Origin of the sequence: Clostridium aestuarii (genome assembly GCF_026735135.1) — a bacterium.
In the GTDB taxonomy this organism is placed as follows: Bacteria; Bacillota; Clostridia; order Clostridiales; family Clostridiaceae; genus Clostridium_H; species Clostridium_H aestuarii.
In genome coordinates this window covers 403,700-461,370 of the sequence record NZ_JAPQER010000003.1, presented here as the reverse complement: position 1 = coordinate 461,370, position 57,671 = coordinate 403,700, and the positions used below count along the sequence as shown (strand labels likewise).

55 protein-coding genes and 1 other RNA gene (2 of these 56 running past the window's edge) are annotated in these 57,671 nt (G+C 28.2%); 10 read left to right on the top strand and 46 right to left on the bottom strand.

Annotated features, from left to right (window positions below; all coding sequences use genetic code 11):
- The 4 genes from OW763_RS10340 to OW763_RS10325 all read left to right on the top strand — a co-directional run.
- Positions 1–519, top strand: the 3' portion of a protein-coding gene (locus OW763_RS10340) for an FAD:protein FMN transferase (RefSeq protein ID WP_268041042.1). 549 nt of this gene lie to the left of the window's left edge; the window shows 519 of its 1,068 coding nt (coding positions 550–1,068); its start codon lies off the left edge, out of view; its stop codon occupies positions 517–519.
- 21 nt (positions 520–540) lie between these two features.
- Entirely contained in the window at positions 541–1,491 is a 951-nt protein-coding gene (locus tag OW763_RS10335; RefSeq protein WP_268041041.1) for an ABC transporter substrate-binding protein, read from the top strand.
- Positions 1,492–1,606: 115 nt separating this feature from the next.
- Complete coding sequence (locus OW763_RS10330) at positions 1,607–3,532, top strand: peptidase U32 family protein (protein ID WP_268041040.1); 1,926 nt, start codon at positions 1,607–1,609, stop codon at positions 3,530–3,532.
- A 64-nt stretch (positions 3,533–3,596) separates the two neighbouring features.
- Positions 3,597–4,892 carry an aspartate aminotransferase family protein gene (locus tag OW763_RS10325; RefSeq protein ID WP_268041039.1) on the top strand — a complete coding sequence of 432 codons (1,296 nt, stop codon included), beginning with the start codon at positions 3,597–3,599 and terminating at the stop codon, positions 4,890–4,892.
- 230 nt (positions 4,893–5,122) lie between these two features.
- Here the strand turns inward: OW763_RS10325 and OW763_RS10320 are convergent, their stop codons facing one another.
- The 6 genes from OW763_RS10320 to OW763_RS10295 form a co-directional block, all read right to left on the bottom strand.
- Entirely contained in the window at positions 5,123–5,350 is a 228-nt protein-coding gene (locus tag OW763_RS10320) for a hypothetical protein (RefSeq protein WP_268041038.1), read from the bottom strand.
- Between the two features lie 217 nt (positions 5,351–5,567).
- Positions 5,568–5,758, bottom strand: a non-coding RNA gene (gene ssrS, locus OW763_RS10315) — 6S RNA.
- A gap of 132 nt (positions 5,759–5,890) precedes the next feature.
- On the bottom strand, positions 5,891–7,075 hold the full coding sequence (locus OW763_RS10310) for an O-antigen ligase family protein (protein WP_268041037.1): 1,185 nt from the start codon (positions 7,073–7,075) through the stop codon (positions 5,891–5,893).
- Between the two features lie 205 nt (positions 7,076–7,280).
- The gene (locus tag OW763_RS10305; protein ID WP_268041036.1) at positions 7,281–8,114 is read right to left on the bottom strand and encodes a hypothetical protein; all 834 of its coding nucleotides are present in this window, start codon (positions 8,112–8,114) and stop codon (positions 7,281–7,283) included.
- Positions 8,115–8,183: 69 nt separating this feature from the next.
- Positions 8,184–9,059, bottom strand: a complete 876-nt coding sequence (locus OW763_RS10300; RefSeq protein ID WP_268041035.1) for a carboxypeptidase-like regulatory domain-containing protein — start codon at positions 9,057–9,059, stop codon at positions 8,184–8,186.
- 17 nt (positions 9,060–9,076) lie between these two features.
- The gene (locus tag OW763_RS10295; RefSeq protein WP_268041034.1) at positions 9,077–9,937 is read right to left on the bottom strand and encodes a carboxypeptidase-like regulatory domain-containing protein; all 861 of its coding nucleotides are present in this window, start codon (positions 9,935–9,937) and stop codon (positions 9,077–9,079) included.
- Positions 9,938–10,233: 296 nt separating this feature from the next.
- On the opposite strand from OW763_RS10295, the gene OW763_RS10290 reads away from it, so the two are divergent.
- Complete coding sequence (locus OW763_RS10290) at positions 10,234–11,466, top strand: aminopeptidase (RefSeq protein ID WP_268041033.1); 1,233 nt, start codon at positions 10,234–10,236, stop codon at positions 11,464–11,466.
- A 38-nt stretch (positions 11,467–11,504) separates the two neighbouring features.
- Here the strand turns inward: OW763_RS10290 and OW763_RS10285 are convergent, their stop codons facing one another.
- The 5 genes from OW763_RS10285 to OW763_RS10265 all read right to left on the bottom strand — a co-directional run bounded on the left by OW763_RS10285 (position 11,505) and on the right by OW763_RS10265 (position 18,286).
- A complete protein-coding gene (locus tag OW763_RS10285) occupies positions 11,505–12,410 on the bottom strand; it encodes a chemotaxis protein (protein ID WP_268041031.1) in 906 nt (301 codons plus the stop codon).
- 331 nt (positions 12,411–12,741) lie between these two features.
- On the bottom strand, positions 12,742–15,354 hold the full coding sequence (gene adhE / locus OW763_RS10280; protein WP_472924608.1) for a bifunctional acetaldehyde-CoA/alcohol dehydrogenase: 2,613 nt from the start codon (positions 15,352–15,354) through the stop codon (positions 12,742–12,744).
- Between the two features lie 191 nt (positions 15,355–15,545).
- A complete protein-coding gene (locus OW763_RS10275; RefSeq protein WP_268041028.1) occupies positions 15,546–16,187 on the bottom strand; it encodes a lactate utilization protein in 642 nt (213 codons plus the stop codon).
- Between the two features lie 111 nt (positions 16,188–16,298).
- Positions 16,299–17,849, bottom strand: a complete 1,551-nt coding sequence (locus OW763_RS10270; RefSeq protein WP_268041027.1) for a zinc metalloprotease HtpX — start codon at positions 17,847–17,849, stop codon at positions 16,299–16,301.
- A 56-nt stretch (positions 17,850–17,905) separates the two neighbouring features.
- Positions 17,906–18,286: a ribosomal maturation YjgA family protein gene (locus OW763_RS10265; RefSeq protein ID WP_268041026.1), complete on the bottom strand. Its 381-nt coding sequence runs from the start codon at positions 18,284–18,286 to the stop codon at positions 17,906–17,908.
- A gap of 333 nt (positions 18,287–18,619) precedes the next feature.
- Between OW763_RS10265 and OW763_RS10260 the strand changes: the two genes are divergently transcribed.
- On the top strand, positions 18,620–18,934 hold the full coding sequence (locus OW763_RS10260; protein WP_268041025.1) for a PadR family transcriptional regulator: 315 nt from the start codon (positions 18,620–18,622) through the stop codon (positions 18,932–18,934).
- 1 nt (position 18,935) lies between these two features.
- Positions 18,936–19,511 carry a DUF1700 domain-containing protein gene (locus tag OW763_RS10255; RefSeq protein WP_268041024.1) on the top strand — a complete coding sequence of 192 codons (576 nt, stop codon included), beginning with the start codon at positions 18,936–18,938 and terminating at the stop codon, positions 19,509–19,511.
- 136 nt (positions 19,512–19,647) lie between these two features.
- Here the strand turns inward: OW763_RS10255 and OW763_RS10250 are convergent, their stop codons facing one another.
- The 15 genes from OW763_RS10250 to OW763_RS10180 all read right to left on the bottom strand — a co-directional run bounded on the left by OW763_RS10250 (position 19,648) and on the right by OW763_RS10180 (position 35,835).
- Positions 19,648–20,742: an alpha/beta fold hydrolase gene (locus OW763_RS10250; RefSeq protein WP_268041023.1), complete on the bottom strand. Its 1,095-nt coding sequence runs from the start codon at positions 20,740–20,742 to the stop codon at positions 19,648–19,650.
- A 95-nt stretch (positions 20,743–20,837) separates the two neighbouring features.
- Positions 20,838–21,905 carry a tRNA 2-thiouridine(34) synthase MnmA gene (gene mnmA, locus OW763_RS10245; RefSeq protein ID WP_268041022.1) on the bottom strand — a complete coding sequence of 356 codons (1,068 nt, stop codon included), beginning with the start codon at positions 21,903–21,905 and terminating at the stop codon, positions 20,838–20,840.
- 29 nt (positions 21,906–21,934) lie between these two features.
- On the bottom strand, positions 21,935–23,119 hold the full coding sequence (gene nifS, locus OW763_RS10240; RefSeq protein WP_268041021.1) for a cysteine desulfurase NifS: 1,185 nt from the start codon (positions 23,117–23,119) through the stop codon (positions 21,935–21,937).
- Positions 23,120–23,187: 68 nt separating this feature from the next.
- Complete coding sequence (gene cysK / locus OW763_RS10235; RefSeq protein WP_268041020.1) at positions 23,188–24,117, bottom strand: cysteine synthase A; 930 nt, start codon at positions 24,115–24,117, stop codon at positions 23,188–23,190.
- A gap of 154 nt (positions 24,118–24,271) precedes the next feature.
- Positions 24,272–24,709, bottom strand: a complete 438-nt coding sequence (locus tag OW763_RS10230; protein WP_268041018.1) for an RrF2 family transcriptional regulator — start codon at positions 24,707–24,709, stop codon at positions 24,272–24,274.
- Between the two features lie 97 nt (positions 24,710–24,806).
- Positions 24,807–26,246, bottom strand: a complete 1,440-nt coding sequence (locus tag OW763_RS10225; protein ID WP_268041017.1) for a spore germination protein — start codon at positions 26,244–26,246, stop codon at positions 24,807–24,809.
- A complete protein-coding gene (locus OW763_RS10220) occupies positions 26,239–27,384 on the bottom strand; it encodes a Ger(x)C family spore germination protein (RefSeq protein ID WP_268041016.1) in 1,146 nt (381 codons plus the stop codon). Before OW763_RS10220 ends, OW763_RS10225 begins: the two co-directional genes overlap by 8 nt.
- On the bottom strand, positions 27,365–28,453 hold the full coding sequence (locus OW763_RS10215; protein WP_268041015.1) for a GerAB/ArcD/ProY family transporter: 1,089 nt from the start codon (positions 28,451–28,453) through the stop codon (positions 27,365–27,367). The genes OW763_RS10220 and OW763_RS10215 overlap by 20 nt, the downstream gene beginning before the upstream one ends.
- A 140-nt stretch (positions 28,454–28,593) precedes the next feature.
- A complete protein-coding gene (locus OW763_RS10210; RefSeq protein ID WP_268041014.1) occupies positions 28,594–29,574 on the bottom strand; it encodes a type I phosphomannose isomerase catalytic subunit in 981 nt (326 codons plus the stop codon).
- Between the two features lie 79 nt (positions 29,575–29,653).
- Complete coding sequence (locus OW763_RS10205) at positions 29,654–30,562, bottom strand: Cof-type HAD-IIB family hydrolase (RefSeq protein ID WP_268041012.1); 909 nt, start codon at positions 30,560–30,562, stop codon at positions 29,654–29,656.
- Between the two features lie 213 nt (positions 30,563–30,775).
- Positions 30,776–32,746 carry a DUF4153 domain-containing protein gene (locus tag OW763_RS10200; protein ID WP_268041011.1) on the bottom strand — a complete coding sequence of 657 codons (1,971 nt, stop codon included), beginning with the start codon at positions 32,744–32,746 and terminating at the stop codon, positions 30,776–30,778.
- Between the two features lie 21 nt (positions 32,747–32,767).
- Entirely contained in the window at positions 32,768–32,980 is a 213-nt protein-coding gene (locus tag OW763_RS10195) for a helix-turn-helix domain-containing protein (protein ID WP_268041010.1), read from the bottom strand.
- A gap of 12 nt (positions 32,981–32,992) precedes the next feature.
- Positions 32,993–33,487 carry a DUF2975 domain-containing protein gene (locus tag OW763_RS10190; RefSeq protein WP_268041009.1) on the bottom strand — a complete coding sequence of 165 codons (495 nt, stop codon included), beginning with the start codon at positions 33,485–33,487 and terminating at the stop codon, positions 32,993–32,995.
- A gap of 19 nt (positions 33,488–33,506) precedes the next feature.
- Complete coding sequence (locus OW763_RS10185) at positions 33,507–34,184, bottom strand: hypothetical protein (RefSeq protein WP_268041008.1); 678 nt, start codon at positions 34,182–34,184, stop codon at positions 33,507–33,509.
- A 229-nt stretch (positions 34,185–34,413) separates the two neighbouring features.
- The gene (locus OW763_RS10180; RefSeq protein ID WP_268041007.1) at positions 34,414–35,835 is read right to left on the bottom strand and encodes a S41 family peptidase; all 1,422 of its coding nucleotides are present in this window, start codon (positions 35,833–35,835) and stop codon (positions 34,414–34,416) included.
- Positions 35,836–35,970: 135 nt separating this feature from the next.
- Between OW763_RS10180 and OW763_RS10175 the strand changes: the two genes are divergently transcribed.
- Positions 35,971–36,414, top strand: a complete 444-nt coding sequence (locus OW763_RS10175; RefSeq protein ID WP_268041006.1) for a 2-thiouracil desulfurase family protein — start codon at positions 35,971–35,973, stop codon at positions 36,412–36,414.
- Between the two features lie 135 nt (positions 36,415–36,549).
- Here OW763_RS10175 and OW763_RS10170 read toward each other — a convergent pair whose 3' ends face one another.
- From OW763_RS10170 to OW763_RS10095, 16 genes are all read right to left on the bottom strand, one after another.
- Positions 36,550–38,244, bottom strand: coding sequence for a methyl-accepting chemotaxis protein (locus OW763_RS10170; RefSeq protein WP_268041005.1), 1,695 nt, complete (start codon positions 38,242–38,244; stop codon positions 36,550–36,552).
- A 158-nt stretch (positions 38,245–38,402) separates the two neighbouring features.
- Entirely contained in the window at positions 38,403–39,329 is a 927-nt protein-coding gene (locus tag OW763_RS10165) for a hypothetical protein (RefSeq protein WP_268041004.1), read from the bottom strand.
- Positions 39,330–39,438: 109 nt separating this feature from the next.
- On the bottom strand, positions 39,439–40,788 hold the full coding sequence (bioA, locus tag OW763_RS10160; protein WP_268041083.1) for an adenosylmethionine--8-amino-7-oxononanoate transaminase: 1,350 nt from the start codon (positions 40,786–40,788) through the stop codon (positions 39,439–39,441).
- A gap of 21 nt (positions 40,789–40,809) precedes the next feature.
- Entirely contained in the window at positions 40,810–41,520 is a 711-nt protein-coding gene (bioD, locus tag OW763_RS10155) for a dethiobiotin synthase (protein WP_268041003.1), read from the bottom strand.
- 13 nt (positions 41,521–41,533) lie between these two features.
- A complete protein-coding gene (bioB, locus tag OW763_RS10150) occupies positions 41,534–42,514 on the bottom strand; it encodes a biotin synthase BioB (RefSeq protein WP_268041002.1) in 981 nt (326 codons plus the stop codon).
- A gap of 81 nt (positions 42,515–42,595) precedes the next feature.
- Positions 42,596–43,159, bottom strand: a complete 564-nt coding sequence (locus OW763_RS10145; RefSeq protein WP_268041001.1) for a biotin transporter BioY — start codon at positions 43,157–43,159, stop codon at positions 42,596–42,598.
- Between the two features lie 208 nt (positions 43,160–43,367).
- The gene (locus OW763_RS10140; RefSeq protein WP_268041000.1) at positions 43,368–44,753 is read right to left on the bottom strand and encodes an ABC transporter substrate-binding protein; all 1,386 of its coding nucleotides are present in this window, start codon (positions 44,751–44,753) and stop codon (positions 43,368–43,370) included.
- A gap of 76 nt (positions 44,754–44,829) precedes the next feature.
- Positions 44,830–45,654: a carbohydrate ABC transporter permease gene (locus tag OW763_RS10135; protein WP_268040999.1), complete on the bottom strand. Its 825-nt coding sequence runs from the start codon at positions 45,652–45,654 to the stop codon at positions 44,830–44,832.
- The gene (locus OW763_RS10130) at positions 45,654–46,553 is read right to left on the bottom strand and encodes a carbohydrate ABC transporter permease (RefSeq protein ID WP_268041081.1); all 900 of its coding nucleotides are present in this window, start codon (positions 46,551–46,553) and stop codon (positions 45,654–45,656) included. Before OW763_RS10130 ends, OW763_RS10135 begins: the two co-directional genes overlap by 1 nt.
- A gap of 255 nt (positions 46,554–46,808) precedes the next feature.
- A complete protein-coding gene (locus OW763_RS10125) occupies positions 46,809–47,717 on the bottom strand; it encodes a DMT family transporter (protein ID WP_268040998.1) in 909 nt (302 codons plus the stop codon).
- Positions 47,718–47,753: 36 nt separating this feature from the next.
- Entirely contained in the window at positions 47,754–48,572 is an 819-nt protein-coding gene (gene folK / locus OW763_RS10120; RefSeq protein ID WP_268040997.1) for a 2-amino-4-hydroxy-6-hydroxymethyldihydropteridine diphosphokinase, read from the bottom strand.
- A gap of 33 nt (positions 48,573–48,605) precedes the next feature.
- Positions 48,606–49,409, bottom strand: a complete 804-nt coding sequence (gene folP, locus OW763_RS10115; protein ID WP_268040996.1) for a dihydropteroate synthase — start codon at positions 49,407–49,409, stop codon at positions 48,606–48,608.
- 84 nt (positions 49,410–49,493) lie between these two features.
- On the bottom strand, positions 49,494–50,012 hold the full coding sequence (locus tag OW763_RS10110) for an HD domain-containing protein (protein ID WP_336296890.1): 519 nt from the start codon (positions 50,010–50,012) through the stop codon (positions 49,494–49,496).
- Positions 50,013–50,143: 131 nt separating this feature from the next.
- Positions 50,144–50,890, bottom strand: coding sequence for an aminotransferase class IV (locus OW763_RS10105; protein WP_268040995.1), 747 nt, complete (start codon positions 50,888–50,890; stop codon positions 50,144–50,146).
- Positions 50,891–50,966: 76 nt separating this feature from the next.
- Entirely contained in the window at positions 50,967–52,319 is a 1,353-nt protein-coding gene (gene pabB / locus OW763_RS10100) for an aminodeoxychorismate synthase component I (RefSeq protein WP_268041079.1), read from the bottom strand.
- A complete protein-coding gene (locus OW763_RS10095; RefSeq protein WP_268040994.1) occupies positions 52,319–52,891 on the bottom strand; it encodes an anthranilate synthase component II in 573 nt (190 codons plus the stop codon). The genes pabB and OW763_RS10095 overlap by 1 nt, the downstream gene beginning before the upstream one ends.
- A 253-nt stretch (positions 52,892–53,144) precedes the next feature.
- On the opposite strand from OW763_RS10095, the gene OW763_RS10090 reads away from it, so the two are divergent.
- Both OW763_RS10090 and OW763_RS10085 read left to right on the top strand, forming a co-directional pair.
- Positions 53,145–53,975, top strand: a complete 831-nt coding sequence (locus OW763_RS10090) for a PHP domain-containing protein (protein WP_268040993.1) — start codon at positions 53,145–53,147, stop codon at positions 53,973–53,975.
- Between the two features lie 23 nt (positions 53,976–53,998).
- Entirely contained in the window at positions 53,999–54,391 is a 393-nt protein-coding gene (locus OW763_RS10085; protein WP_268040992.1) for a PPC domain-containing DNA-binding protein, read from the top strand.
- Positions 54,392–54,514: 123 nt separating this feature from the next.
- Here OW763_RS10085 and OW763_RS10080 read toward each other — a convergent pair whose 3' ends face one another.
- The 4 genes from OW763_RS10080 to OW763_RS10065 form a co-directional block, all read right to left on the bottom strand.
- Positions 54,515–54,649 carry a hypothetical protein gene (locus tag OW763_RS10080; RefSeq protein ID WP_268040991.1) on the bottom strand — a complete coding sequence of 45 codons (135 nt, stop codon included), beginning with the start codon at positions 54,647–54,649 and terminating at the stop codon, positions 54,515–54,517.
- A gap of 33 nt (positions 54,650–54,682) precedes the next feature.
- A complete protein-coding gene (locus OW763_RS10075) occupies positions 54,683–56,101 on the bottom strand; it encodes an aminopeptidase (RefSeq protein WP_268040990.1) in 1,419 nt (472 codons plus the stop codon).
- Positions 56,102–56,193: 92 nt separating this feature from the next.
- Entirely contained in the window at positions 56,194–57,138 is a 945-nt protein-coding gene (locus tag OW763_RS10070; protein ID WP_268040989.1) for a magnesium transporter CorA family protein, read from the bottom strand.
- A 37-nt stretch (positions 57,139–57,175) separates the two neighbouring features.
- Positions 57,176–57,671 carry the 3' portion of a 5-formyltetrahydrofolate cyclo-ligase gene (locus OW763_RS10065; RefSeq protein ID WP_268040988.1) on the bottom strand. 86 nt of this gene lie beyond the right edge of the window, so 496 of the gene's 582 nt are visible here — the last part of the coding sequence; the start codon falls outside the window, past its right edge; it ends in the stop codon at positions 57,176–57,178.

Genomic DNA, 57,671 nt, shown 5'->3' with positions numbered 1-57,671 from the left:
GGAATTGCCAAAGGATATGCCGCCGATAAAATCTCAGCTTTTCTTAAATCAAAACAAATTAAAAGTGCAATTATCAACTTAGGTGGAAATGTATATGCTCTTGGTTCTAAACCTAACGGAAGTACATGGGGTATTGGTATACAAGACCCCTTCGAACCACGTGGAAAACATTTTGGAATAATTCATGTAAAAAACAAATCAATTGTTACCTCTGGAATTTACGAACGTTTTTTAGAAAAAGACGGTAAAAAATACCATCATATTTTAAGTCCTTTTACTGGATATCCAGTAGAAACTTCATTAGTCAGTGTTACAATAATCGCCGATAACTCCATAGATGCTGACGGACTTTCTACAACTATTTTTTCACTTGGATTAAATGATGGTAAAAAACTTGTTGAATCATTAAATGGTATAGATGCCATTTTTGTAAATAATAAAAAAGAGGTTTATGTAACCTCAGGGTTGAAAAATAATTTTTTAATTACGGATAATTATTTCATTTTAAACGATAACTAAATTATAGGAGGTCATATATTTATGAAAAAAAAATCAACATTTTTAATTCTTATTATATTTATTTTGAATATCAGCTTAATAGGATGTTCAAATAATAAAACTTCACAAACACCAAAGGAAAAAGAGACTTTAAATTTAGGTTTGCTACCTTCTGCTGATGCTATACCTTTCATTATAGCAAAGCATAACGGTTACTTTGAAAATGAAGGAGTTACTGTTAATCTACACCACTTCAAAAGTGCAATTGACAGAGATTCTGCTTTTCAAACAGGTAATATAGATGGAGCTATGGCTGACATGCTTTCAGTAATCTTTTCAAATGATAATGGGTTTAATGTTAAAATGACATCAAAAACTAATGGAAGTTTCAAGCTAATAGCAGGTAAAAATTCAAATATAAACGATCTTGAGCAAATCAAAGGAAAAACTATTGGAATTTCTAAAAATACTGTAATAGAATATATAACTGATAAAATAATGCAAAATGCTAATATCGCTGATAATGAATATGAAAAAGTTGCTGTACCTAAAATGCCAACTAGGCTAGAAATGCTTCACAACAACAAATTAGCTACAGCTACTCTTCCAGAACCTTTAGCAAGTGATGCAATTAACAAAGGTTGTAAAGTTCTAAGTAGCTCTAATGACATAGGTATTTATCCAGGTATAATGGTATTTTCTCAAAAAGCAATAGATACAAAACAAGAAGAAATCAAAGCACTATACAGAGCTTATAATAAAGCAATTGATTATTTGCAAAAAGAAAGCAAAGAAAAATATATTGATGTAGTAATCAAAGAAGGTGGTTTCCCAGAATCAATTAGAACCTCTTCAAACTTACCAGATTACACTAAAGCTGTTATGCCATCAGAAAAAGATTTTACAGAAGTTTTAAATTGGCTTAAATCTAAAAAACTTACTTCTAACGATTTTAAATTTACAGATTTATCTGATAGTAGTTTAATTGAATAACTTAACTTAACAAATCAGATATTTTAACAATAAAGTATCTGATTTGTGTTATTAACATAATTATCTATAATGAACAACATAATAATAAAAATTTTATAGGAAAAGGTGTATTTGTATGAGTAGATTTTTCAATAACAAAAAAATAGAATTACTTGCACCAGCAGGTACTTTTGAAATATTTAAAAAAGTAATTCATAGCGGGACTGATGCTGTATATTTCGGAGGTAAAATTTTAAATATGCGCATGCATAGAAAAGATTATAATTTTACAAATGAAGAAATACTTGAAGCTATTAAAATTGCCCATTCATTAAATAAAAAAGTTTATATAACTGTGAATAATCTTTTTAGTGAAGATAATTTAAAGGAAGCAGAAAATTTTTTAAAATTTTTACACTCCGCTAAACCTGATGCTTTAATTATTCAGGATTTTAGCATATTAGAACTTATAGATAAACTTAATTTAAAATTCAATTTACATTCTTCTGTAATGATGAATGTTCATAATCTACAAACTATTAAAACTTTAAGAAATCTAGGTATAACTCGAATTGTTTCCTCTAGAGAAATGGATTTAAAAACCGTTAAAATTTTACATTCACAAACTGATATGGAATTTGAGTATTTTACTCATGGAGATATGTGTATTGCCCATGGTGCTCAATGTTTATACAGTAGTATGCTCTTTGGTAAAAGTAGTAATCGCGGTTTATGCATGAAACCTTGCCGATGGAATTTCACTATAAAAAAAGATGGTTTAGTTTATCCTACTGAATATCCAATGGCAGTTAAAGACATGTGTATGTATGAATATTTACCTGAAATGATTGAGTCAGGTATCACTTCTTTTAAACTTGAAGGAAGAATGAGAGATTCCGATTATCTAATTAATCTAATTAATTATTATAGTGATGCTATTGATAGATATATTGATGATCCTATTTGCTATGATAGAAAAACTTTTAGTCAAAATATCTACGAAAATAGGAAACGAGATTTATCTACAGCATATGCTTTTGGTAAACCTGGGCTTTCAAATATAAATAGACGATACGAAGGTACAGGTAAATTTTATAGCCACGGTAAAGTTTTTAGCAAACCTATTGAAGAAATAGAATTGAATACAGAAAGAATAAAAGAAATTAAAAATGTTCTGAAATCAAATTCCAGTTCCTGTGAAAAGGCTTTGCTTAGTGTAAAAGTGAATTCTTATGAACAAGCAAAAGTAGCTTTAGAAGAAAATGTTGATGCTATTTATCTTTCTGGAGAAATTTTTGAGCCTGATAAACCTTTTAGTAAACAAGAAATTATTTATTTAACAAACAACAAAAAAGATACCAAAATATATCTTGCTTTTCCAAGAATGATGTATGAAGAAGATTTCTCAAAATATACTCATTTACTTTCTAATAATAATTTAGGTGTAGATGGTTTACTTGTAACTAATTTAGGTGCAATAAATGCATTCAGCAATTTAGGTCTTGAGTTAATTGGTGACTATTGCTTAAATATGTATAATTCTAAATCAACTGCCTTCTATAAAAAACAAGGTTTATCACAAGCTACACTTTCATTGGAAACACCATTAAAAAACTCAATAGAAACAATTAAGAACTCTCCACTTCCTATAGAATTGATTATTCATGGTGCTCCTGTAGTAATGTATTTAGAGAATGATTTATATGAAAACATTAAAGTTTTTAACCCTACTAAAGCTGAAAATAATCGGTATGTAGATAACCATATATTAGTTTTGGTAGATGACAAAGGCTATGAACACCCTGTTTATCGTGATACTAATGGCAGAAATCACATGACGCTTTATAAGGACTTATGTTATTTGCCATTTTTAAAAGAACTTAATAATATTGGATTAAATCATTTTAGAATTGAAGGTTGTCATTATGATATAAAAACTTTAAAAAATGTTCTACATATTTATAAAAAAGCTATAAACGACCTAAGTAAATGTAGTAAGTTATTCGACTCTTTAAAATCTTGTAATGACAGATTTACATTAGGAGCTTTTCAATTTAATTGATAAGAATAAAAGTGTATATTACTAGAAATAACTTTACAGAACATATATCAAGGAGGTACTAGCATTGAATAATTACATAGGTCCTAGTGAAATAATTAAAAAGAAAAAAGATTTTTTGTACCCTTGTACTCATCACTTTTATAAAAACCCACCCCAAATAGTAAAAGGTGACATGCAGTATTTATTTGATTCTACTGGAAAAAAATATCTAGATTTTTTTGCTGGTGTTTCAGTAATGAATTGTGGACATTGTAATCCTGTAATTCTTGAAGCAGCAATTACTCAAATGAAAACTTTACAACATACTACCACTATTTATTTAACTCAATCCATTGTAAATTTAGCAGAAAGACTCGCCGAGGTACTGCCTGGTAATATAAAACATTCTTTTTTCTGCTGTACAGGCTCAGAAGCAAATGAAGGAGCTCTTTTATTAGCAAGATTACATACGGGTAAAAATAAATTTATTGCACTAGAAAATGGACTACATGGGCGTACATATTTAACAATGAGTGCAACTGCAATTCCAATGTGGAGAGCTGATCCAAATCTTGATAGTTCAATAATTTTTGTTCCAAATGCCTATAGTAAAAATAAGGACCTTAATGAAGCAGCTTTAGACTCACTAAAGGCAATAAAAAAAGCTATCAAAATAAATGGTGCTGAAAAAATAGCGGCATTAATAGCAGAACCTATTCAGGGAAATGGTGGTATGATAACTCCACCCAAATGGTACTTTAAAAAATTAAAACAGCTATTAAATGAACATAATATTCTTTTAATTATTGATGAAGTTCAAACCGGTTTTGGGAGAACTGGTAATATGTTTGCAATTGAGCACTATGATACTATTCCTGATATTATAACTGTTGCAAAAGCTTTAGGTAATGGAATGCCTATAGCTGCATTTTGCACAAATGATAATATATCAGCATCCTTCACAAAAGCCTCTGCATCTACTTTAGGTGGAAATCCAGTTTCTTCCGAAACAGGAATAGCCGTACTAGATTATATAAAAGATAATAATCTTTGTAAAAAAGCTAAAATATTAGGTACAAAATTAAAAGAAGGATTAATTAATCTTAAAAACAAATATCCACTTATAAAAGATATTCGTGGTATAGGTCTTATGCTTGGTGCTGAACTTATAAAAGAAAATGGAGAGCCTGCTTCTGAAGAAACAGATTTTATATTAGAAAATTTAAAAGACAGAGGTATACTTCTAGGGAAAAATGGTCTTGATAGAAATGTGTTAGCTTTTCAACCTCCCCTTGTTATTAACGAAAATGATATAACATTTTTATTAACTGAGTTAGATTCAGTATTAAATATAATTTATAAAAAACTAACTAAATATTAAAATAAAATTCTATTTAGCTAAGTTTTAGAATACTGTAAAAACAATATTTTCTAAAACTTAGCTAAATAAAAAATATAACCAAAAAATAAAAAAGCATCTACCTATAAGTAGATGATACATAAATTTCAAACAAATCAGCAAATCACTCTCCCAGTCTCAGATTTACTAATTTAAAATAGAATTTTTATTGCTAAATCTATAAAACTCCTGTTAAATACTTATGATTGTTGTTAGCACATTTGCTCAATCTTAACATATTTATTTTTTGCAGATATTTTACTTGCCCAAAATTCAGCATCAAAATACATAACATATTTATCATTTTTTTGTAATTCTTCTATTAATGCTGAGCTATCAATCATTTCTTTTGCTTCTTCTATTGAATAATCATATTTTTCAACCAAAGCATCCTGAACATAATTCTTAAATTGATTTTGTTTACTTATTGGAAGTATCATTTAAATTCATCTCCTTTTTAAATATTTTAACATGTTTATAACTTTATAATATATATATATCAGCTAAATCTCAAGCTTTGTAAATATTCATGTATACGTTTAGTTTACCCTATTTATAAAAATCCAAACCTTTTCAATAATAATTTCTAAACTTTAATAAATAAAAAAGGAGAGGTGCATCCCTCTCCTATAATCCTATTTAATTTATTATCTGATTTATAAATCCGAAATACCGTTGCCCTGATTTTGACACCTATCTCTACGATAGGTGGGTGTCCTCACAAATGCATCACTGTTCTTGCCTTATAACAAATAAGGCCTTATAGTTCCAATCTACACCTAAATATTGAACTCCCGTTTAAGTACTGTAGGTTCAAAATAAGAGCGTGACAAGTATTTCAGATAGTCAACTCAATTATTCAATATAATATGAACTCAAAAGGTTTACATTATATTAAAATGAACTCGTCTGACACATTTATTATATAAGTATTATAAATAAAATGCAATAATTTTTTAATAAAATTTTGGATATTTATTTTATTTATTTTTAGCTCTTGACAAAAATGGTATTGAAACACATTCACTCAATGGTACACTCTTATATTGAAAAGCAAGACCATTAATAATTGCTGAACATCCAAAAAATATTATTCCTGCTTGAGGACTCATAATTGTAAAATCAACTAGGCCCTGACCTAAAATAATAGCTTCTATACCTGCTAATAAAGGACTTAATGGGCAATGTTGCTTATTAAGAAACCAAATTTCTTTAAAAAGGTATAATTTCATACAAACAAAAATGCTAGCTCCAACTGCTCCTAATGTAGTTGCTATTGTAATCAAAATATTGTGTCCATGAACTACTCTTATGTAATGATAAATACTTTTATCCGCAAAATATATCCCCATTAATCCCCATCCAGTAACAGGCTTAAACTTAAACATATTTAAGCAGTTTCTCCAAATAGCTTTACGATCTTCTATTGAAGTAAACACTCCTTCTCCTCTTGGAAAATAATGAGGAAAAATAAACATTAATATTACACCTAATGTAAAAAAAAGTATTAGAAATATCATTTTCTTTTTATCTTCTCTAAAATAAGCATATGTAATCATTCCTAATATTAGACCTATAATTGCTCCACGCGATTCTGTCATGAATAAAACACTAATAAACAATGCAGCTAATACTATATAAAATATCTTTTCAATTTTAAGTGATTTTTTATAAAAATAAAAACACATAAGAACCATAACTGCATACCATGTTCCTGCTATATTAGGATTTCCAAAAGTTCCCGAAATCCTATAACTTTCACTAAATGAAACTGGTGGATAAATTCCAATTAAACACTTCCACCAAGCATACTTATACTGAATTCCCTTAAATCTTTCTATAAATCCAATAATTCCAGATCCTACAGAAATTAACATAATCTTTTTAAAAAGCTGTTCTATTTGTTGTACTGTATTATAGTAATTTTGTAAATACACACTAAAGAAAAAATAGAATAAAATTGCTAAAGAAGCTATGACGGAAATCTTATTAGTATTTATAATTCCAACAAGAAAAGACCAAATAAAAAGAAAAAACAATCCTATATTCCAAATATTTCTTAATATAAGATTATTTTTGTGTACCGCCTTAAACCCTATACTAATCATAGGTAAAAATGCAAGATAGGGTGAAAATACGATCAAAAGAATACTTAGAAACACCATTTATGTTCTCTCCCGCCATTTACTAATCTTTGTTGTAACAAAAATTTGCATATTAATTATAATCAACTATATAATACTATAAAAATGCGTTGGTAAATTATTTACATATTATATTTCCCAACGCATATATTATATATCTTTTCTAAATTTGCCTATGATTTTATTATCTGTAATATTTAATTTTCTATTCCACACCTACTAACTATTATTTTGCCTTTACCACATAATTAGCATAAGGAATATCTGCAAAACTATATTTTCCTTCTTGATCACACATAGTATATTTTACAGAAACAAATCTTCCATCTTCTTCAATTCTATATAAGATTGCTAAAGCATTAGGAATCGGATTACCAATTTTGTCTTTGACTTGCCCACTTATCTTTGTTTTTGTATTTCTTTTAATAAGCTTAATATTTATATCAAAAATTTTATCTGTTTCAATTATTTCAATATATTCTTGGTAAGCCTTAAATTTAGGATTATTTACAATAATACAGTAATTTCCTTTTGGTATTCTTGAAAAAACAAATTGTCCATAAATATTTGAAATAGTTACTTTATATATAATTTCCCCTCCGTAACAAGTTTTTTTCAATAAGTACATAGAAATATTTGCTAAGGGAATATCTTTCTCATCTACTATATGACCTGAAATCAAAGTTTTATCAGGTATTATTGCTTGTTCTAAGTAAACATTATATTCATATGCTTCTGAATATATATTTAATGACTCACTTACCATCTTCTTATAACCAATTTTTTCAACAACAATTTTTATTTTACTGTTTTGTTTAACCCCCATATAAATATAAAAACCTTGTTTTGAACTATACACTGCTCCTATTTCCTTATTATCCTCATCGATAAAGCTAACTCTAGCATTTTGTATAGGATTTTCACACAAATCATTTATATAACCATATATAATGGAACTGTCATAGTAAATATTTTTTTCTAATTCTAAATCCAACCTAATTTCTTGCTGCTGCTCAGTTACACTGCCCATTTGTGATTGCCCTAATTCATACTTATCCATACAATCCCTCTCAAATAATTGGTTATGTATATAATTGACATATAGATATATCTATATGTCAATTAATTATTAAGGTGCTAATTTGTTTGATTTAATCTTATAATTACCCTCCGGTACTTGTTCAAATAGATATACGCCTTCATCATTTGTAATAGTCTTCCTTATAGGAACTAATTTTTCTTTTTCTTCTCCATCTGTTTCTACTTTAAATAATACAACAAATGCCCCTTCAACTAATATTCCATCTTTATCATTTATAACACCATTTATAGTACCTTGTCTACCAATCGGATCATTCAGCATAGTCAAATTTATATTCATAACTTTGTCTGTTTCACTTATAACAAAAGTTGTTTCGGTTGTTTTATAACCTAATAATGAAATCTCTAAAATATACATTCCCTGTGCTATATCAAAAAAGGCATATTGTCCAAATTGATTTGTGTGTGTTGTCTTTAACAGCACTGGCTCAGCTCCAGAATTATTATATAACCTTACAGTAACTCCTTCAACCTTATCACCCTTTTCGTTTAGCACATCTCCAGCCACTAAACTATTAGCCGAACCATTATCAAGCGTCATTACAAAATTTCTCTCTACTTGTTGAGATTTCTGCATTACAAAAGGAGTACCTTGTTTTAAAGTATACTTATCTTTAACTGCCAATATTAAATATTGTTCTCCAGCTTTAACATTATCTATAGTAAATTCTCCTTCAGCATGTGTAAGTGTATGATATTTAGGATTGTACTCTGTATCTGTTATTTTTATTGTAACATCTGAAATTGGATTTCCATCCCCATCTAAAGTTTTACCAAAAACTGTACCTGTATCAGCTATTATATTATCATCTAATTGTAAATCAATACGAATTTCCTGTCCTCTATCAACAATCGAACCTGTTTCAGACTGACCTAATTTATATAAATCTTTATTTTCTGCCATAATATCACCTCACATTATTAAGATTCTTTATTTGATTTTACAATATAGTTACCTTTAGGAACTTCTCCAAACAGATACGCACCATTTGTTGATGTTCTTGTATATCTAAAAGGAATTAATTCTGGATTTTCTTCATCTCCAGTAACCTCATATAAAATAACTACTGCTGATGCTATTGGATTTCCAGCTTTATCAGTTATAATACCATTTATGGTTCCTTGAGACTCTGTAGAAGATGTAGATACAACTGCATCAATGTTCGTTATTGAACCTGGTTCTGTAACTTGAATTTCAATTGCAGCTGTCTCATATCCTTGTTTTGTAACTCTGGCAATATAACTTCCTATTGCAACATTTACAAAAACCGCTTGACCATATTCATTAGTGGTTGTAACTGCTACTGGCGTTTGTTCACCCTGTTCAACTTTTAGTAATGTTGCTATCATATTTTCTACAGGATTTCCGTCAGTATCAAATGTGTGACCTGTAATAGTTGATAGTACAGCATTTGGATCAGGAGTTATTTTAGAATTTATTTCTATAGTTTGACCAGCTTCTATAGCAAATCCTCTTTCTTCTTTAAGAAGATATCCATCTTTCACTGCATAAAAATGATATTCTGATCCTGGAGTTAACCCCGTTAAGTTATACTTTCCTTCTGCATCTGTTAATGTATGATACAATGGATTGTGATCATTATCCATGATTTTTACCAAAACACCTTCGATAGGCTTATCATCATTGTCAGTAATAGTACCAAGAATAGTTCCCATATTCAAAAACGGGTTATCATCTAACTGTATATCTAATCTAATTTCTTCGCCAACCTTTTCTACGCTTCCCTGTTGTGATTGACCTAGTTTATATAAATCACTCATTTAACTGCCTCCTTTAATTAAAATTACTACAAAATATGCATTTAGATTCATATTTAAAATTAAAAGCAGTATAATCTAATTTTTGTAGCTATTAGGTTGTTTCCTAATAATATTTATATGAAATTAAATTAAAATAAGTTACCATAATTACATGATTCCCTTTAATATACAATATTTAAATCTAAGAGTATGGAATCATAAATTAAATTGACTAATATTTGCTTTACGATAAACTAATAATAAGAACTAAGATAACTATTTTTAAAAATACATTTAACTTATTAGGGAGTGATAAAATGGAGAAGTTTAGTGAACTTCTTGAAAAATACGCAGAACTTACAGTCAAAACAGGAGTTAATATTCAAACTGATCAAACTCTTGTTATAAATTCACCAATAGAATGTGCAGAATTTGTAAGACTTATAGCAAAAAATGCCTATAAGCTAGGTGCAAAAAATGTTCATGTTGAATGGAACGATGAAGAATTAACTCTTATAAAATATCTAAATGCACCAGAAAAAGCTTTTAAGGATTTTCCACTTTGGAAAGCAGATGGTTACGAACAACTTGCAAAAGGAGGAGCAGCATTCCTTTCAATTTCAGCATCTAATCCTGAGCTTTTAAAAGCTGTAGATCCTAAAAAAATTGCAGAAGCCAATAAGGCAAGATCGATTGCTTTAAAGAATTACAGAGAATACATAATGAATAGTACAGTTGCTTGGTCAGTAGTTTCAATTCCAACCAAAGGTTGGGCAAAAAAAGTTTTTCCAGCGCTTTCTGAAAAAGATGCTGTAGAAAAACTCTGGGACTATATTTTTAAAATAGTTAGAGTAGATAAAACCGATTCTATCAAAGCATGGAATGAGCATTTAAAAAATATAAATGAAAAAACTGAATTCTTAAATAAACAAAAATTGAAAACTCTTCATTTTGTTTCAACAGATACAGATTTAACAATACAACTCCCAAAGAATCACCTTTGGGCAGGTGGTGGAGAGTATAATAAAAAAAGAACTTATTTTGTTGCCAATATTCCAACAGAAGAAATATTTACTCTACCATTAAAAGCAGGTGTAAACGGTAAGGTAAAAAGCACAAAACCTCTTAACTATGGCGGTAATTTAATTGATAATTTCACATTAACTTTTAAAGATGGCAAAGTCATCAATTTTTCAGCAGAACAAGGCTATGAAACATTGAAAAAACTAATAGAAACAGATGAAGGTTCTCATTATCTTGGTGAAGTTGCTTTAGTACCTCATGACTCACCAATTTCAAACTCAAACATTATTTTTTACAACACATTATTTGATGAAAATGCTTCCTGTCATTTAGCTCTAGGCATGGCTTATCCAAGTTGTATTGAAGGCGGTAGTGAAATGACTGAGGAACAGTTAAAAGAATTCGGAGCTAATACTTCCTTAATTCATGAAGATTTTATGATAGGTTCTAGTGACCTCGATATAATAGGAGAAACAAATACGGGAGAAAAAATTCAAATCTTCAAAAATGGGAATTGGGCATTTTAAAGAAAACTAAAGGTTATCTGCTAAAAAGCAGATAACCTTTAGTTAATACATAATTCATCTATAAGATTAACTAGATTGTCTATATCTGGTTTACTGATTTGTGCATCTGCTCCTACTGATATTCCTTTATGATGCAAATCATCAGTAATTAAAGAAGAGAATATTACAACTGGAAGTTTTTTAAGTATATCATTTTCCTTTACCTTACGTGTAAGTGTATGTCCATCCATCTGCGGCATTTCAATATCTGTTATTAACATTTGTACATCTTCTAAAAATCCTTCTCCTTTTTTATTTACTAAATCCATTAAATAACCATAAGCCTGCTGCCCATCATCAAAAAAAGTAAGATTATTATACCCTGCCTTAATTAATACATCCTTTAATATTTTTCTAATCATTGTAGAATCATCTGCTAAAACTAATCTAACATCTGATCTATCCACATCATATTTGACCTTTTCAATGTTTTTTTCGTAATTACCATAAGATGAGCTTATATCCATAATCATTTTTTCAAAATCTAAAAGCATTAACATTTTATTTCCCATTAATATATTTCCTATAACAAGTGAATTTTCCACAATAGAATCTGGTTTTTTAATCTCACTCCAACCTATACGATGTATTCCTACAACTTTATCCACTAAAAATGCTACAGTAGTTTTATTAAATTCACATATTATTGTCATACTTTTTTTAGCATCATCTTGAATTTCTTTTTCCAAAATATATTTTAAATCTATTACAGTTATAACCTCACCTCGAAGTAATGATACTCCAGATACAGCAGGTTTTGAATTAGGTAATTTAGTAATATTGTCTACTTTTACTATCTCTTTTGTTTTTATAACATTAATAGCATAATGTTTTTCATTCACAACAAATTCAAGTACTTCTAATTCCCCTGTTCCGCTTTCTAATAATATTCCCTTGTTATTCATCAGTACTCCCCCTATTGTTAATTATGTATCTCTATAGTCGCTTATATTTTTTATTAAAGTTTTCCTCCCCTCATTACCAAATAAATAAAAAGTCAGCACAAAAAACTTACAGGTTTTCTAGTACTGACTTTTTTAAACTTAGCATTTACTGCTTTTTTCAAATCTTGTCAAGTAAAATTAATTTATAAAATTTTTGTATAATGTTCATTCTCAACTAGCTTATATTTAAAATATATCTACTTGAGCTTATCAATACTATTTTACTATATTTTAACATACGAAATTTTTAGTTTCAACCAAAAATTTTATATCTTAATTGTAGTAAAACTTTTTATAACATTGTATCTTTAACCTTTTTTTCAAACGCATTGATATACATTTGTTTAATTTCATTAATCAAAGGATATCTTGGATTAGCTCCAGTACATTGATCATCGAAAGCTTTTTCACTCATTTCATCTAAATTAGTATAAAATTTTTCCTTAGAAACACCCGCTTCACTTATTGTCATTGGTAAATTAACTTTAGCTTTCAATTCATCAATGGCTTTTATTAAAAGTTCTACCTTTTCCTCTTCTGTACTACCACCTAATCTTAAGTAATCAGCAATTCTTGCATATCTCCATTTTGCATTTGGATATTTATATTGTGGAAACGCCGCTTGCTTTTTTGGATTATCTGCAGCATTAAATCTAATAACTTCATTAATTAATAATCCATTTGCTATACCATGTGCTGTATGATGCATTGACCCTAATTTATGTGCCATTGAGTGACATACTCCCAAAAAAGCATTTGCAAAAGCCATTCCTGCCATAGTGGAAGCATGTGCCATCTTTTCTCTTGCTTTTATATTAATTGCTCCTTCATTATAAGCTTGTGGTAAATATTTGAATATTAATCTTATTGCTTCTAGTGCCATTCCATTAGTATATTCTGAAGCCAATACAGATACATAGGACTCTATAGCATGAGTTAAAGCATCTATACCAGAAGCTGCTGTTAGTCCTTTAGGCATATTCATCATTAATTCGGCATCAACTATAGCCATATCAGGTGTTAGTTCATAATCAGCTAATGGATATTTATTTTCTGTTTTTTCATCTGTAATAACTGCAAATGGAGTAACTTCAGAACCTGTACCTGCTGAAGTTGGTACAGCAATCATCATAGCTTTTTCACCCATTTTAGGAAATGCATATACCCTCTTTCTTATATCCATGAACCGCATAGCAAGATCTTCGAATTTAACTTCTGGATGCTCATACATAAGCCACATAATTTTTGCAGCATCCATTGGTGATCCGCCACCTACTGCTATGATTGTATCTGGTTCAAAATTTTTCATTTGCTCAGCACCCTTTTTAGCTGTAGCAAGATTTGGGTCTGGTTCTACATCAAAAAACACCTTAAACTCAATTCCTATTTCATCTAAAATATCTGTAACCTTATCAGCATATCCTAACTCGTACAGAACTCTATCAGTTACAATAAATGCTTTCTTTTTATTCATATCTTTCAATTCTTTTAATGCCACTCCAATGCAGCCATATTTGAAATAAACTTTTTCTGGCACTCTGAACCAAAGCATGTTTTCTCTCCTCTCAGCTACACTTTTGATGTTTAATAAATGCTTAACTCCTACATTTTCTGATACAGAGTTTCCACCCCACGAACCACACCCTAAAGTTAAAGAAGGCGCTAACTTAAAATTGTATACATCTCCTATCGCCCCTTGAGCTGCTGGCATATTTACCATAGTTCTTCCTGTTTTCATTGCCGCACCAAATTTAGCTATTCTATCTTTTGATTTAATTTGATCAGTATATAATACAGAAGTATGACCAATTCCTCCATGTTCCACAAGTCTTACTGCTTTTGTCAAAGCTTCATCAAAATCTTTAACTTTATACATAGCAAGAACTGGAGATAATTTTTCATGTGCAAATGGTTCTTCAGGTTCTACAGAGTCAACCTCTCCTATAAGAATTTTAGCATTTTCTGAGACATTAATCCCTGCAATCTCTGCTATTTTGCAAGCTGGTTGACCGACTATATTTGCGTTTAACACCCCATCAATTAATATTGTTTTTTTGACTTTATCTATTTCATCCTCTTTAAGTATATAAGCTCCTCTTTCTTCAAATTCTCTCTTAACCTCATCATAAACCTTTTCCATAACTAATACTGCCTGTTCAGAAGCGCATATAACCCCATTATCAAAACTTTTTGAAAGAAGTATTGAATTTACCGCCATTTTAATATGAGCAGTTTCATCTATAATAGCTGGTGTATTGCCTGCACCAACTCCTATAGCTGGTTTACCAGAAGAATATGCAGCCTTAACCATTCCTGGGCCACCAGTAGCAAGAATCAAATCTGCTTCTCTCATTACCACTTGTGAAAGTTCCACAGAAGGCTCATCTATCCATCCTATTATGCCTTGTGGTGCTCCAGCTTTAACTGCAGCTTCTAAAACTATTTTAGCAGCTGCAATGGTTGATTTCTTTGCTCTTGGATGTGGTGAAAATATCATACCATTTCTAGTCTTCAAAGCAATGAGTGCTTTAAATATTGCAGTAGATGTTGGATTTGTAGTTGGAACAATAGCAGCTATAATCCCTATTGGTTCTGCTACTTTTGAAATACCAAAAGAATCATCTTTTTCAATAACTCCACAAGTTTTATCATCCTTATATTGGTTATAAATATATTCTGAAGCAAAATGATTTTTTATTACTTTATCTTCCACAATACCCATTTTGGTTTCTTCAACTGCCATTTTTGCAAGTTTAATTCTTGCATTATTTGCAGCAACAGCAGCGCTTCTAAAAATTTCATCCACCTGTTCTTGGGTATACTCTGCAAATTTCTTTTGAGCCACTCTTAGTTGTTCCATTCTTTTTATCAATTCTTTTACATTTGTAACCTTCATAGTATACACCTCTCTTTTAGAAATTATCTCTAGTATTATAATTATCTTAATTAATTAATTTATTACTTTTATTATTTTAATTAAATATCAACTTTAATATTCTAAAAATTCAGCATTATACTTAATGATGATAAAATGTCATAATTAAAAATTTCCTCAATAATAAATGAGCATCTACAATTTTAGTAGATGCTCATTTATTAATATCCTAATTCTTTATTAACTATTATTACATGAATTCTTCCTATAGACCCTTGTCTTCTTATAACTACATAATCATTACAAATTCTATCTTTGCTAGTGCAGTCCATACAATACCCCACTTTAGCACAAGGAGTACTTCTATTTAATCTTTTAGCATTAGCAGGTGCGGCAATTTCTCTATTTCTCATAATAGCTTCATCTAAATCTTTAACTATTTTATTAACTCCCACAACTACAATAACTTTATCTGGACCATAAACCATTGCTGCAACTCTATTACCTGTACCATCAACATTATAAAGTTCTCCATCTTCTGTAATAGCATTACTACTTGTTAAATATACATCAGCAGAAAAACTTTTTCTATAAATATCTTTAATTTGATCTTTTGTCAAATCTTTTTTATATCTATCTAAAAAATTATACTTATCACTTCTTAAAAATTCTATTGCACCACTTTCAAAAAGAGTCATAGAACCACCAACTGACACTGTATTTCCTTCATTCATTAACTCTTCAATCTTCTTTAAAGCTTCTTTTTCATTTTGAACAAAATAACCATTCATATTATGCTTCTCTAAATTTTCTATAGTTCTTTCAACTCTTTTTTCAATAATAAATTCAGTATTCTTATCCATAAATATTATCTCCTCTCAAAATTAGTATATTTTTTAATTATAACATTAAATTTTTATTTATTGCATATTCTTAGATGAGAAATTTAGATAATTCAAAACTGTTTATTTTCTCTATACTATAGCTAATAATATGCCTATCAATATAAGCCCATATCCAAGTAATTGCCTTAATATATAATTAAAACAAATTCTTGAATTATCATCTGTTATTATAGATAAACATACAAAATAAGGTCTCATTCCTCTTTTATACCATCCTACCACTTCAACTTCTTTTTCCTTCATATTTTCAACTTTAAAAACTCCAAAAATAAATTCGAATATTCTTAAAGGTTGTCTGTAGTCTACTAACATAATTCCTGTACCATCATCTATAACTAAATCTTCACTACAAAATAATCCTGGAATTCCTTTTCCTATAATTTTTCCTCTTAGTATCGCTGGAATTCCTTTAACAGGTGAAGCATCTTCCCTTGCTAAAAGTTCATATATTTTAATTTCCTCGTGATTTCCTCTAAAAGAATAATAATATTTTATTAATATACTTATTCCTAAAATAGAAATTAATAAAGGTTTATTCCAAAATGCATCAATTAATGCTCCAAATATATCTCGCTGCATTATATTATCAAACCCAAATACAAATACTGGTAAAATCAACACTATCCATGGAAGAATATTTATAAACACCTCACATAAAAATCTTGTCACATCTTTTAAGGACACATGTATGTCTTCTATTTTTTCTCCTGTTAAAGCAAATATTCTTCTTGCTGTAAGTGGATGAGTAGAATTAAATTCATACCATCTTCCCCATAAATTTTTAATATCCCACTTCATTAGTTTATTGTCAATTTTATTCTCTTCATTTAATTTATAGCTTGAAAGCATAAAAGCATCATTTTGAATATTATTTGTAAACGCCATACAAGATGCTTCTGGCTCTTTTCCTTTTTCTCTACTAGCTGTTCCATAAGCAATTTTTATTAAAGCACTTTTTAGTGGTTCTCCACTTCCCATTATATCTTTTGAAAAATTATCAGCATAATATTCTCTTATTCTTGAAAAAGAAAGAACAAACAATCCACTTAAAATATACACAATATAAGCACCTATTCCAATAAAATAAGCAACATTTTCCTTTTTACTTTTTGTGCTTATATATATTTGATAAAGTATCATAGGTATTAGGGATACTAGCATCATAACAATAAAATCATAATGCTTAATGTGTCCAAGTTCATGAGATATAACTGCCTTCTGTTCTTCTTCTGTGAGTATTTCTAAAAGCCCTGTAGTTACAACTAATCTCGCATTTTTAGGTGTATAACCATAAGTAAATGCATTTGGATTACCATCTTTTATAATTCCAATTTTAGGCTTAGATATATTTAATTCTTTACAAGTTTCATCTATAAATTGCAAAACCTCTTCACTAAAAAAAATCTCTGGTTTATAAAACATAATATCATATATAATCTCAATTATAATTGGTGAAATAAGAAACTGAATTGCTACTATTATTATAGAAGCTAAAATCCCATACCTTAAATCCAATCCTACCTTCCATATAATGGCTGTTGCAGCAGCAAACACTATTCCAAACAATAATGTCATTGAAAGTAAGGCTTTCTTTAACATAACTTTATAATAATTCTTCATTTTATTACCTTCTTTTCAGCTAAATATTTTTAGATTTTTATTACAATTATATCATATCAAGCCTTATAATGGTAATATTCCAATAAAGTTCCAACACTAATTCCAACAAAGTAGCAAACTAAATCGCTCCATAAAAATCCAAATCCTAAAATCAATCCCCCAAGAAAAGTGCTACGAATTGAATTAATCCAATTCGCCTGATACAGCTGACTTGTTTCCACCAAAAATGAAACTATAACAGCACAAAAAAACACAAACTTAATAGATTTATCTCTAAATATAAACCCAAAGCAAAAGAAAATCATAAGTCCCCACAATGTATCTCCTGAATAATTTGCCATAAATCTAGGCAAATAATTTGAATAATGCCTTGAAGCTAAACCCAACAAAATAACAAGTAAAATAAAGATACAATAAGTAATACGATTTCTAGACATCTTACCCCTACTTTCTCTTTTTTAATAACACCCTATATGTTCTTATAATATCTCATAGTATTCTTAAATATTATTGTTTCCTTTCAATATAATATTTTCCCACAATTTATATATTTGTTCAATATTTTTACTATATAATTTATTTGTATTTTCTTTGTAACTACATTTTAATAAAAATATTAGCAGGTACCTTGCAATATACAATACCTGGCGTTATAATATAGTTGTTATTTGAAATTAATGTATACTTAGTAATTATTTTTAATATCAAAAAGAATTTTAAATTCTTATATTCAAATCACACACCAGAAAAAGGAGAGAAAATAGCATACTATGAATATTCAATTTAAAAAAGGCGTATTAGAATTATGTGTACTATCTACACTTGATAAAAAAGAATGTTATGGATACGAATTAGTTAATGAAATATCTAAGAAAATTTTTATTTCAGAAGGAACTATTTATCCTTTATTAAGAAGATTAAAGAAAGATAATTATGTGACCACTTATCTACAAGAATCTAAAGAAGGACCTCCGAGAAAATATTATAAATTAACAGAAGAAGGAAAAACATTCAAAACCGAACTAGAAAGTGAATGGAAAAAATTCACTAATGCAGTAGAAGACTTATTAGGAGGTAAAGAATAGAATGAGTAAAAACAAATTTATGTTAGTACTATCTAAACAATTAAAAAATATTCCTGAATTAGATAGAAAGGAAATTTTATCTGATTATGAAGAACATTTCAGATTAGGTATACAGCAAGGAAGAGATGAAGAAGAAATAGCACAAGCTTTAGGAGAACCAAATAAATTAGCTAAAATAATAAAAACAGAATATGCTGTAAACACTGCTGAAAAAAACACAACAATTAGTAACATATTCAAAATTATGATAACAGCAACTGGACTGGGATTCTTTAACTTATTCTTTGTTCCTATAGTTTTTATAGGTGGTGGCTCCATAATATTTGGACTTTACGCTTTGGTTTTTGGAGTATTCATATCAGGTGGAGCACTTGCATTGTCACCTATACTAAAAATATTTTTTCCACAAAATGTTCATAACCCATTGAATCCACTATTAAGTATTCCATTAGGAATAGTTGTATGCTTTTTAAGCTACTACTTATTTAAAGGTATGAATATTTTAAGTAAAAAATTTGGTAAATTTTTATTAAATTATATAAAAGGAAATATAAATATAATAAAAAATAATAAGTAATTAATGCTACTCCCCCTAACTTAACCAATAATTCTTAGGGCTATATACTTATTTTTATGCTCTATTGGAATACAATATAGAAATATGTAGATTCAGAGGTAGATATACATACCTACCCCTGAATCTACATATTTTCTTAAATTCTAGATAAAATATTATTTTTCTTTTTATTAAATTCTTCTTCTGTAATAATTTCTTTGATTCTTAATTCATCTAATTTTTCTAGTATTTTTAGCAGTTCTTCTTTATTTTTATTATTGATAAACTTATTATTAATTTGGTGGTAATTCTGAATTTGTATAATTTCATTTATAGCCTTCTCCATAGCTTTTGGGCTTCCCCACGCTTTTCTATAATCTTTTGGATTTAGAATTCTGCAGTGACCTGTAACTTTGTTTTGCTGTAATCTCCACCCATTATATTCTGTTGAATCTTTCCAAAAAACCTTTCCACCAGAAGTTGAGATATCCCAATTTAACATATTTCCACCTAGCACCTCACAGAATTGTCCTATGAATTTAGAATTATCCCTAACTGACATTAAATCATCTTTATTTATGATTTGTTCTTTTTTTTCATATTCCTCGGCTTTAAATTTTCCTGTATTAAAATAATTATCAATTAATCTTGCCGTTTCAAATTTATGATGAATTTCTTTATGATTATATTGAAGAACAATGAAATCTGTTAACCCATCATATCTAACTGAATTAACCCTAACCCTTCCATCATTTTCACCATCTAATAAACTTCCTAACATTAAATTATTTTTATTTCCTGCAATAGCACCTATCTCTACTTGACTCATATTCTTTATTTTTCTTTCTTTTATATTTTCCATTTGAAGATCTTTTAAAACTTTAAAGAACTTCACAATTTCTTGTGATATACCTCCAGCAGTATCAGCTAATTTACTTCCTTTATTAGGTGTTGCTATTAGAACACATCTTCCTATCTTGTCTATATTCTGAAGCTTTGATAATAAAATTCTTATCAATAATCCTCCTGTACTATGACCCACTAAATGAATTTTTTCATTTTTTCCTAATGTTTTTAGAATGTCTTCCATTCTCTTTTTAAATAGCTCTATAGAACAATCTAGCTTTTCTACTGTTAAAGGCAAATTAATTAACAGCACCTCATAATTCAATATTTCTAAGTTATACTTTAATGGTAACATGTCTTTCGAAGTTTTATTATATCCATGAACTAATACAACCTTTGATTTCAAAAAACCCCTCCAACTACTATACTAATTTTATTGTTCTTACTATAAATAATATCATTTATTTTACCACTTAACTATATGCAAAGTTTTAAAACATATTATTCAATAACCCCTCCACCAACTAATAAATCTCCTTGATAAAATACTACAGACTGTCCTTTAGTTATTGCTCTTTGCTTAGTTTCAAAAATCACTTTAACTTTTCCATCTTCTAATGGTGCTATTACAGCCTTTGATGGTTTTCCTGAATATCTTACCTTAGCTTCTACTTCTAATGGTTGTTCTAAAGTATCAAAAGGAATAAAATTAATATCTTTTGCTATAAGCTCAGTATTAAATATATCTTCTTCACTACCTAAAACAACTTCATTTTTGTATGGAATTATATCTACAACATACATAGGTTTCCCTAATGCTATACCTAACCCTTTTCTCTGTCCTATAGTATAATAAACTATTCCTTTATGCTTGCCTAATATATTTCCTTCTTTATCAACAAAATTACCTTCTTTAACTTTTTCAGGCACCTGATTTTTTATATACGCTCCATGATCATTATCATATACAAAGCAAATTTCCTGACTATCTTTCTTGCTATGAACTTCAAGACCTATCTCCTTTGCTATTTCTCTAATTTCAGTTTTTCTATATTCTCCACAAGGCATTACGGTATGTTCTAATTGATATTGTGTTAGATTATATAACGCATATGTTTGATCCTTAGTATCATCCTCAGCCCTTCTTACTAAATATCGGTCTCCTTCTTTATAAATTCTAGCATAATGTCCTGTAGATACATAATCTGCTCCAATAGCTTGAGCTTTTTTTAAAAAAGCATCGAATTTTATAAACTTATTACAAGCTATACAAGGATTAGGCGTTCTACCTTCCATATATTCATCTATAAAATAATCTATAACATTTTTCTTAAAAGCTTCTTTAAAATTCATAATATAAAAAGGAATATCTAGCTTATCAGCAACTCTTCTTGCATCATCTACAGCACTTAAGGAACAGCAACCTCCTTCTCTTAATTCAGCTTCTTCAACTTCTTGCCATATTTGCATAGTTACTCCTATAACATCATAACCCTGCTTTTTTAAAAGATAAGCTGCTACAGAACTATCTACTCCTCCGCTCATTCCTATTACTACTTTCTTATTCATGTTATTGCACCTCTTTATTGTATACTAAGTTAAACTCTTAGTTTTTGTTTATACTCTGAATTTAACTTTCTTATTCTCTCAATTATATCTGACATTACTTTAAGTAAATAATCGATATCTTCTTCTGTAGTTTTTTCACCCATTGAAAATCTTACAGTGCTATCAATCATATTTTGAGGTATACCTATTGCATCAAGTACATGCGATGGTTCAACAGAACCTGCTGAACAAGCACTACCACTAGATGCACATATTCCCATAGTATCTAGATTTATAAACAATGCTTCTCCATCTACAAATTCAAAACTTATATTTACATTACCAGGTAATCTTTTTTCTCCTACGGCTCCATTTAATTTAGAATATGGTATTTTTAAAAGTCCGTCTATTAATTTATCTCTCAATAAAATCAATCTATTTCTTTCTTCTTCCAAAGTCTCTTCTGCAAGTTCTATTGCCTTTCCAAGCCCTACAATTCCAGCTACATTTTCTGTTCCACTTCTTTTAGCTCTCTGTTGACTTCCTCCATGAATTAAATTATCGATTTTTATTCCTTTTTTTATATAAAGAACTCCTATACCTTTAGGACCATAAAATTTATGTGCTGATAAAGATAATAAATCTATATTCATCTCATCTACATCTATAAATACATGTCCTGTAGCCTGTACTGCATCTGTATGAAACAAAACATTTTTTGCTCTACATATCTCTCCTATTTCTTTAATAGGTTGAATAGTTCCAATTTCATTATTAGCAAACATAATAGAAACTAAAATAGTTTTATCACTAATTGCATTTTTTAATTCCTCTAAACTTATCATACCTTCCTTATTTACTGATAAATATGTAACTTTAAAACCATGTTTTTCTAAATACTTGCAAGTATTCAGTACTGCATGATGCTCTATTTTTGTAGTAATTATATGATTTCCTTTACCTTCATTTGCAAAAGCTACTCCTTTTATACCCCAGTTATCTGATTCCGAACCTCCTGATGTAAAAAATATTTCATCTGCTTTACTATTTAGTACTTTAGCAACTCTCCTTCTTGCTTTATCTATAGCACTTTTAGTTTTTCTTGACATGAAATGAATAGAAGATGGGTTGCCAAAATATTCAGTAAAATAAGGATTCATCTCTTCTAAAACTTCTGATTTCATATAAGTTGTAGCTGCATAGTCTATGTATATATTTCTTTTCATATTATTCATAAAGGCTGCATAATCTGCAGCCTTATTTTCACCTTCCTTTAATTAGTCAGTACATTTATTATTCCCTTTTATTCTTCAAATAAATCAGTTGATAAATATCTTGAGCCTGTATCAGGTAACAATACAACTATATTCTTATCTTTATTTTCTTCTTTTTTTGCTATTTCCTTTGCTGCATAAAGTGCTGCACCAGAAGAAATTCCAACTAAAAGCCCTTCTACTTTAGCTATTTCTCTAGCTGTTTCATAAGAATCATCATTACTCACTTTAACTATTTCATCTATTACATTAGTATCTAAAACACCTGGTATAAACCCTGCACCTATTCCTTGAATTTTATGTGGTCCTGCTTTTTCTCCAGATAATACAGCTGATGTTTCTGGCTCAATAGCTACAATTTTTATGTTTGGATTTTTCTTCTTTAATCCTCTTGCAACTCCTGTTATAGTTCCACCTGTTCCTACTCCAGCTACAAAAACATCCACCTTTCCATCTGTATCTCTCCAGATTTCTTCTGCTGTTGTTTTCTCATGAGCATCTGCATTTACAGGATTATTAAATTGTTGAGGAATAAATGAGTTTTCTATTTCTCTATTTAATTCTTCAGCCTTTTCAATTGCACCTTTCATACCTTGAGAAGCAGGTGTTAAAACTAATTCTGCTCCATATACTTTTAGCATTTTTCTTCTCTCTAAGCTCATAGATTCTGGCATTGTTATTAATAATTTATAGCCTTTTATTGCAGCTGTTAAAGCTAAACCAACTCCAGTATTACCACTTGTAGGTTCTATGATTACAGTATCTTTATTTATTATTCCTTTTTTTTCAGCTTCTTCTAACATTGCAAATCCTACTCTATCTTTAACACTACCTGCTGGATTAAAGTATTCTACTTTTGCAATTAAATTACCATTTAATTTATTATTCTTCTTATAATTCCCTAACTCCACTAAAGGAGTATTTCCTATTAACTCAGTTAAATTTTTTGCTATTCTCATTTTTTAATTCCCCCTTAATTTTATATTTATATTATTCCTATAGTTTTTATGGGTTTTATCGTAAAATTTTTTTAAAAACTACATGGTATAAAACTTTACAAAATATCCTTAACTGTAAATTGCCCCTTATAAGTTGAATGTTAAAATTCATCACCTATATATAATACATATATCCTTGTGAAATTGATTTATTATACTCAAAAACTAAGTCTTCTAAAGTAATGCAATCCACTATTTTATCAATACTTTCATTTAGTTTATTCCATACATTATTTTTTATGCATTCTTCTATTTTATCATTTATCATATCTTCTGAATTTACTATATGCAAGTTTCCTTCAAGAGTTCTCAATATATCTCCTACTGATATTTGGTGCATACTTTTTGAAATTATATATCCTCCTTGAGGACCTTTTATGCTATTTACTAATTCATTTTTCTTTAAAGCTGAAAATATTTGTTCAAGGTATCTTTCAGATAGATTTTGTCTTTCAGCTATACTTTTTAAAGTAATAGGTTCTTCACCACTAGAATGTACAGCAAGGTCTATCATGGCTCTTAATCCATATCTTCCTTTAGTTGAAATTTTCACACTAAGTCTCCTTATCCTATAATTCCTATTGATTTACTATGATTATACTTGTATACATCTCTTTTGTCAACTCAAAAAATGTAAGGCACTTTTTGAGTTATTGTCTTTTTTTATCTTTTGGATTTAAAGATTTTGGTCTTTCTTTAGATAAATTTTTAGAACTTAATATAAAACTTTTCAAATCTTTAAAATTAAATGGAGCAAAAGGAGAACAATAAGCATCACCTAAACTTATTGTAGAAAGTGCATTCACTACAATAATAGTATATCCTATGACAAAACCAAAAAGCCCAAAAATTCCAGTAATACAAATGAGCATAAATTTTAAAATTCTTATTGGATTCATTATAGTATGATCAGAAACACTAAATGAACCTATAGTAGATAAGCCAACTATTATTACCATAAGAGGACTTACAACACCTGCTGCTACTGCTGCTTGCCCTATTACTAAAGTTCCTACAATACCAAAGGCAGGTCCTATATGCGTTGGTAATCTTATACTTGCTTCTCTTAATACTTCAGATATGAACTCCATAGAAAGTGCTTCTAGCACTGAATTTATAGGCACAGCTGACCTTGCTGATGCCAATGCAATGGTATATCCTGTTGGAAGTATATCACTATGAAATCCAACAACAACAACATATAAAGAAGATAGTGTTAAACTTATATTCAGCGATACAATTCTAAGAATTTTTGCAAATATTCCACTATATAACTCATCATAATGATCATCACCAGAATCTAAAAAATCTCCAAATAATTTAGGTACAGATATAGCAAGATTTCCACCCTCAACTATCAGAATAATTTTTCCTTCCAATATATCAGCAGAAGCCATATCAGATCTTTCAACAATACCTGATTGTGGGAACAAATCCAACTTATTATTTAACAAATATTTCTGGATATATCCTGATTCAAAAATTCCATCAATGCTTATATTATTTATTCTCTCTTTAATTTCAGAAACATATCTTGGGTTTGCTATATCATTTATGTAAATCACTGCAATTTTAGTTTTAGTTCTCTTTCCAACTGTTAAACTATCTATCCTAAGATTGGGATCTTTTATTCTATACCTTATTAGCGATATATTACCATCTAAGCTTTCTGTAAAAGAATCTTTCGGTCCTTTTAACGTATATGCTATCTCAGGTTTTTCTGGATTTCTTTTTTCAACTTTAAATGTATTGGCTACAATATATTTTTCATCGCTGTTTATTAATAGAATAGATTTTCCCTCTAAAATATATTCTATTATCTTATTCTCATCATAATCAGTAGATACATCATCAATATAAATTATAGAACTAACTATCTTGTCAATACTGAGTTTTTGCTCATCTCTATACTGTACTATAGGTTTAATAATACTTTCAGATATCATTTGCCTATCACTAATCTGTCCAATATAAAGTATATATATCTCTGTATTCCGAACATCTAAGTTTCTGATAGTTATTCCCATATCCCCCTGCCGTATTTCTAATATTTTATTTAATAATTTACTTTCTTTATCGATACTATTCATCTTCAAATACCCCCTTAGCTTTTGAATCAGTAGTTCCCAAGTTATCTATTTTAGCATCTACCTTAACATTAATCTCAGCTAATGGATATTCCTTAACCCAATTTATTTTTTTATAAATTTTAGGGTTTTGAGCTCTAAAATATTTTGCAAAACCAAATATATCACTTTCAAATTCATTTTGAGATTTCTCTATTGCAACTGCCAAATCATTTTTAATATCATCACCTATCATTTGTTCTAATTCAGATTTTACTTTATCAGTAATTGGCGGTTTTACGTAGTATTGAAAGTTTAGTTTTGAACTAGCCTTTAAATTAACATCTATAATTAATTTCCCATCCTTATAATCTGTATTTATAGATTTTTTCATCTTTGTATTAAAATAAAGTAAATCTTTATCTTCTTCTGGATGAGAAACTACATTTATAACCTTAGGGTGTTTTGATAAAATATATATTAACCCTTTAAAATCCTTATTATCCGCATCCATCATTCCAATCATTTTTGAATCCTTCATAACTACAGCTCCAGCATAGTGTAAAATTCCATCTCTTATCTCAATATATGGTAAAACGTATCCTATTTTTTTCATTGCTATATCTAAAAGAATATCTCCTACATTTTTATCTATACCATATCCATTTTTAGCTACATTATCTAAAATATCATCTACCATAAAACCTGTAGTTGTATCATTAATAGGTTTTACACTTAATATCTTATCTGTTTTTTGTTTGCTTACTACTACAGGAGTTGTTTTTCTATAGTCAGTTATTTTTTTCATTCTGTTTATATAATCTTCTATACCTTTTTCAGCGGCCTCTTTATCAAAAATCATCACTCTTACTGTTCCTCGAAAAGTAGGAAAAGAGTTAGTATGTTCAAGTTCTCTCCTTGCCTCTGCATAATTTTCACCTTCTCCAAAAGATAACTGTGTACTTTCTTGTTGACCTACATCTTCCTTTTGAAGTACTTTAATTTGTGCAGTTTCTGTAACAAACCGATATTTTCCCTCTGTATAATCTAACCCGACTGCCAAAAGAATGTTCTTTTTATTAATATCACGATAATCCCAACATCCTGTAAGATTTATGCTCAAAATGAATACTAACATCATACTAAACAATTTTTTTATCATATTTTTTCACCTTTGCTATACTAAATAATATTAAAGGTATAATTACCCCAGTAAGTATTGACATATATCCAGCATATTGAAAAAGTTTTTGTTGACTCTCAAAAGTTTTTGGAATTTTTCCTATAATACAAGCTAACACAATTACAACAAGACCAATATATTTAAATTCTACTTTTTTGAATATTTTTTTTAAAAGATATACAGTTGCATAAATATAAATACAAGTTTTTGCAATCAAAGCCATAAACCATATGCTGATAAAAATACCATCAATTCTTTGAAAAAATTCAAGATATGGCACATCTACTCTCCTGACCGCCACAAATAATGCATCCTTATAATATATAATATCATCTACTCCTAATATGGATATACAAGCTTCAAATGCTAATAAGAATATAAATCCGCTAAGTAATATAGCACTAATTGTATATTTTAATATTTTAGAGTTATTTTTTTCAAAAGGAATAATCATTAATAGTTCAATACCAATGTATGGAATGACTTTTTCTAGACCCTTTACATATTGAATCTTATCTACACTACCTACTAAAGGTTGAATATTAATCAGCCTACCTTGAGTAAACATAATTGTAGGTATAAAAATTGTTGCCATAATAATAATAAAACCATAAAACTCAAATAATCTACCAATCACTCTTAAACCTTTACAAATAGTATAATATACCACTAAAAGCAACGCTAATACCATTGTCCATCTGGGAGTCTTTTCCAATATCTCTAATCTTAAAAATTCACATCCTATTTGTGGAAGAAATGCACCAACTAGAAAAAAATATATAATATATATAATTATAAAAATATTAGTAAAAAACTTTCCAACAATTATATTACTATATTCCTCTAAAGTCTTTCCTCTAAAAGTCGAACCGAGATAAGTAATTATATACGTAAAAAAAATAGATATAACCATGCCTAATAATATTGTAATCCAACCATCAGTACCAACGACTTCAGCTACTTCTTTTGCTAATTCCATAGAGTCATGTACCGTTACGCTTATTACCAATATAAAAAAAATTTGTATATTAGTCAGGTACTCTTTCATATCACCCTTACTCCTAGTTATTTTAATTTTATAGTTTGTTAAACTTTAAAACTTTATTCAATTTTTTCTCTATAATTAGTGCATTTTTTACAACTTAAAAAAGGAGGTATCCTATACCTCCTTTTATCACTATACTTTTATTATTTTTTCACTTCATGTAGAATATCTTCTTCAACTTTTTTAATATCAGGTACATAACTCTTTAAGACTTTCATTTCACCCTTAAATGTATATTCTCCTAAAGTAGCAGGAATTAATACACTATCACCTTTTTTTATTCCTTGAAATCCTTCTTTATAGACAATTTTCCCTTGTCCTTCTACACAAGTAAATACATAAAACCTTTCTACATCACTAACTTCAGTAAAATATTTTTTCACATCATATAACTCTAATGAGAAATCCTCACACAAACATAAATAAGTTTTATTATAACCTACTCTTTCTGTCTTAAGACCAGTACTTTTATTTCCATATAAACTAAAATCAACAACATCTAAAGCCCTATTTATATGAAGTTTTCTTCCCCTATTATAATCATATACTCTATAAGTAGTATCACTATTTTGCTGTATTTCAGCTATTATAACTCCCCTACCAATAGAATGAATTAACCCGCTTTTTACAAAATAAACTTCACCTTTTTTTACAGGAATTTCATATATATACTTATCCAAATTACCTTCTTTAATAGCTTTCTCAAATTTTTCTTTTGTACATCCTTCTTTAGTTCCTAAAATCAAATTGGCTCCCTCAAAAGCCTCCATTACATACCAAACTTCTGTTTTACCCATTTCTCCTTCTACTTCTTTTCCATACTGATTATCTGGATGAACTTGAACTGAAAGTTTATCTTTAGTATCTATAAGCTTAATAAGCAATGGAAACCATTCTGTAGAAATTTTAGTTCCTATAAGCTTCTTACCTTTTAATCTAATTAATTCATCTAATTTAGTTCCTTTAAGCTCTCCATTTGCAACTATACTTGTTCCATGCAAATGACACGCTACATCCCAACTTTCGCCTATATTTCCTTCTGGTAAATTGTCTCTAAATAATTCTAAATCTCTGCCGCCCCATATTTTTTCATAATATAAATTCTCAAATTTTAATGGATACATTTTAAATCCTCCAAATTTTTCATAGTAAAATATACTATAAACAAGAGAATTTAATTACAATTTTTTTTTAGATTCCTAATTAATTTGCTATTCTTATATCCTCATTTAATATAAATTTTTCAATAACATGAGCTACACCATTTTCTTCATTAGTATAAGTTACATAATCAGCAATTTCTTTAATTTCAGGAAATGCATTTTGCATAGCAACTCCTAAACCAGCAAATTCAATCATATGTTTATCATTTCCAGAATCACCAACACATATTACTTCTTCTTTTTTTATTCCTAGTCTTTCAGCCATTGTCTGCACACCTTTGCCTTTATTACAAACCTTTTTTATAACTTCCATTGTATAAGGTGATGTCTTAAGTGCTGTAAATTTTTCTAAAAACTCAGAAGATACTTTTGAAATGTCTTCGAATAAATTTTCATCAAAATTCTTCTTGGCCTTTACATCTAAATTTTCTAAACAAACACTTGGGAAAAAGCTTTTCAATTTTTTTAGTATACTCAAATCTTCATTAATTAAAGTAACCTTATTTATGGTAATGTCTTTATTTAATGAATTAAAATCCACAAGTTTCAGCGGAACATTATTTGCAATAGAATCAAATTTACTGAAAGGATCATATGAAGGTACATATATGCAGTCCTCAGAATATATATTTAAAGTAATATTTATCTTCTTAGCTAAATCAAATATATATTTAAATTCATCATAACTTATAGGATTGCATTCAATTATTTTTTTCTTAGTATTATTCAATATCAATGCTCCACTACATGTAATTGAATACTCATCATCATTTATTAAATCTAATTTTTTTAAGTATCTTTCAATTCCTCCTATTGAACGTCCTGTAGTCAACACTACTTTAACTCCAAGTTCTTTAGCTCTTTTAATTGCAACAATATTTTCTTTAGAAATACTCTGATTATTATTTAAAAGAGTTCCATCCATATCTAGCGCTATTAATTTGTACATATTTATTGCCTCCCATACTATAAACAGTTTATATATTTACTATTTTAAATGTATAGATTTTACTATCATTTAATAAAAATATTTTCTTTTACTACTACATTATACATTAAATACCTAAAACTGTAATAAATATCAGTATTTATAGTCATAAAAGCAAAAAAAGGAAAGGCATTTATTTAAAATAAACTTTTACCTTTACTTAATATAATTTATTTAGTTGAGAAACTTATTTTTATAATAATTAAATTCATACCAATGGTTATAAGAATCTTTTAACTTTTCCTGCTCTTCTTCTATATATTTATTAATTCTTTTTTTAAGTTTAATATCACCTTTGTCTAATAATTTCGCCATCTCTGGTGCTGCATCATAAGATAATGTTTCAAGATAACGCATATCTATTTTCTTAGTTTCCATATATCTTTCAATATTTGCTTTAGCTATAACTCTATCTACATTCATAAAGTTTAAACCAATATAAACTATTATTCCTGATATTACAGCTAATTTTAATACAGGAACTTTTCTATTCCATATACCTAACAATACTATGATTAACAATATACCAACTAAAATCATAAATACCTGCACAAATATCCTCAAACGTGTATATCCAAATGCTTTTTCATACAAATTCATTTTATAATTTGCTGAAAACAACATATTAAATGTAAATACAATTAATAAACTATATGATATATTAGCTATTCTGTCTATTTTTGAGATGCTATTCTTACAAAGTTTAATACTAAATATCAATATAGCAAAGTTTATAAGTGTAACTGAAATAAGCTCAAAAAATCCCGTTCTGGCATACTCAGAATGTGACACCCCTAATGGAAGTGTGTTTGTTCCTTCACCATACAAATATGAAAATTGTATTACAGAAAATATCAAATAAACTATACATATAACAAATATTATTGTCATTATAGTCACTGGTTCCCATACAGCAGAAATTTTGATTGTATCCTTACCCTTCTGTTCTTTTTCATTGTATTTAAAGCTCCATATAAAACCAAACATATATAAAGTAACAGCTAATATAACAATACCATGTCCTATAAAGTTCCACACATTTACGTTTTCAAATATAGTTTCTATATTTTGAAGATAATATTTAAACATCATATCTGCTGATGTAAGCAGTGGTATAACAATAATTAATAAAGGTATAGAAATCATCAACCCTTTAAATACATTTCTCTTTACAGCATTTTTTTCTTTAACATTGTTTGTAGATTTTAATGCTTCTTTTGTAAATTCTAAGAACTTAGGAATAGCACTAAAAGATTTAGGAAATATTCTATCAAAAATACCTTTTATAAAACCAATTCTTATATCTTTTATATTTTCATATCTTATTATCATTATGTACCCTGCAATCAGCAAAGGTGTCAGTATTCCATTTATAGTTCTTAACGCTTCATTATTATAAATACAATATGTTATTGATAACAAAATTATTGGAATCAAAAATATAAAGCTTAACCTTTTGTTTAAATTAACTTTTGGATATATAAGCCATACTACTGCACCTATTACTACAGCATTAAATATTATCGCTGAAATTCCTATACAATCCCATATAAAAAAGTAATTAAATAAAATCCCTATCATTAAAGCGCAAAAAACAGCTTTTAATTTTTCACTTTTATCTTCCTTAGAATCTACTATTTTTCTCTCTTTTTTTAAATATTTATTCTGCAAATATTTCCTTGAAACTGAACTTTTAAACCATACATTTTCAATAATATCAATCCATGAAGCTTTATATTGATTTTCAATACATTCCTCAACAAGCAATCTCATATAACTAGCTTCAAAATCCCATAAATATCCCGTATCACTTAATTGAATCCAATTTAAGTCAACTATACTGAATTCTTTATTAAAACACTTGATATTATTAATATCATAATCTATATTTACATTCTTATCACTTAAATCAACTAAAAAAGTAGCCATTTCACAATTTAACTCTCTACTAAATTTAAACGTTATTTTACACTCTAAATTCAACTGTTCTTTTAGTTCTCTTTTTATTGCATTCTCTTCTGTTTCATTTTCTTTTACAATTCCTCTAATAAAAACCTTTCTTTTCACAGAAAACTCACTAGCTGCTTCTCCTATTAGAATACTTCTATCTTTTATAATTATTGCTTGAACCTTTTTATTTTCCATAATACCCCTTCTTTAATATTATTATTGTTCATCAAATACATACTCCAATATATCTCCTGGCTGGCAATTTAACTCTCTACATATAGCTTCTAAAGTAGAAAATCTAATTGCTTTTGCTTTATTGTTTTTTAATATTGATAAATTAGCATTTGTTATTCCCACTCTCTTAGCCAATTCAGATAAGGAAATTTTTCTTTTTGCCATCATCACATCTAAATTAATAATTATAGCCATAAATTTTCTCCTTTAAATAGTAAGCTCATTTTCTTCTTTAACTTCAACAGCCTGCTCAAAAACCTTTGATAATATCAAAATAAAACATCCAGCAAAGAAAAATATAAAAAATGCAAAATCTGTATGAATGCCTTTTACATCTATAACCACTAGTTTAAGTTTCCCCCAATTAGGATTTATAAAAAAATTCAACAAATAGCATCCTGCAATAATAAAGCATTCTATAGATATAGTCTTTAAACTTTTCGCATTGCTTCTTACGAATGGATTAACGGCTACCAAAGAATTAACTATTTTCTTTAAATTAAATAATATATGAATAAGACATATACCTCCTATTGAAAATAATACACTCAAGAAAATTTTTAGAGTAATACTTACATTAATCCCTTTTGAGGTAAATGCATTTTTTGCTATAACTATAATCATTCCTATGCCAACAACAATTAAAACATCCAGCATAATTTTTAAGAAACTGGCCATTGAACATTTTCCATAATATTTCATAATTATCCCTCCTAAAAAGCTAATTATATTCATCAACAAGTTCACCAAATTTATTAAATATATAAGTTGTACTGCTTAAATCACCACCACATTGCAGCATATCTGTTTTGAAATTTATATGTGGAGATTCATAATAATTACCTCTAACCCACGTAACTTTTTGAGATTCTAAATCTAATATATACTGCTCAGAACCATCAAAAATCAGAACAAATTTTTCATCATTAAATGGAAGTATATCTATAAATGAAATCTCCTCCACGTATTCCTCTTTAGGAATAAAAAACTTTCTTATATAGTTCTTATATTTTTTATCAATAGGTACTTTACACTTAAGCCATCCAAACTCACCATCAATTTTTGTATATATGTATTCTTCTTCCTTTGTGAATATATATCTTCCATATTTTAGATTTATATTATCTAAATTAATCACTTTGCATTTGTTCCAAAATTCAATATCCTTACAATTACCCTTATTATTTGGATGGTTATTTTCAAAAGGCAACTCATCTTTTTGTCTCATAAATTGATATTTTCCCTTTTGTACATTCAAATCAAATCTTATCATTTCTTCAGAATACACTGAATAATCTATGGTTTCATGTTTTTTATCATCCTTCTTGCATAATATTGGCCATACTGAAGTTATTAGCATAAATACAATTATTATTGATAATTGCCTTTTAATTAACATAACATTTTCATCTCATCTTTCCTTTAATTTCCTACGATAATATTACTATTTTTTAAAATGAAAGTCAATATTTTTTTATCGAAAAACGATAAAAAAATATTGTTAAAAGATAATGGGAACTATTTGCTTATTCTAAATTTTTATTTTTAGAAATATAACGGTTAAAAATTTAAAAATAAAAGAAGTTAAGAATTTTTATTTTTAAATTCTTAACTTCTTTTATTTTTTTCTATTTATAAGATTTGTTTTTTATTATTTCTAAAGCTATATCCAGTGCATCCTTATTTCCTAAATCATTAATACTATAATCTGGAATTACTCCTCTTTTTGTATCAAGTCCATTAGGTCTTACAAAATATTTATGAGATACTGCTGTTGCTAATCCTGTGTTAGGAAGTTTAAACCAATATATATCTCCATATTCTGTTGGAAGTCCTCCTGTTTCCTCTCCTATCAAATAACCTATTTTATAATCTTTCACAGTAGAAGCAAGCATAACAGCACTGGAAAAGGTATATCTACCTATTAAGAAATACGACTCTCCTTTAAACTTGGGCTTATCAGTAAAATGTCTTGAAGCTGGACCTCTGCTTGTATATACTTTTCCAAGATGTTTAGTATAATACTTAATAGATTCTTTGATTTCTTTTTCACTCATCCCTTGTTTTTTCCAATTTCCTTTATAATACTCTATTATTTTATTGCTTACCTTTACATCCATTCTATCAGCTTGTTTATATTTCCCATCATAAATGTATTCTATTAATAAATCTCCTAATCGAGAATTTCCTCCTCCATTATTTCTTAAATCTATTATAAGATTGCTTATATGATCCTTATTTATCTTTTTAAAGGTTTCATCTAAAAACTTCTTAAACTTATCAAAATCTCTAAACACATTGAACGTAATAAGTCCTGTATTATCATTTAGCTTTTTATAGCTGTAATCTTGGTAGCCTTCTTTTTTAGTATTAATTTTTTCAATTTGTTCCATGTTCATGCCTTTAAGCTTTATAATTTCCTCTTTACCATCTTTTCTAATCTTTAAACTATATTCACTCTTTAACTCATTATCTGTGTGATAATAATCTGTGAATCTTCTTATCATAGCAGCTTCTTTAAATGCTTTAACAGGACAGCTTATATATTTTGAAATCTGATTATATATTTTTGAAGTTTGCTTACCATTTATTGAAATAAGCTCCCAATCTTTATATTTATCATATTCTTTTTTGAATGTATCTTTTATATACATTTTTCCATCTCTTATTTTTAAACCGATAAATAGCATTTTATCTGAACTATAAATTTTTTTCATGTAATCTTGCGGTGTTGCAAGCCATGTATGTCCATCTTGAAGTTCACTTACAATAGGTGCAAATTTTCTATAAACCTCTATTCCAGTTAAAGGCTTGTCTATACTATTTAATTCTTTATCTATTTCCTTTTTCATCTCTTCCTTAGAAGCTGCAAAATATAAATTAGGATGTACATTTTCCATAGTGTTCATCATAAATTCAACATCCTCTTTAATCTGCTGCTTTGAGTAAACTGGTTCCTTTTCAACATTCTCCGTTGCATAAGCAGCACCAAAGAAGCATTGATTAAAAATCAAAAAAGCACTCAAAAATACTTTTAATAACTTTCTCATAACTCTCCTCCTAAAAAATATTTTATATCCAATATAAACCATAAGATATATTATATTACATATTTGAACATAATACAATAATCTACTATAATATTGACATAATATCAATTAACAATTAAGAGGAGATGTGACAATATGTATTTAGTAAGTGCCTGTTTAGCTGGAGTTAATTGCAGATATAATGGTGGAAATATTACTAATATAGTTATACAAGAATTAGTAAAACAAGGAAAAGCTATTGCTATTTGTCCTGAACAATTATCTGGACTACCAACACCTAGAGCTTGTTGTGAGATTGTTATAGCTGAAAATGGTAATAGAAAAATAGCAACTAAAGATGGACAAGATTTTACTAAAGAATTTGTTGAAGGTGCAGAAAAAACTTTAGCAATTGCTAAAGTTATCGATGTAAAAAAAGCAATATTGCAATCTCGAAGCCCTTCCTGTGGTTGTGGTACTATTTATAATGGAACATTTACAGGTAACCTAAAAAAAGGTTATGGCTTTACTGCAGAATTGCTAATTAAAAATGGAATTGAAGTATATACTGAAAATGATTTAGATAAATTAAAATTGTAATATATAAACTTTTTAAGAAAATAATAAATATATTAAAAATGGGCTGTATCCCTATAAAAATTATTTTCTAGGCGATACAACCCATTTTAGGGAAACATTATTTTAAAAATTAATTCTATATTAAAATCATTTTATCTACGAATTGACTTTAAAGTTATTCATAACATTATCTAATTCATTAGTTTTACTAGACAACCCTATCATATTATCAGCAATTTCTTCCACAATCGTACTTTCCTCTTCTATGGAAGCTGATATTTCCTGTAATGCTGCTGAATCTTTCTCCATCATTTCATTTACTTTATCGATAAATTTAATTACTTCTTCTTTTGACATATGTACATTATCTACAGATAATTGTATAACTTGTATTTTCTTAATAATATTATTTATATTTTCGTAAAGTTTATCAAATTCAGAAGTAGATTTATCAACTATTTCAAACTGATTATCTGAGAATTCTTTACTAAGCTTAATTTTATCAACAACCCCACCTACAGTTTCTTGAACATTTTTTATCATATTATTAATTTCTTTAGTTGAATATGATGACTGTTCTGCTAACTTTCTAATTTCTTCTGCTACTACAGCAAATCCTTTTCCTTGCTCACCTGCTCTAGCTGCTTCTATTGCTGCATTAAGTGCCAATAAATTAGTCTGTTCAGCTATAGAATTTATAACCTCTGTTACTTTTCCTATCTGCTGTGTTTTTTCATTAAGTATTACTATTTCTGATGACATTTTATCAGTTAATTCTTTAGCCTCTTTATAACTATATATAAGCTCCTGCATAGAATCTCTTTGATTATGATTCAACTCACTAGAATGTTGGGATAAATTATAAACTGTATTAATTTCTACAGATGTATTATTTATGTCACCAGCTAATGTTTCTACAACTTGTACTGTATTATCTGATAAAGCAGTTTGCTCTTGAACATCATTTGCTATATTGTCAACTGTGGTTGCTATTTGCTGTATAGCAGCACTCATTTGATGCGAATTCTCTGTAACAGTATCTGAAGTATTATTTACAAGTTCAGATATTTCCTTTGCTTCAAATAAAACCTTACTAATATTTATTCTGAAATCATTTATTGATTTTGCAATTAATTCAAATTCATCTTTTGTATTTAATGTAAAGTTTTCACTTAAATCTCCATTTTTCATTTTATCTAAATAAATTTTAATTGCTCCAACATCCTTAGAGATTTTTCTAGAAAATTTTAATGATAAAAACAAACTTAACACCAACGATACTATACCTGATGCAATTAATGCTTTTAATACGTTATTTATGATATATATATAAGCAGTTACATTATTATCTACACCTAGTATAGCAATAACTTCACCATTAGTATTCTTTATAGGTGCATATGCAGACATCCATGTTCCCCATTCATCCGTCGTTGGTTTATCTATAGATGCAGTCTCCCCATTAAAAGCTTTAAGCATTTCGTCTTCTAGTTCATACTCTGCCCCTAAATCATCTGGATCTGCACCAGCATCAACAATAACATATCCTTCTTTATTATTTTTTTGACCAAAAACATAAAGATATTCTACATTTTTAGAACCTTTAAACTTTAACATGGAATTAAGTATTTCTTTGTACTCTTGACTTTCCATGGAATTATGATTCATTAAATTTTCAAGTTTACTAACATCTATATGTTGTATACCTTCTTTTACTATTTTTTCTTCATTTTCTTGTAAAGATGTTAATACATTATTATAAGTAATACTACAATTCACAACTAGCGGCACTATAAAAATCACCCAAAGTATTAAAAACATCCTTATGAATTTTTTTCCTAACTTACTCAATTTCATCCCCCTTGTATAATTGATAATAATTTTCAATACTGATTATATATCAGAATATTATTTTTGTAAACAGCCTTTTAGGGGATGTTTTATTATAGAAAATAATTTCTATGATAAAATCACCTTTTTTTGTTATAGTGTATTTTATATTTTAATCTCTACATTCCATGACTCATCTTAGTATAAGTTCTTCCCATATAATCTTCAACTATTACTTCTATTTTTTCAACACTTTCCTCTACGCTGTAATACTCAACATTTTTATAACAGCTTATTTCTTCTATTTTTATATCTTCTGGAGCATACTTAAAGGGTTGTTGGATTTTAGCATCTTTATCCATTATTTTTCCATCTTTTAATATGTCAAATTCATTTTTTAACTTATCATTGCTGTAAACTTTTATTTTTATATTCTTTAATTTTAATAAATTATCATCAATATTTAAAGCTAGATTTTCTAACTCTTTATCTCTATACCCAAAATTATATCTGTTTTCTATAGAAACATCGAATCCTAGATTTACATGATTATCTGCAGAAGTTTTTTCATGAGGCTCAGCATGTATATTTATTCTATCATTTAATCTAGATAAAAAATCTATCTCCGTTAATCTTTCACTTATCATACTTTTATTATTTTTAGCAACTACTTTGAATTGATAATTTTTTTTATACGGTAAAGTTAAGTTAACCTTATAATTTAGATTTTCTAAATCCTCTGCAAGAATTTCATTCCATTTATCTACTTCATTACTTTCCTCACCTTCTTCTCCATATAAAAGATATACCTTTGAACCTGTAGTTAAATTACGCAAACTCCATTTTAATGTGAAAGTTACATTTTCTAAATCTTTGCTTATATCTTTTATAGAACAACTGTGATTATATAACCATTGATTTTCATTATAAATCTTTCTCATAGTATTAGATACATTAGATTTAATATCATTAACACTGTTACTTACCCAATCTATATGATTATCTACTCTTCCTAAACCTTTATTTATTTCATTTATATCTAAATACATTTTTATATTTAGTATTAATAGCACTGCTCCTAGTATTGGTAAAATCTTGTTTTTCATGTTTCTCCCCCTTTTTCATTCACATGAAAATTATACTATATAATACTTATTTTTACTATAAGACATACTAAAAAGTAGAGTTGCTCTCAACTCTACTTTTTTATAATATTTATCTCTTATTAAAATATTCAATTATTGATTCTTTTGCTGTGTTAACCATATAATCTATTTCATCTTTACTAATAACATAAGGCGGCATAAAATAAATGATATTACCAAGTGGTCTTAATAGAACTCCTTTTTCTAAAGCTATTTTATAGATTTGATATCCTACTCTTTCTTTCCAGTCAAACCCTTCTTTAGTTTCTTTATCCTTAACTAATTCTATTGCCCCAATCATACCCACTTGTCTATATTCACCTACATATGGAATATCATTTAATACACTTTCAACTTTTTGTCTTAAATACTTAGATTTTTCAATATTTTTTTCAATTATATTTTCTTCTTGAAAAATTTTTAGCGTTTCAACAGCAACTGCACATCCTAAAGCATTACCAGAATAGCTGTGACTGTGCAGGAATGCTTTCATTGTACTATATTCGTCATAAAAAGCATCATAAATTTTATCTGTCATTAAAACAAGTGAAAGCGGCATATATCCTGCTGTTAGTCCTTTAGATATACACATTATATCTGGAGAAACCTCTGCATGATTACAAGCAAACATTTTCCCAGTTCTTCCAAAGCCTACAGCTACTTCGTCTGCTATAAAATTTATATCATATTTATCACATAATTTTCTAAGTTTTTTAAGATACTCTGCTGAATAAATCTTCATTCCTGCAGCAGCTTGAACCATTGGTTCTATTATTATAGCTGTAATTTCATCATGTCTTTCTTTAACTACTTTCTCCATAGAATCAAAGCATTCAGCTTTACAATCATCTCTATTTTTAATATATTTACATCTAAAACAGTCTGGACCTTGTGGTCTTATAACCTCTAAAAGCAAAGGTTTATAAATTTTATTATATAAGTCTACTCCTCCTACAGAAAGAGCACCTACAGTTTCTCCATGATATGCATCAGTAATAGCAACAAATTTTGTTTTCTTTGTTTTTCCTATCTGCTGATGATATTGAAAACTTAATTTTAATGCAATTTCTACAGCTGAAGAACCATTATCTCCAAAAAATATTTTATTTAATCCTTGTGGCGCAACTTTTGTAATCCTCTCTCCAAGCTCTATTGCTGCTTCATGTGAAAAGTTTGCAAAAATAACATGTTCCACCTTATTAGCTTGTCTATATAATGCATCATTTATTCTTTTATTACAATGTCCAAATAAATTTACCCACCAAGACGATACTGCATCTAAATATTTTTTTCCATCCGCATCCTCTAAAAATACTCCATTTCCTTTTTTTATTACAATCGGAGGGAAATTTTCATAGTCCTTCATCTGAGAACATGGATGCCATATATGATCTAAATCCCTTTTTTGAAGTTCTTTCATATTCATCAACTAAAATTCCTCCTAAAACATTTTTAATATCTCATTTATATTCATGCTTCTATAATATTCATTTCTTGCCTTCTCAATAAAGTTATCATAATCTTTTTCTTCTACTCTATTCAAAACCGAAATAACTTCTAATCCAGTAATACTTTTTATAACTTTTATATTATCATCTTCATAAAAGTTCCCTTTATACCCATTCACTATTATCCCTTTAATTTTTATGTTTTTACTTTTTAAAAATTCTACAGTTAACACAGTATGGTTTATAGTTCCTACTCCTGCTCTTGTTACTATTACTACTGGAAGATTTAAATCTTTAATTAGATCATATATATAGTATTTATCTCTTATTATAGGTACTACTACTCCACCGCTTCCTTCAGCTATTACAAAATCATATTTTTCTTTTAGCTTTTTATATCCTTCAAGTATCTTTTGTTTATCAATAGCAGTATCTTCTACTTCTGCTGCAATATGTGGAGATACTTCTTCTTTAAGACAGTAAGGATTCATAACATCGTATTCTTCCTTAATTCCCGTTATATCCTTTACTAATTTTACATCTCCCGATATTAGTTTGTCCTCTTTATATACTCCTCCACTTTGTACACATTTAAAGCTACATGCATTAAATCCATTTTTTCGCAATACATATGTAATCCCTGCTGTCACAAAAGTCTTTCCTACATCTGTATCAGTTCCAACTATAAAAATCCCCTCTGCCAACTTCTCACCTCATTTATATTTCTAATCCAGCACATCTAATTTTTTCTTTATCCTCTTCTATATTACTTCCTATTGTAGTTAGATAATTTCCAACCAATGCTGCATTTACTCCCGCCTTAAATCCTAGACCTTGTTTATCCTTAAGTGCTATTCTTCCCCCTGCATATCTTATATAAGCATCAGGTATTATATATCTAAAGGCAGCCATAGTTTTTAATATTTCTAAAGGAGCAACTTTTTTAGTTTTTTCAAATGGAGTACCTTTTATTGGAGTTAATACATTAATCGGAATAGATTTTATTCCTAAATTCTTTATTTCAAAAGCCATACTTATTCTATCTTGAGGATTTTCTCCCATTCCAATTATTCCTCCACAACAAATATCCATACCAGCTTTTTGCACATTTTTTATGGTATTTATTCTGTCTTCATAGGTATGTGTTGTACATATGTTGGAATAATTTTTTTTACAGGTTTCTATATTATGATGATACATACTTACTCCTGCTTCTTTAAGCTTTTTTGCCTGTTCATAAGAAATTATTCCATGGGAAGCACACAACTTTAAATTAGTATCCTTATTAAGTTCTTTATAAATTTCAACTAGCTTTTCAAGCTCTTCTTCACTACTGATTCCTCTTCCACTTGTAACTATTGAAAATCTATGTGCCCCTTCCCCTTGAACTTCTAAAGCCTTATCTAAAATTTGATTATATTCTATAAGCTCATACTCTTTTATTCCAGTATTATAATGTACAGACTGAGCACAATATTTACAGTTTTCTGAACATCTTCCTGATTTTCCGTTTATTATTGTGCACAAATCCACCTTTTTCCCTACAAATTTTTCTCTAATTTCATTTGCACCTTCAAATAAAGTTTCAAGACACTCTAAGTCTTCTTCATCAATATTTATTATTTTTAAAGCTTCATCAAAACTTATACTTCCACCCTTTAAGATTTTTTCTTTAATATCTTTAATAAAATTTTCCATAATATTTTCTCCTTTATTTGTTGTTTTTGACCTAAAGCATCAACTACGTTTACAAACTAAAATTGCTGCATAACTGTATTTCTAAACTCTATTCAAAAGCCCTGATTTTTTAAGCACTGGTACTACAGCTACTGCAGTAAGTGCTACTAAAACACTAAGTATTAAATCTGAAGTAATATATGGTATAAACCCTGCTGCAATTGCACCTTTTACTGACATAGCTTTACCTAAATAAAGATTTACTATCATATATAAATAAGATACTCCACATAAATATACAAAGAATAACCCTAATAAAACCGGTCCTAGTATTCTTATTGCTGTAACTTTTTCTATGTTTTCTGTTAGTTTTCCAATGATATATGCACATATTATAAATCCTATTAAATATCCAAAGGTTGGTTGCAGAATATACATTGGGCCTCCACCATTTGCAAAAATAGGAATTCCAATTAGCCCAATTCCTACATATAAAACTTGTGAATATAGCCCATGTTTAGAACCAAGAAAAATCCCTGCATAAGCACAAAATAAAAATTGTAGAGTAAATGGAACAATAGGTGTAGGTATCTTTATGAAAGCTCCTATTGCCGTTAATGCTGCAAACATTGAAATCAAAATCATATCTCTAGTTTTTATATTCATCCTTTGCTTCTCCCCTTACTAAATTTTATTTATTTATATTGTATAAATACTATTCAATATTGTCAACCACATTTTAAAATTAGGTTTACAATAAATTCAGTCCTTACACCTAAAGATTTACAATAATATTTAATCTACACTATTATTCAATAAGTAAAAGAGCTGACTCAAAAATAAATTACTTTTGAATCAACTCTTTTACTATTAATTATTTATTATTTTCATTATAATTTTTAATTGCAGCATTTATCTTGCTAGCAGCATTTTGTATTGCTTCTTCTGGAGTTTGAGTACCTTGAAGCATTTTCTCAATATTTATTTCTATTTCCTGTCTTGCCTCTGAAAATACACCTACTAAAGCACCTTGTGTGCAAGTGTTTATTGGAGTATCATGTAGCTGATCTATAGCTGTTTTAAATTGTGGATATTGTTTTAAATGTTCATTCATTTCTGCAATATCATAAGCTTTCTTTGTTATAGGGAAGTAACCACTTTGATTGTTCCAATATATTTGTTGTTCAGGTGATGCTATGAATTTAATGAATTCCCAAGCAGCTTTTTGTTTTTCTTCTGAACCATTATCAAGTGCCCAAAGAGCTCCACCACCAATTACTACTCCGCCTTTATCTGTATCATTTAAACTTGGAAGATATGCTGTACCAATTTCAAATCTATCCCCAACACCTTTTATAAATCCGCCTAAGCAAGCTGTTGATTCAAGTATCATTGCAGCTCTTCCTGCTGTAAAAGCATTTTTAGTATCATCAACTTTTCTTCCAAAATTGCCCACACAACCAGTATCCATAAGTTTTTTCCATTCTTTTAATATATTTAGTCCTGCGCCATTTTTATCCCAAGCTACTTCAGTAACCTTATCTTTTCTTCCATTTTCATTGTTTCCATATACTGCACCCTGTTTTGCTATTAATTGTTCAAAGAACCATCCATATACACACATTGAGAATCCATATCTACTTACTTTGTCTCCATCTTTTTTTACTAACTTTTTACTATACTCTTCGATTTCCTTAAAATTCTTAGGTGGTTTATTAGGATCAAGTCCCGCGTCTTTAAAAGCTGTTTTATTATAATAAAGTATTGGTGTAGATGAATTAAATGGCATTGAATATAATTTGTTATTAACTGTATAATATCCTAAAAGATTAGGCTCCAATTGAGAACTATCATATTCCTTATCATTGTCAATAAAGTTTTGCATTGGTACTACCCAACCACTATCTATCATAAATCTTGTACCAATATCATAAACCTGGCAAATGTCTGGCCCTGCTTTTCCCTGCATAGCAGTTTTTAATTTTGTTAAAGTATCATCATATTTTCCTTGATATTGTGCTGTAACATGTATATTTTTATGAGTATTGTTAAAATTCTCTGTCATAACTTTTACTGCTTTTCCATTTACGCCTCCCATAGAATGCCAAAATTTCAGCTCAATAACTTTCTCATTAGAAGCTGTTTCCTTTGAACTATCTGGTGCATTTCCTCCTGATTTAGATCCACTACTTCCACATGCTGTTAACGAAAAGATCATTGAACTAGTTAGTAAAATAGAAATAATTTTCTTAAATTTCATTTTTCTACTCCTCCCTTTTTCTTATTAATTTATTTGTTATTTTTTATAAGCTTTAGAAAATATTAAAAATAATAAATTAGCTTTTTACAGATCCTGATGTTAAGCCTTCAATAAGTTGTTTTTGACCTAAAACGAATGCCAATATAGAAGGTATGATTATCATTATAATACCTGCCATTAAAGGTCCAAAAGCTTGTGCATCAACATTTTGAAGCATACCTACTCCTATTTGTACTGTTCTCATACCTTCACGATTAGTAGTTAGTAACGGCCACATATACATATTCCATGCCTGTAAAAAAGAATATATACTTAAGGATCCTATTGCTGGTTTAGAAAGCGGTATAACAATACTAATCAAAAATCTAAAACTTCCACATCCATCTAAAATAGCAGCTTCATGTAATTCTTTAGGTAAAGTTAAAAAGAATTGTCTAAAAAGAAATATTCCAAGTGCAGATGTTAAATACGGAAAAATCAATGCTTTAAATGTATCTAATAATCCTAATGAACTTATAGTTAAGTAATTAGCAATGATAACTGCTTGACCTGGTATCATCATTGTAGATAATATGATTATAAATAAAATATTTTTTCCTTTGAATTCCATAAATGAAAATGCATATGCTGCAAGTATTCCTGTTATTACTTGCCCAATTGTTATGGACACAGACATTATTAAACTGTTTAATATAAATCTTAATATAGGTGCAGTCTCTAATGCTTCTTTATAATTTTCAGTAAAAATTCTTCTAGGTATAATTTTAGGTGGATACTCAAATATCTGATCTGGTGTCATTAAACTTACACATAAAGTGTAAATTATTGGTCCAAGTATTAATAACGAAATTACAATATTTAACGCATACATAATAATCTTTGATGTATTTTTCGTTTTCATTAATAGTTCACCTTGCTTTCACCAAATTTAAATTGAAGTAATGTAAGTACTAGCAATATTAAGAAAAGTATTATAGATTGAGCACTCGCCACTCCAAATCTATTATTAAAGAATGCTTCCCTATATATAGCATGTACAAGAACATTTGTTGATTCTCCTGGTCCACCAGAAGTCATTATATTTATTTGTCCGAAAGCTTGAAAAGTATTTATTATATTTATTACTAACAAGAAAAATAGTGTTGGAGATATACATGGAATTGTAATGTGTAAATGTTTACTAAAAACACCTGCTCCATCTATTGCTGCACTTTCATATAAGTCTAAAGGGACACCTTGTAATGCTGCTATAATAAATATAAAATTTATACCTATATTCATCCAAATGGTAACTACTGCAATAGCTATTAACCCCCACTTTGTATCAGTAAGCCATCCTATATTGGTTTTTAAAAAATAATTAACCATACCTATACTAGGGTGAAAAAGGAACATCCATACTATAGCTGCTGAAGCTGAAGAAATTGCCATTGGTAATGCATATATTGTTCTAAAAATACCTATACCTTTGAGTTTTACATTTGCAAGAATTGCAGTAATAAATCCTATAACCATAGCTGGAACTACAGTAAAAAGAGCAAATTTTATTGTAACAATTAAACTATTTTGAAATGAGGGTGATTTAAAAAGATTTATATAATTATTCAATCCAATAAAACTACTTACAGTTCCCTGAGAATCTGTTGCATTTAAACTCAAATATATAGTTTTTATAAAAGGGAAAAATATAAATAATGAAAAAACTATCATTGCTGGTAAAATATATAGATAAGGTTCTATGATATCAATAATAGATTTTTGTGCTCTTTTTCTTTTGTATAATTTCTTTTTAGCCCTCATCCTATTGTTTTTAAAATTATTCTCTCTATTCATCATTTTCCTCCTCATTATTTGTACTTTATTATTTATAAATGTTATATTAATCATCCTATAATATCTTTATTTACTATACTGGTACTTTTAGAAGTACTTTTTAATATATTTTTTATTTTTTTAATTCGTAATCTCTAAAACTAAAACACCATATAATAATATTACTTCACAATATTCTTATATTCAGATAATAAAAAAAGCACGGTTTCCCGTGCATTCTTTTTATTCTAAAGCAGTACTTCTTCGTTTATGTTTAGGTTTTAAAAAATTCCACTTAGTTTCAGCAGTTATTACAGCTGCTAATATAAATATAGAACCAAAAACCATTTTTATTGTAAATAATTCACCTAACAAAAGAACTGATAATATACATCCAAAAAGTGATTCCATAGAAAGAATTATAGCTGCATGAGTTTCATAAGTATATTTTTGTGCTATATTTTGAATTATAGTAGCAAGCATAGTGCTAAATAATCCTAAATATAAAACAGACATAATACTTTGAGTCCCTATTTGTTTAGGAATAGTTTCAAAAGCAAGCGCACTTACAGCCGAAATAATTCCACATACCCCTAGCTGAACAATAGTAAGTATTATAGGATCTACTGTTTCTGTATAAAAACTAATTGCTATTATTTGTGCTGCAAAAAATACTGCACATACAAGTGTAAGACTATCACCTAATCCTATATGTAAACTATCTTGTAAGCTTAACATTCCTATACCTATTAAAGTTAAAAAAGCTGCTATTATTGAATATAAATCTGGTCGCTTTTTATTAACAATCCATGCTAAAAAAGGTACAATAACAACATAAGTTGCTGTTAAGAAGCCTTGTTTTGCCGCTGTTGTATATTGAAGACCTATAGTTTGAGTTGCATAACCTCCAAATAAAAATATTCCTATTACTGTTCCTGATTTAATATCCTTTTTAGTTACTAATCTTATTTTTTTCCAAAATACTATACATAATAGTAAAGTAGCAATTATAAATCTCAAAGCTACTATACAAAATGGTGGAATATTATCTAAAGCATCTTTTACTGCTACAAATCCCCCTCCCCATACAATGGCTACTAAAAGCAATGACATATCTGCTAAAATACTTTTTTTATTATCAATATGCTTCATATTTTACCCTCCCCCTGTCCAGTTTTAATATGATAATTATTTTCCTTTTAATTCTTCTTTTAACTGATAAATTCTTTTATTTAATACAGGATGCATTAAATATGGTGCTATATCACAAAGTGGTTCCAAAACAAACATTCTCTCATGCATTCTCGGATGAGGTATAATAGCTTCTTCAAAATTTGTTACACAATCATCATATAAAATTATATCTAAATCCATAGTTCTTGGTCCCCATTTTATTATTCTCTCTCTTTTTAGATCCTTTTCAATCTTTAATAATAATTTCATAAGCTCTCTTGGTTCTAAAAGGGTTTTCACTTCAAAAACTCCATTAAAAAAATTATCTTGGTCTAAATATCCTACTGGAGCTGTTTCATATATATTGGATTGCTTAGTTACTTTAGTTAGTCCAGACTCATTTATTTTATTAATGGCTTGTTTAATATTTTCTTCTTTACTTCCTAAATTTGAGCCTACTGCTATATAAGCTTTATGCCATGCTCTATCCACCTCAACTGCCGCATATTTTATAGGCTTTCCAATAGGCGCCCAAGGTTTTTTTACAATAACTTTTACTCTTTGAGGCAAATCATAATTTAAAAGAATATATTTTGCAATCTCTTCTGCAGATTTTTCAATCAAATCATATTTTTCGTTTTTAAATTCTTCTTCAATGTCACAACACAGCTGACCATAATTAACTGTTTTAGTTAAATCATCACTTTTTCCTGCTTGAGATAAGTCCAAAAACAATTCAACTGATATTAAAAATTTCTGCCCCATTCTTTTCTCTTCTTCATTAACTCCATGAAAAGCGTATACTTCCAAATCCTCTATGTATATTTTATCCAAACATCTCACTCCATTCTTATCACACAATAAATTTTATCTTACTATAGCATCAGTCATATCACAGGCTCTTTTATTTTCTTTTACATCATGTACTCTTACAAAGTCACAGCCCTTCATTATACCAATTACGGTAGTAGCAATAGTTCCCTCTACTCTTTCATCTGCTGGTAAATCCAATGTAATCCCAATCATAGATTTTCTTGATGTACCTAATAACCAAGGATAGTCCAGTTTATTTAATTCTTCCAACTTATTCATAACTTCTAAATTACCTTCATATGTTTTAGCAAAACCTATACCTGGATCTAAGATTATATTTTCCTTTTTTACGCCTGCCTTTAAAGCAATATCAATACTTTCCTGTAAATCCATTAACATATCTTCCATGATATTATTGTAATTCTTATCATTTCTATTATGCATAAGACAGCATGGCACATCATATTTCGCTGCTATTTTTGAAATTTCAGGATCTTTTTTGAATCCCCAAACATCATTAATAAGTGAAGCTCCTACCTTCACCGCCATTTCCGCTACTTTGGCTTTTGAAGTATCTATTGAAATTGGTATATCTATTTCCTTAACTAAAACCTCTATAACAGGAACAACTCTTTTTATCTCTTCTTCAATTGAAACTTTCTGGTGCCCTGGTCTTGTAGATTCCCCTCCAACATCTATAATATCTGCTCCTTCTTCTATCATTTTCTTAGCATGAGCTACTGCTTTGTCTACATTACTAAATTTGCCACCATCTGAAAATGAATCAGGAGTAACATTAAGTATTCCCATAACATATGTTTTTTCTCCTATTTTAAATTCTTTATTACCTATTTTCATAACATTTCCTCCCTTTTATTGTAAAAAATTAATTCAACATGTAAATCCACCTGCATAGCAAATTACTATACAAGTGGATAAGTATTAATATTTTAAGTTTAAATTTTTCTTCTCATCTGACCAGTTACATTTTTTTCTACTTCTACAGCAAAAACAATTTCTTGATAATTTGTCCGCCGCATATATTATATCACTTAAATACGCTTCTTTTTCTTCAATTATATCTTTATCCTTTTTTCTATGATTTAATATGGCTTTTTTTATCTTTTGTATTTCTATTTTTGAAAATCCACTATCAATTAAAATCTTTTCGCTTAAATCAGAACTTGCTATATTATGCGGAATACCATTCTCATATTCTCTCCATCTTCCTATATCATGAAGAAGAGCCGCACCATAAACCACTTCCTTGTGTATATTAAAGCCTTTTTCTAAATTTAAAATATACGCTATTCTTGCAGTATCTAAAAAATGTTGTATATCATGTTTACAAAATTCTCTTTTTCGCTCATATTTCATAATTTTTTTTAAATACTCATTAAATTTTTCGTGATATAAAATCTTACTTACTCTCTCCATGTAATTTAATTCTTCAATCCCCATTAAACTACCTCTCTATTTTAATTATTTATCTCTAAGAAAATTACATAATTAAAATTTTCATGTAGCTATGTGATTTTAAAATTATGCAATTTTCTCATTTATTTATATTCAAAATTAAAAACACATATAACTTAAAGAACAGACTCATACTTAGATTTAATACTTCTTATTATATCACTTTTATTTAAAATTTTTTCTTCTATGCTATATATCTGCATAATTCCCATTAAACTATTAGTCAAAAATACTCCTTCACTGTTTTTTAAATCTTCTAAAATAAACTTTCCTTGTAAAACTTTAAAATTGCTGATAATCCAATTTCTTACCACTCCAGGAAGAAGTCCACATTTTAAAGATGGAGTACATATATTTCCTTCTCTAATAAAAAACAAATTTGAAACACTTCCTTCGCTTAAATACCCATTATTATTAAAAAACAAAACCTCATTATACCCTTCTTTTAAAGCCTTTTCTCGTTCAATTATATTATCTAAATAATTTAAGGATTTTAAATATGTTATATATGAATTAGTATTTCTTGTAATATCACTTATTTTCACCTTAAACCCATTAATATAGTCTTCTTCTTTATATCCTATTTCTCTTTTAGTAAAAATTATATTATTTTCACTCACAACTATTTTAACTGCACAATTGCTGCAATTTAATTTTTTTATATTTCCAAGGCAATATTGTTCTGAAATTTGAGTCTTTATTCCTATCTTTACAAGCCCTGCATTTAGTCTATGTAAGTGTTCCTTCAAAAAAACAGGTTTATCTTTAATTAAAATAGTTTCAAACAATCCTCTTCCAAATAAAAAACCGTTATCTAAATGAATTTTACTTTCTTTCTTTAACTCATTGTTAACTATTATCACAAAAACACCTCATTGTAGGTAAGATTTTTTAATTAGTTTCTTAAAGAATACAATAATTATACACCTTCGTGAATATTTATGCAAAACTTTCAAATAAAGCTTTAGCTTTATCTAATGTTTCATAGTATTCAGCTTCCGAATCTGATTCCCAAGTTATTCCTCCGCCAACTCCCATATAAGCCTTATCATCTTTCATAAGAATTGTTCTTATAACTATATTTAAATCTACATTATCATCAAATCCTATATATCCTATACACCCAGTATATATATTTCTTCTTACCTTCTCCAATTCATCTATTATTTCCATAGAACGTATTTTAGGATCACCAGTTATAGAGCCTCCAGGGAAACATGCCTTTATACAATCTATTGAAGTGCATTCATCCTGTAATTCTCCTTTTATTGTTGAAACCAGATGATATACTGTACTATATTCTTCAAGTTTAAAAATTTCCGTAACCTTAACAGATTTTGGTTTGCATACTCTACTTAAATCATTTCTCTCAAGGTCAACAATCATTAAGAGTTCCGATTTATCTTTTTCACTATTTATAAGTTCTTGTCTATTTTTGAAATCCTCTTCTTTATTTTCCCCTCTTGGTCTTGTACCCTTTATTGGTCTTGTTTCTACAACTCCATTTCTTATTTTTAAAAATCTTTCTGGTGATGAAGAAACTATACTAAATCCACTTAATTTCATAAAAGCAGCAAAAGGAGCTGGATTTATGCTTCTTAAATTTTTATAAACCTCATAAGGTTCTTTTTTTGTACTACATGTAAATCTTTGAGTTAAATTAGTTATGTATATATCTCCATTTTTTATATATTCTCTAACTTTATCTACAGTCTTAATATACTCTTCTTTATTAAAATTAGAGTCAAAATGAAGTTTAGTTTGTTTAAATTTTGTATGTTTTACTTTCTTGCCTTTATGTATTTTATCCTTTATACTGCATATACTCTTCTCAGGTTCTTTTAAAATACCAAGTGCAGTTAAATAAACTTTATTATTAACATGGTCTATTACAATTACATTATCATAAAAATTAAAATAACAATGAGGTATATCCACATCCTCAAATGCTATTTCTGGAAGTTGCTCTAGGTTTCTTCCTAAGTCATAAGAAAAATAACCTATACCACCTCCTATAAAAGGAAGATGGGTATTATTCTTCAGCTTATATTTTTTTATAATTTTTTTTAATTCTTCAAAAACATCTCCTTCGTATCTTTTTCCATTGAAAAAACATGTATCGTTTTTAAATTTAAAAGTTATAAAAGGATTTAATCCAATAAAAGAATATCTTCCTAATCTTTCTCTGTCCATACCACTATCTAAAAAAACACTTTCATTCAAATCTTTAAATATAGAATATATACTAAAAGCATCAAGCTCAGTATCAATTTCTTCTATTAATGGATTTATCATATTTTGCACCTCTTTATAAAATTTTCAAGAATTTCATGTCCACATTCCGTCAGCTCTGCCTCTGGATGAAATTGAACGCCTTCTATATCATATTCTTTATGCTTAAGTCCCATTATAACACCATCTTCAGTCTCACAAGTTATTGAAAAACAAGAAGGTAAACTTTCTTTATCCACAACCAGCGAATGATATCTAGTAACCTTCAAAGGGTTTTTTATCCCCTTAAATATTCCTTTGTTATTATGATATACATTAGATATCTTGCCATGCATAGGTCTTTCACCTTTTACTATTTTTCCTCCAAATACATACCCTATAGCTTGGTGTCCAAGGCATATTCCCAAAATAGGAATTTCACCTCTAAAATTCTTTATAATCTCTATAGAGTTTCCTGCATCTTTAGGGTCTTTAGGTCCTGGCGAAATTATTATTCCTTCTAAATCCATTTTCTTTATATCTTCTATGGTAATTTTATCATTTCTATATACTTTAATATCTTCTCCTAATTCCTCAAAATATCTTACAAGATTATAGACAAAGGAATCATAATTATCTATCATTAAAAACATAATATACCACCTTTATATAATCTAAATTTTAAAAATTAGTTCTATTATATCAAAAGCTTTTTGTATGGTACATATCAAATCCTTACATAAATTATTTTATAAACATATATAAATAGTATTCCCTCATATAAAATTTAAAGCAAATTCACTAGTATAATAAATAAATTTAGGTATATAATGAGTGAGTAACTTGTGTTTTTAACAGCCAATAAATGTTAAATAAAAATAACTTATCCAGTTGAGGTGAAATACTATGTATAAAAAAGGTGATTTTCACAATCATACAAATGCATCTGATGGAAAACTATCCCCAGCTAAATTAGTTGAACTAGCTAAAAAAGAAGGTTTACACATAATAGCAATAACAGATCATGATAACACCAATGGCATTGATAATGCTTTGAAAAAAGGAAAAGAAATATCTTTAAAAGTTATTCCTGGTATAGAATTAACTACACGACATAACGGCGAAAGTGTTCATCTATTAGGATATTTTAAAGATGATAACTATAAGTCGCCTACTCTTCAAAGCCACTTAAATATATTACAAGAACACAGAATAAAAAGAGGTGAAAAAATAGTACATAACCTAAAGAAATTTTTTGATATATACATTAGTTACGACCAAATATTATCAAAAAACAAAGGAATCATTGCAAGACCACATATTGCAAAAGCCATAATAGACGCAGGCTATTCTTATGATTGGAATTATATTTTTAATAACATTATAGGAAACAATAGTCCTGCTTATGTTCCCACTAAAAATATAAGCATACTTGAAGGTATCAATATACTTAAATCTGCGGATGCTTTTGTATCTCTAGCTCATCCTACTCTTATAAAAAAATCTAAAACAGAAGATCTTATGAAATTTGATTTTGATGGAATTGAAGCAATTTATCCACTAAACAAACCAGGTGAAGAACAAAAGTTTAAAGATATAGCCAAAAAACATAATAAACTTATAACTGCTGGTTCTGATTATCATGGTCTTGACAAAAACGATAAAAAGCACGGATACATAGGCAATTCTATACTTGAAGGAGAATACTTAACTGAATTTTTAAAAGCTATAAGCTAATTTTCAATGATGGAGGTGCAGTCTTGAAAACTTATGCTGTAAGATTAACAACTGGTCAAGACTTAAAAAAAGAATTAATTAACTTTACAAAAGAAAACAATATAAATGCTGGATGCATTTTAACATGCGTTGGTTGTATTACTAGAGCAACCCTTAGAATGGCTAATGCATCAATTATAAAAGATTTTGAAAAAAATTACGAAATAGTTTCCTTAGTAGGTACTTTATGCAAAGATGGTATTCATCTACATATTTCTTTATCAGATGAAAAAGGAAATGTAATTGGCGGACATTTAAAAGAAAACTGTTTAATTGGAACTACAGCTGAAATTATTATTGCTGATTTAGATCATTTGAAATTCACAAGAGAATTTGATAAAAAAACAGGCTATAAAGAATTACATATCTCAAAATAAATTTAATTATTAGCTTTTTATATTTTCACAATATAGAATTTAAAATTCACTTAAACTTTAATTTTAAAACAAAAATTGCTGACAAACAACTTGTCAGCAATTTTATAAAAATATTAACTATCTTTATTTTTTATTCTTAATTTCATCTATTACCTTTTTTATTGTGTTAAATAAAATTCCTAATCCTATTAACACAAATAAAAAATATATATCCTTGTTATTAGCTGGATTATTGATAAACTCTAAAATTTTATCCATTTTTTATCTCCAACCTGTTTATTATGAAGAATTTTACGCTTCTTGTAAAAATGCATAATATCCTCTCATTGTTTCATATACATCAGCTTTACTTACAACTTCCCATGGAGCATGCATGTTCTGAACAGCAACACCACAATCTATAACATCCATACCATATTCAGCAAGTATGTACGCTATAGTTCCACCGCCTCCTTGGTCAACTTTTCCAAGTTCAGCAGTTTGCCATGATACATTATATTTTTCCATCATAGTTCTTATTTCTGCTATATACTCTGGACTAGCATCATTACATCCTGATTTTCCTCTAGCACCTGTATATTTATTAAATACAATTCCCTTTCCAAAGTAAGCAGCATTTTTCTTTTCCATTACAGCTGGATAGTTTGGATCAAACGCAGCACTTACATCTGATGATAACATTTTTGAATTAGCAAGAGTACGTCTTAATTTTAATTCACTGTAATCTCCTACTAGATTCATAACTTCAGCCACTGAATTTTCAAAGAATTTAGAGTGCATTCCTGTTGCTCCAATACTACCAACTTCTTCTTTATCAACTAATAAAGTTACACATGTCTTTGTTGAATTTTCAATTTCAAGCATTGCTTCAAATGATGTAAAAGAGCACACTCTATCATCATGACCATAAGCCATAACCATACTCTTATCAAGTCCATAATGTCTTGCAGCACCAGCTGGAACTACTTCAAGCTCTGCTGATACAAAATCCTCTTCTTCAATATCATATTTTTCATTTAATATCTTTAATATATTTAATTTCACTCTGTTTTTAGCATCTTTATCTTCAATTGGAATACTTCCCACTAGTATATTTAAGTCTTCTCCTTCAATTCCTTTAGCTAATTTTTTTTGAAGTTGATCTGCTGATAAATGAACCAATAAATCTGAAATACCAACTACTGGATCACTTATTTCTTCCCCTATAACAATATTTACAGTTGTTCCGTCTTTTTTAATCATAACTCCATGAATTGCAAGTGGTAGTGTTACCCATTGATATTTTTTAATTCCACCATAATAATGGGTATCAAATAAAGCTAAATCTGTATCCTCATATAATGGATTTTGTTTTAAATCTAATCTTGGTGAATCAACATGTGCTCCTAATATTCTTAGTCCTTTTTCAAAAGATTCACTTCCTACTATAAACATTGCTAAAGTTTTACCTTTATTATTTGCATAAACCTTATCTCCTGATTTTAAGCTACCATTTTCCTTTATTATATCTTCTACATTCTTATAGCCTGCCTTTTCTGCAAGAACTATAAATTCATCTATGCATTCTCTTTCAGTTTTGCATTTAGACATAAAGTCTATGTATCTATCATTTAGTTTAAATACATTTTCCAAATCGTCTTTAGAATACTTATTCCAAGCATATTCATATTTTTTCTGTAAGTCTTTTTCTACTTTTTTTTGTTCTGACATATATATTCCCCCTATTTTGATGTCTAATTTTACAATTCACTATCCATTATATCATAAAATACAAAATGGAAAACCTTTCATTTTAAACCACTCTATAACCATCTTTTTCTTCTAAATATATACATAAGTATAATAACAATTACTATCATAATACCTAGTGTATAATAATATCCATACTTATAACTTACAAAAGGTATATTTTCAAAGTTCATTCCCTGCATACTAGTTAATAAATTTAGAGGTAAAAAGATACTTGTTATTACAGTAAACACCTTCATAAGACCATTAGTTTTGTTAGCAATTTCAGATTCAAATGCTTCTCTGACCAGCGCTAAATCCTGTACCAAACTTTCAATTGACAGCATAAGCTTATTAATTTTCTGGTTAATATTATGAAAAAATTTTATATCATTTTCATCAAATATAGAATTATCATTACTAACCAAACTATCTCCTATATATCTTAGTGGATTTAAATATTTTCTTATCTTGTATACTTGTCTTCTTAGATGTATAAGTTCATCTGCATGCTCATTCAAAGGATTCTTTAAAATAGAAATTTCTATTTTGTCTGCCTTTGTTTCTAAGTCAGATATTATATTATAATTTTTAACTATAATTCTATCTAAAATATAGTACAAAATTATTGAAGGCTTAGGATTATCTCTAATCATAAAACAATTTTTCATATTCTTAATATCTTCTATTAAGTCTTTAATTATGCTTATTTCACCTTTACAAACAGTAATTATATAATCTTTGCTTAAATATATGTTTAATTCTCTACTTTCAATTATCTCATTTCTGTACCCTAATATATTAAGACTTAAAAATATATAACCATCAAAAAAAATTATTTTAGATGACCTGTTACTTTCTGTAATACATTGATTAATGCTTTCCTCATCTAAAATAAATTTATCTTTTAAGTTAGTAATTTCTTTAGGATTTACTAATATCCAATAATTACTCTTCCCAATTTTATATGTATCTTCCCTAACTTTCGTAAAACCGTTTAGAATATCCAATATTTGCATATGATCACCAAATTAGATAATATGGTATAGTTTAGAATTATCTTAACCATTTATTTATAGTATTTGTTTTTTTATTGGTGATTATTCCATCTATTCTAATATCATGCTTCTCCACAGGAACCTTATCAAATATTTGGAAATCATATGCTAAACTCAGTTTTAAAGTATTTTTATTAACTTTTTTTAAAAATCTATCATAAAATCCGCCACCGAGCCCTATTCTTCCACCATATTTATCAAATGCCATTCCAGGTATTAAAGCTAAATCAATATGTTTTTCATCAATTTGCAGATTAAAATTTAAGGGTTCTAAAATACCATAAGCACCACTTTTTAAATCTTGAAAACTTTTTATTTCAACAGCCTTCATACCTTCTTCTTTTGATATTATCTTAGGCACACACACTCTCTTATTGTCTTTAATTGCATATTTTATAAATTTATGGGTATATACTTCATTTTTAAAGCTTACAAAACAAAATATAACCTTAGAGTTTTTATAAGCTTTATTTTTTATTAGTTTATTAAATACT

Excerpts from the sequence above, each read along its gene's own strand:
- OW763_RS10335 (WP_268041041.1), top strand. The coding sequence starts at position 541 with ATGAAAAAAAAATCAACATTTTTAATTCTTATTATATTTATTTTGAAT.
- OW763_RS10330 (WP_268041040.1), top strand. The coding sequence starts at position 1,607 with ATGAGTAGATTTTTCAATAACAAAAAAATAGAATTACTTGCACCAGCA.
- OW763_RS10320 (WP_268041038.1), bottom strand. The coding sequence starts at position 5,350 with ATGATACTTCCAATAAGTAAACAAAATCAATTTAAGAATTATGTTCAG.
- OW763_RS10310 (WP_268041037.1), bottom strand. The coding sequence starts at position 7,075 with ATGGTGTTTCTAAGTATTCTTTTGATCGTATTTTCACCCTATCTTGCA.
- OW763_RS10305 (WP_268041036.1), bottom strand. The coding sequence starts at position 8,114 with ATGGATAAGTATGAATTAGGGCAATCACAAATGGGCAGTGTAACTGAG.
- OW763_RS10300 (WP_268041035.1), bottom strand. The coding sequence starts at position 9,059 with ATGGCAGAAAATAAAGATTTATATAAATTAGGTCAGTCTGAAACAGGT.
- OW763_RS10295 (WP_268041034.1), bottom strand. The coding sequence starts at position 9,937 with ATGAGTGATTTATATAAACTAGGTCAATCACAACAGGGAAGCGTAGAA.
- OW763_RS10290 (WP_268041033.1), top strand. The coding sequence starts at position 10,234 with ATGGAGAAGTTTAGTGAACTTCTTGAAAAATACGCAGAACTTACAGTC.
- OW763_RS10285 (WP_268041031.1), bottom strand. The coding sequence starts at position 12,410 with ATGAATAACAAGGGAATATTATTAGAAAGCGGAACAGGGGAATTAGAA.
- OW763_RS10275 (WP_268041028.1), bottom strand. The coding sequence starts at position 16,187 with ATGGATAAGAATACTGAATTTATTATTGAAAAAAGAGTTGAAAGAACT.
- OW763_RS10270 (WP_268041027.1), bottom strand. The coding sequence starts at position 17,849 with ATGAAGAATTATTATAAAGTTATGTTAAAGAAAGCCTTACTTTCAATG.
- OW763_RS10265 (WP_268041026.1), bottom strand. The coding sequence starts at position 18,286 with ATGTCTAGAAATCGTATTACTTATTGTATCTTTATTTTACTTGTTATT.
- OW763_RS10260 (WP_268041025.1), top strand. The coding sequence starts at position 18,620 with ATGAATATTCAATTTAAAAAAGGCGTATTAGAATTATGTGTACTATCT.
- OW763_RS10255 (WP_268041024.1), top strand. The coding sequence starts at position 18,936 with ATGAGTAAAAACAAATTTATGTTAGTACTATCTAAACAATTAAAAAAT.
- mnmA (WP_268041022.1), bottom strand. The coding sequence starts at position 21,905 with ATGAATAAGAAAGTAGTAATAGGAATGAGCGGAGGAGTAGATAGTTCT.
- nifS (WP_268041021.1), bottom strand. The coding sequence starts at position 23,119 with ATGAATAATATGAAAAGAAATATATACATAGACTATGCAGCTACAACT.
- cysK (WP_268041020.1), bottom strand. The coding sequence starts at position 24,117 with ATGAGAATAGCAAAAAATTTAACTGAGTTAATAGGAAATACTCCTTTA.
- OW763_RS10225 (WP_268041017.1), bottom strand. The coding sequence starts at position 26,246 with ATGAATAGTATCGATAAAGAAAGTAAATTATTAAATAAAATATTAGAA.
- OW763_RS10220 (WP_268041016.1), bottom strand. The coding sequence starts at position 27,384 with ATGATAAAAAAATTGTTTAGTATGATGTTAGTATTCATTTTGAGCATA.
- OW763_RS10215 (WP_268041015.1), bottom strand. The coding sequence starts at position 28,453 with ATGAAAGAGTACCTGACTAATATACAAATTTTTTTTATATTGGTAATA.
- OW763_RS10210 (WP_268041014.1), bottom strand. The coding sequence starts at position 29,574 with ATGTATCCATTAAAATTTGAGAATTTATATTATGAAAAAATATGGGGC.
- OW763_RS10205 (WP_268041012.1), bottom strand. The coding sequence starts at position 30,562 with ATGTACAAATTAATAGCGCTAGATATGGATGGAACTCTTTTAAATAAT.
- OW763_RS10200 (WP_268041011.1), bottom strand. The coding sequence starts at position 32,746 with ATGGAAAATAAAAAGGTTCAAGCAATAATTATAAAAGATAGAAGTATT.
- OW763_RS10195 (WP_268041010.1), bottom strand. The coding sequence starts at position 32,980 with ATGGCTATAATTATTAATTTAGATGTGATGATGGCAAAAAGAAAAATT.
- OW763_RS10190 (WP_268041009.1), bottom strand. The coding sequence starts at position 33,487 with ATGAAATATTATGGAAAATGTTCAATGGCCAGTTTCTTAAAAATTATG.
- OW763_RS10185 (WP_268041008.1), bottom strand. The coding sequence starts at position 34,184 with ATGTTAATTAAAAGGCAATTATCAATAATAATTGTATTTATGCTAATA.
- OW763_RS10180 (WP_268041007.1), bottom strand. The coding sequence starts at position 35,835 with ATGAGAAAGTTATTAAAAGTATTTTTGAGTGCTTTTTTGATTTTTAAT.
- OW763_RS10175 (WP_268041006.1), top strand. The coding sequence starts at position 35,971 with ATGTATTTAGTAAGTGCCTGTTTAGCTGGAGTTAATTGCAGATATAAT.
- OW763_RS10165 (WP_268041004.1), bottom strand. The coding sequence starts at position 39,329 with ATGAAAAACAAGATTTTACCAATACTAGGAGCAGTGCTATTAATACTA.
- bioA (WP_268041083.1), bottom strand. The coding sequence starts at position 40,788 with ATGAAAGAACTTCAAAAAAGGGATTTAGATCATATATGGCATCCATGT.
- bioB (WP_268041002.1), bottom strand. The coding sequence starts at position 42,514 with ATGGAAAATTTTATTAAAGATATTAAAGAAAAAATCTTAAAGGGTGGA.
- OW763_RS10145 (WP_268041001.1), bottom strand. The coding sequence starts at position 43,159 with ATGAATATAAAAACTAGAGATATGATTTTGATTTCAATGTTTGCAGCA.
- OW763_RS10140 (WP_268041000.1), bottom strand. The coding sequence starts at position 44,753 with ATGAAATTTAAGAAAATTATTTCTATTTTACTAACTAGTTCAATGATC.
- OW763_RS10135 (WP_268040999.1), bottom strand. The coding sequence starts at position 45,654 with ATGAAAACGAAAAATACATCAAAGATTATTATGTATGCGTTAAATATT.
- OW763_RS10130 (WP_268041081.1), bottom strand. The coding sequence starts at position 46,553 with ATGAGGGCTAAAAAGAAATTATACAAAAGAAAAAGAGCACAAAAATCT.
- OW763_RS10125 (WP_268040998.1), bottom strand. The coding sequence starts at position 47,717 with ATGAAGCATATTGATAATAAAAAAAGTATTTTAGCAGATATGTCATTG.
- folP (WP_268040996.1), bottom strand. The coding sequence starts at position 49,409 with ATGAAAATAGGTAATAAAGAATTTAAAATAGGAGAAAAAACATATGTT.
- OW763_RS10110 (WP_336296890.1), bottom strand. The coding sequence starts at position 50,012 with ATGGGGATTGAAGAATTAAATTACATGGAGAGAGTAAGTAAGATTTTA.
- OW763_RS10095 (WP_268040994.1), bottom strand. The coding sequence starts at position 52,891 with ATGTTTTTAATGATAGATAATTATGATTCCTTTGTCTATAATCTTGTA.
- OW763_RS10090 (WP_268040993.1), top strand. The coding sequence starts at position 53,145 with ATGTATAAAAAAGGTGATTTTCACAATCATACAAATGCATCTGATGGA.
- OW763_RS10080 (WP_268040991.1), bottom strand. The coding sequence starts at position 54,649 with ATGGATAAAATTTTAGAGTTTATCAATAATCCAGCTAATAACAAGGAT.
- OW763_RS10075 (WP_268040990.1), bottom strand. The coding sequence starts at position 56,101 with ATGTCAGAACAAAAAAAAGTAGAAAAAGACTTACAGAAAAAATATGAA.
- OW763_RS10070 (WP_268040989.1), bottom strand. The coding sequence starts at position 57,138 with ATGCAAATATTGGATATTCTAAACGGTTTTACGAAAGTTAGGGAAGAT.